The 52,960-nt window shown below is 70.5% G+C and carries 50 protein-coding genes and 2 tRNA genes; 21 read left to right on the top strand and 31 right to left on the bottom strand.

The window, feature by feature from the left end; all coding sequences use genetic code 11:
• From ABWV20_RS16175 to ABWV20_RS16200, 6 genes are all read right to left on the bottom strand, one after another.
• Positions 1–703 (bottom strand): potassium-transporting ATPase subunit KdpA (locus ABWV20_RS16175; RefSeq protein WP_353356915.1); only part of this gene is annotated, 703 nt, incomplete at its 3' end.
• An 8-nt stretch (positions 704–711) separates the two neighbouring features.
• The gene (locus ABWV20_RS16180) at positions 712–798 is read right to left on the bottom strand and encodes a potassium-transporting ATPase subunit F (RefSeq protein WP_353357007.1); all 87 of its coding nucleotides are present in this window, start codon (positions 796–798) and stop codon (positions 712–714) included.
• A gap of 100 nt (positions 799–898) precedes the next feature.
• Positions 899–1,942, bottom strand: coding sequence for a M12 family metallopeptidase (locus tag ABWV20_RS16185; RefSeq protein ID WP_353356917.1), 1,044 nt, complete (start codon positions 1,940–1,942; stop codon positions 899–901).
• Positions 1,943–2,073: 131 nt separating this feature from the next.
• A complete protein-coding gene (locus ABWV20_RS16190) occupies positions 2,074–2,448 on the bottom strand; it encodes a YciI family protein (protein WP_353356919.1) in 375 nt (124 codons plus the stop codon).
• 82 nt (positions 2,449–2,530) lie between these two features.
• Entirely contained in the window at positions 2,531–3,895 is a 1,365-nt protein-coding gene (locus ABWV20_RS16195; protein WP_353356921.1) for an RNA polymerase sigma factor, read from the bottom strand.
• A gap of 26 nt (positions 3,896–3,921) precedes the next feature.
• Positions 3,922–6,063, bottom strand: a complete 2,142-nt coding sequence (locus tag ABWV20_RS16200; protein ID WP_353356923.1) for an MMPL family transporter — start codon at positions 6,061–6,063, stop codon at positions 3,922–3,924.
• Between the two features lie 330 nt (positions 6,064–6,393).
• Here ABWV20_RS16200 and ABWV20_RS16205 point away from each other — a divergent pair, with 330 nt between their 5' ends.
• The 5 genes from ABWV20_RS16205 (at position 6,394) to ABWV20_RS16225 (ending at position 15,454) form a co-directional block, all read left to right on the top strand.
• Positions 6,394–7,830, top strand: a complete 1,437-nt coding sequence (locus tag ABWV20_RS16205; protein ID WP_353356925.1) for a GuaB1 family IMP dehydrogenase-related protein — start codon at positions 6,394–6,396, stop codon at positions 7,828–7,830.
• 52 nt (positions 7,831–7,882) lie between these two features.
• Positions 7,883–8,842: a hypothetical protein gene (locus tag ABWV20_RS16210; RefSeq protein ID WP_353356927.1), complete on the top strand. Its 960-nt coding sequence runs from the start codon at positions 7,883–7,885 to the stop codon at positions 8,840–8,842.
• A gap of 294 nt (positions 8,843–9,136) precedes the next feature.
• A complete protein-coding gene (locus ABWV20_RS16215; protein WP_353356929.1) occupies positions 9,137–10,819 on the top strand; it encodes an NAD(P)-binding protein in 1,683 nt (560 codons plus the stop codon).
• Position 10,820: 1 nt separating this feature from the next.
• Positions 10,821–14,426, top strand: coding sequence for a pyruvate:ferredoxin (flavodoxin) oxidoreductase (gene nifJ / locus ABWV20_RS16220; protein WP_353356931.1), 3,606 nt, complete (start codon positions 10,821–10,823; stop codon positions 14,424–14,426).
• Positions 14,426–15,454, top strand: a complete 1,029-nt coding sequence (locus ABWV20_RS16225) for a dihydroorotate dehydrogenase-like protein (protein WP_353356933.1) — start codon at positions 14,426–14,428, stop codon at positions 15,452–15,454. The genes nifJ and ABWV20_RS16225 overlap by 1 nt, the downstream gene beginning before the upstream one ends.
• A 106-nt stretch (positions 15,455–15,560) precedes the next feature.
• Here ABWV20_RS16225 and ABWV20_RS16230 read toward each other — a convergent pair whose 3' ends face one another.
• Genes ABWV20_RS16230 through ABWV20_RS16240 form a run of 3 tightly spaced genes read right to left on the bottom strand, consistent with a single transcriptional unit; the run spans position 15,561 to position 18,633 of the window.
• A complete protein-coding gene (locus tag ABWV20_RS16230; RefSeq protein ID WP_353356935.1) occupies positions 15,561–16,265 on the bottom strand; it encodes an HAD family hydrolase in 705 nt (234 codons plus the stop codon).
• Complete coding sequence (locus ABWV20_RS16235; protein WP_353356937.1) at positions 16,255–17,547, bottom strand: fatty acid desaturase family protein; 1,293 nt, start codon at positions 17,545–17,547, stop codon at positions 16,255–16,257. The genes ABWV20_RS16230 and ABWV20_RS16235 overlap by 11 nt, the downstream gene beginning before the upstream one ends.
• An 18-nt stretch (positions 17,548–17,565) precedes the next feature.
• Entirely contained in the window at positions 17,566–18,633 is a 1,068-nt protein-coding gene (locus ABWV20_RS16240) for a ferredoxin reductase (protein ID WP_353356939.1), read from the bottom strand.
• A gap of 135 nt (positions 18,634–18,768) precedes the next feature.
• Between ABWV20_RS16240 and ABWV20_RS16245 the strand changes: the two genes are divergently transcribed.
• Complete coding sequence (locus ABWV20_RS16245; protein WP_353356941.1) at positions 18,769–19,911, top strand: PucR family transcriptional regulator; 1,143 nt, start codon at positions 18,769–18,771, stop codon at positions 19,909–19,911.
• Positions 19,912–20,076: 165 nt separating this feature from the next.
• On the opposite strand, the gene ABWV20_RS16250 is transcribed toward ABWV20_RS16245, so the two are convergent.
• From ABWV20_RS16250 to ABWV20_RS16290, 9 genes are all read right to left on the bottom strand, one after another.
• A tRNA-Asp gene (locus ABWV20_RS16250) sits at positions 20,077–20,150 on the bottom strand.
• 22 nt (positions 20,151–20,172) lie between these two features.
• Positions 20,173–20,245, bottom strand: a tRNA-Glu gene (locus ABWV20_RS16255).
• 92 nt (positions 20,246–20,337) lie between these two features.
• Positions 20,338–21,384 (bottom strand): PHP domain-containing protein, encoded by a 1,047-nt coding sequence (locus ABWV20_RS16260; protein ID WP_353356943.1) that lies wholly within the window; start codon positions 21,382–21,384, stop codon positions 20,338–20,340.
• Positions 21,385–21,503: 119 nt separating this feature from the next.
• The gene (locus ABWV20_RS16265; RefSeq protein WP_353356945.1) at positions 21,504–22,325 is read right to left on the bottom strand and encodes a hypothetical protein; all 822 of its coding nucleotides are present in this window, start codon (positions 22,323–22,325) and stop codon (positions 21,504–21,506) included.
• Positions 22,322–22,825 carry a SigE family RNA polymerase sigma factor gene (locus ABWV20_RS16270; protein ID WP_353356947.1) on the bottom strand — a complete coding sequence of 168 codons (504 nt, stop codon included), beginning with the start codon at positions 22,823–22,825 and terminating at the stop codon, positions 22,322–22,324. Before ABWV20_RS16270 ends, ABWV20_RS16265 begins: the two co-directional genes overlap by 4 nt.
• Before the next feature lie 117 nt (positions 22,826–22,942).
• Positions 22,943–23,542, bottom strand: a complete 600-nt coding sequence (locus tag ABWV20_RS16275; protein WP_502901803.1) for a methylated-DNA--[protein]-cysteine S-methyltransferase — start codon at positions 23,540–23,542, stop codon at positions 22,943–22,945.
• Between the two features lie 13 nt (positions 23,543–23,555).
• Entirely contained in the window at positions 23,556–24,089 is a 534-nt protein-coding gene (locus ABWV20_RS16280; RefSeq protein ID WP_353356951.1) for an RNA polymerase sigma factor, read from the bottom strand.
• 63 nt (positions 24,090–24,152) lie between these two features.
• On the bottom strand, positions 24,153–24,668 hold the full coding sequence (locus ABWV20_RS16285) for a methylated-DNA--[protein]-cysteine S-methyltransferase (protein ID WP_353356953.1): 516 nt from the start codon (positions 24,666–24,668) through the stop codon (positions 24,153–24,155).
• Positions 24,665–25,630, bottom strand: a complete 966-nt coding sequence (locus tag ABWV20_RS16290) for a cation diffusion facilitator family transporter (protein ID WP_353356955.1) — start codon at positions 25,628–25,630, stop codon at positions 24,665–24,667. Before ABWV20_RS16290 ends, ABWV20_RS16285 begins: the two co-directional genes overlap by 4 nt.
• A 149-nt stretch (positions 25,631–25,779) precedes the next feature.
• Here ABWV20_RS16290 and ABWV20_RS16295 point away from each other — a divergent pair, with 149 nt between their 5' ends.
• The 3 genes from ABWV20_RS16295 to ABWV20_RS16305 all read left to right on the top strand — a co-directional run bounded on the left by ABWV20_RS16295 (position 25,780) and on the right by ABWV20_RS16305 (position 27,914).
• Entirely contained in the window at positions 25,780–25,974 is a 195-nt protein-coding gene (locus ABWV20_RS16295; protein ID WP_353356957.1) for a CsbD family protein, read from the top strand.
• Between the two features lie 294 nt (positions 25,975–26,268).
• The gene (locus tag ABWV20_RS16300) at positions 26,269–26,925 is read left to right on the top strand and encodes an RNA polymerase sigma factor (protein WP_353356959.1); all 657 of its coding nucleotides are present in this window, start codon (positions 26,269–26,271) and stop codon (positions 26,923–26,925) included.
• Complete coding sequence (locus tag ABWV20_RS16305; RefSeq protein ID WP_353356961.1) at positions 26,922–27,914, top strand: hypothetical protein; 993 nt, start codon at positions 26,922–26,924, stop codon at positions 27,912–27,914. The genes ABWV20_RS16300 and ABWV20_RS16305 overlap by 4 nt, the downstream gene beginning before the upstream one ends.
• 7 nt (positions 27,915–27,921) lie before the next feature.
• On the opposite strand, the gene ABWV20_RS16310 is transcribed toward ABWV20_RS16305, so the two are convergent.
• Entirely contained in the window at positions 27,922–28,536 is a 615-nt protein-coding gene (locus ABWV20_RS16310; protein ID WP_353356963.1) for a peptidase inhibitor family I36 protein, read from the bottom strand.
• Positions 28,537–28,740: 204 nt separating this feature from the next.
• Complete coding sequence (adhP, locus tag ABWV20_RS16315) at positions 28,741–29,760, bottom strand: alcohol dehydrogenase AdhP (protein ID WP_502901802.1); 1,020 nt, start codon at positions 29,758–29,760, stop codon at positions 28,741–28,743.
• Positions 29,761–29,926: 166 nt separating this feature from the next.
• Between adhP and ABWV20_RS16320 the strand changes: the two genes are divergently transcribed.
• Positions 29,927–30,661, top strand: a complete 735-nt coding sequence (locus ABWV20_RS16320; RefSeq protein ID WP_353356965.1) for a PIG-L family deacetylase — start codon at positions 29,927–29,929, stop codon at positions 30,659–30,661.
• Between the two features lie 34 nt (positions 30,662–30,695).
• Positions 30,696–31,052 (top strand): DsrE/DsrF/TusD sulfur relay family protein, encoded by a 357-nt coding sequence (locus ABWV20_RS16325; protein ID WP_353356967.1) that lies wholly within the window; start codon positions 30,696–30,698, stop codon positions 31,050–31,052.
• A gap of 8 nt (positions 31,053–31,060) precedes the next feature.
• Here the strand turns inward: ABWV20_RS16325 and ABWV20_RS16330 are convergent, their stop codons facing one another.
• The gene (locus ABWV20_RS16330) at positions 31,061–31,438 is read right to left on the bottom strand and encodes a DUF1622 domain-containing protein (protein ID WP_353356969.1); all 378 of its coding nucleotides are present in this window, start codon (positions 31,436–31,438) and stop codon (positions 31,061–31,063) included.
• A 110-nt stretch (positions 31,439–31,548) separates the two neighbouring features.
• Here ABWV20_RS16330 and ABWV20_RS16335 point away from each other — a divergent pair, with 110 nt between their 5' ends.
• Entirely contained in the window at positions 31,549–32,421 is an 873-nt protein-coding gene (locus ABWV20_RS16335; RefSeq protein ID WP_353356971.1) for an aminodeoxychorismate lyase, read from the top strand.
• On the opposite strand, the gene ABWV20_RS16340 is transcribed toward ABWV20_RS16335, so the two are convergent.
• Both ABWV20_RS16340 and ABWV20_RS16345 read right to left on the bottom strand, forming a co-directional pair.
• Positions 32,323–33,834 carry a sensor histidine kinase gene (locus tag ABWV20_RS16340; RefSeq protein WP_353356973.1) on the bottom strand — a complete coding sequence of 504 codons (1,512 nt, stop codon included), beginning with the start codon at positions 33,832–33,834 and terminating at the stop codon, positions 32,323–32,325. The two genes, ABWV20_RS16335 and ABWV20_RS16340, sit on opposite strands and share 99 nt — an antisense overlap.
• Positions 33,831–34,481, bottom strand: a complete 651-nt coding sequence (locus tag ABWV20_RS16345; protein WP_353356975.1) for a response regulator transcription factor — start codon at positions 34,479–34,481, stop codon at positions 33,831–33,833. The genes ABWV20_RS16340 and ABWV20_RS16345 overlap by 4 nt, the downstream gene beginning before the upstream one ends.
• Positions 34,482–34,575: 94 nt before the next feature.
• On the opposite strand from ABWV20_RS16345, the gene ABWV20_RS16350 reads away from it, so the two are divergent.
• The 3 genes from ABWV20_RS16350 to ABWV20_RS16360 are packed head-to-tail and all read left to right on the top strand — an operon-like array spanning position 34,576 to position 37,605.
• Positions 34,576–35,778 (top strand): LolA family protein, encoded by a 1,203-nt coding sequence (locus tag ABWV20_RS16350; protein ID WP_353356977.1) that lies wholly within the window; start codon positions 34,576–34,578, stop codon positions 35,776–35,778.
• Positions 35,775–36,737, top strand: a complete 963-nt coding sequence (locus ABWV20_RS16355) for an ABC transporter ATP-binding protein (protein ID WP_353356979.1) — start codon at positions 35,775–35,777, stop codon at positions 36,735–36,737. The genes ABWV20_RS16350 and ABWV20_RS16355 overlap by 4 nt, the downstream gene beginning before the upstream one ends.
• On the top strand, positions 36,724–37,605 hold the full coding sequence (locus ABWV20_RS16360; RefSeq protein ID WP_353356981.1) for an ABC transporter permease: 882 nt from the start codon (positions 36,724–36,726) through the stop codon (positions 37,603–37,605). The genes ABWV20_RS16355 and ABWV20_RS16360 overlap by 14 nt, the downstream gene beginning before the upstream one ends.
• Before the next feature lie 126 nt (positions 37,606–37,731).
• On the opposite strand, the gene ABWV20_RS16365 is transcribed toward ABWV20_RS16360, so the two are convergent.
• Together ABWV20_RS16365 and ABWV20_RS16370 are read right to left on the bottom strand one after the other, a co-directional pair.
• Entirely contained in the window at positions 37,732–38,463 is a 732-nt protein-coding gene (locus tag ABWV20_RS16365) for a VOC family protein (RefSeq protein WP_353356983.1), read from the bottom strand.
• Between the two features lie 30 nt (positions 38,464–38,493).
• The gene (locus tag ABWV20_RS16370) at positions 38,494–38,979 is read right to left on the bottom strand and encodes a flavodoxin family protein (RefSeq protein WP_353356985.1); all 486 of its coding nucleotides are present in this window, start codon (positions 38,977–38,979) and stop codon (positions 38,494–38,496) included.
• A 79-nt stretch (positions 38,980–39,058) separates the two neighbouring features.
• Between ABWV20_RS16370 and ABWV20_RS16375 the strand changes: the two genes are divergently transcribed.
• Positions 39,059–39,889 carry a TetR/AcrR family transcriptional regulator gene (locus tag ABWV20_RS16375; RefSeq protein ID WP_353356987.1) on the top strand — a complete coding sequence of 277 codons (831 nt, stop codon included), beginning with the start codon at positions 39,059–39,061 and terminating at the stop codon, positions 39,887–39,889.
• A gap of 204 nt (positions 39,890–40,093) precedes the next feature.
• A complete protein-coding gene (locus ABWV20_RS16380; RefSeq protein WP_353356989.1) occupies positions 40,094–40,744 on the top strand; it encodes a class I SAM-dependent methyltransferase in 651 nt (216 codons plus the stop codon).
• 207 nt (positions 40,745–40,951) lie between these two features.
• On the opposite strand, the gene ABWV20_RS16385 is transcribed toward ABWV20_RS16380, so the two are convergent.
• The 6 genes from ABWV20_RS16385 to ABWV20_RS16410 all read right to left on the bottom strand — a co-directional run bounded on the left by ABWV20_RS16385 (position 40,952) and on the right by ABWV20_RS16410 (position 47,682).
• Positions 40,952–41,713 carry an ABC transporter permease gene (locus ABWV20_RS16385; RefSeq protein ID WP_353356991.1) on the bottom strand — a complete coding sequence of 254 codons (762 nt, stop codon included), beginning with the start codon at positions 41,711–41,713 and terminating at the stop codon, positions 40,952–40,954.
• Positions 41,710–42,522 (bottom strand): ABC transporter ATP-binding protein, encoded by an 813-nt coding sequence (locus ABWV20_RS16390; RefSeq protein ID WP_353356993.1) that lies wholly within the window; start codon positions 42,520–42,522, stop codon positions 41,710–41,712. The genes ABWV20_RS16385 and ABWV20_RS16390 overlap by 4 nt, the downstream gene beginning before the upstream one ends.
• Positions 42,519–42,887, bottom strand: coding sequence for a DUF1048 domain-containing protein (locus tag ABWV20_RS16395; protein WP_353357011.1), 369 nt, complete (start codon positions 42,885–42,887; stop codon positions 42,519–42,521). Before ABWV20_RS16395 ends, ABWV20_RS16390 begins: the two co-directional genes overlap by 4 nt.
• Positions 42,887–43,216 (bottom strand): PadR family transcriptional regulator, encoded by a 330-nt coding sequence (locus ABWV20_RS16400; protein ID WP_353357013.1) that lies wholly within the window; start codon positions 43,214–43,216, stop codon positions 42,887–42,889. The genes ABWV20_RS16395 and ABWV20_RS16400 overlap by 1 nt, the downstream gene beginning before the upstream one ends.
• A gap of 209 nt (positions 43,217–43,425) precedes the next feature.
• Complete coding sequence (locus ABWV20_RS16405; RefSeq protein ID WP_353356995.1) at positions 43,426–45,189, bottom strand: potassium transporter Kup; 1,764 nt, start codon at positions 45,187–45,189, stop codon at positions 43,426–43,428.
• Between the two features lie 378 nt (positions 45,190–45,567).
• Positions 45,568–47,682, bottom strand: coding sequence for a glycogen debranching N-terminal domain-containing protein (locus tag ABWV20_RS16410; RefSeq protein ID WP_353356997.1), 2,115 nt, complete (start codon positions 47,680–47,682; stop codon positions 45,568–45,570).
• A gap of 158 nt (positions 47,683–47,840) precedes the next feature.
• On the opposite strand from ABWV20_RS16410, the gene ABWV20_RS16415 reads away from it, so the two are divergent.
• From ABWV20_RS16415 to ABWV20_RS16430, 4 genes are all read left to right on the top strand, one after another.
• A complete protein-coding gene (locus tag ABWV20_RS16415; protein WP_353356999.1) occupies positions 47,841–48,905 on the top strand; it encodes a substrate-binding domain-containing protein in 1,065 nt (354 codons plus the stop codon).
• Positions 48,902–50,161, top strand: coding sequence for a sugar ABC transporter substrate-binding protein (locus tag ABWV20_RS16420; protein WP_353357001.1), 1,260 nt, complete (start codon positions 48,902–48,904; stop codon positions 50,159–50,161). The genes ABWV20_RS16415 and ABWV20_RS16420 overlap by 4 nt, the downstream gene beginning before the upstream one ends.
• Before the next feature lie 87 nt (positions 50,162–50,248).
• Positions 50,249–51,466: a carbohydrate ABC transporter permease gene (locus ABWV20_RS16425; protein WP_353357003.1), complete on the top strand. Its 1,218-nt coding sequence runs from the start codon at positions 50,249–50,251 to the stop codon at positions 51,464–51,466.
• Positions 51,463–52,323 carry a carbohydrate ABC transporter permease gene (locus ABWV20_RS16430; protein WP_353357005.1) on the top strand — a complete coding sequence of 287 codons (861 nt, stop codon included), beginning with the start codon at positions 51,463–51,465 and terminating at the stop codon, positions 52,321–52,323. Before ABWV20_RS16425 ends, ABWV20_RS16430 begins: the two co-directional genes overlap by 4 nt.
• The last annotated feature ends 637 nt before the right edge of the window (positions 52,324–52,960 follow it).

The following is a 52,960-nucleotide window of genomic DNA, read 5'->3' on the forward strand; positions in this document are numbered from 1 at the left end:
TAATCCCACCCCGTGTCCAAGAACCGGGGGCAAGGCCCGCCTCCTGTGAGGCGACCAGGCCGCCCGGGAGCACCTGACTCCCGCCGGAGAGCGTGGTGACGGTCGCCGGCCCGGTGAGGTTCTCGACGACACCGCCGAGGAGGAGGACCACGGCGCCGACCAGCGCGAGGGGGAGCAGGATGCGGATGACCCCGCGGACGAGGTCGACCCAGAAGTTGCCGAGCGTCCCGGACCGGGACCGGGCGAGCCCGCGGACGAGCGCGACGGCCACGGCGAGGCCCACCGCGGGGGAGGCGAAGTTCTGCACGGTCAGCCCCACCGTCTGCACCAGCGCCGACGCACCCTGCTCGCCGGCGTAGGACTGCCAGTTGGTGTTGGTGACGAAGGAGACGGCGGTCGTCAGAGCCGTGTCCCAGTGCATGGTGGCGCCACGACCGAGGGGGAGGAGGTCCTGCGCCACGATGAGCACGAAGAGGAGGCCGACCCCCACGGCGGAGAAGGCGAGGACCGAGATGGCGTAGGTCGACCAGCGCTGCTCGGACTCGGGGTCGATGCGGGCGAGCCGGTAGACGACGCCCTCGACCCGCCAGTGCCGGGAGTCCGCGAACACCGCTGCGATGCGTTTGCCGAGCGGGACGTGCGCGAGCGCCAACGCGATGACGAGGACGCCGATGGTGAGCAGCCCGGAGGCGGTGTCGGACACGCCGGGCCTCAGTACCGGTCTGCGTGGAGCAGGACGTGGACGAGGTAGACGATGAGCGCCAGACCGATGAGGCCGAGGACCAGGTTGTCGATCACCCTCTCGGTCTACCGAGCAGCCGGCCGGCCGGGCGCGCCCTTGACGAGCCGTTGACTCGTCTTGACGCCTTCTTGACGCGCCCGCCGGCTCCGCTGCCCGTCAGCGCGGCCGCACGCTGATGGCGTACTTCCCGGTGCCCGTCTCGACGTTCCAGTGCCGCACCTGGGCCCAGTAGCGGCCAGGGACGAGACCGCGTCGGATCCGCGCGTTGAGTCCGTAGCCGCTGTCGTCGTCCTCGGCGATGAGCGCCGTCGACTGGTCCGGCCCGAACAGCTTGAGGTAGACGTCCGTCGACCCGCTCGTCCTGACCTCGTAGACGCCGTCGGACGGGACCTCGAAGGTGAAGACGTCCTCTTCACCACCCGTGCCGATGTCGGCGTTGACCTTGGTCCCGTCGAGGGGCAGCTCCACCGCCTGGGGTGCGACCGGCCCGGGCTTGGGGTACATCGTCGACCCCGCGACGAACTCCTTGTCGAGGCCGGACAGCACCTCGTTGGAGTGCGTCCCCATCCCGTTGAGCGTCCACGACGCGGGGAACGCGTAGAGCATGATCGAGTTCGGGTCGAACGCCGTCCCCTTGATCTGGTCGAGCTCGTACTTGCGGAAGACGTTGTGCCGCACCGTCGCCTCGTCCCAGAAGTTCGGCGGGCCGGCGAGCGCCTGGATGACGACCGGCTCGTTCCACTGGATCCCGCCGGCCGGGTTCGAGTGCTCGTGGGCGAGGCCGAGGGCGTGCCCGAACTCGTGGGCCGCGGTCCCGCCGTCGAGGAAGCCGAGGTTCATGGTGGCCTGGTTCGCCGGGATCGAGGCGCAGTCGGTGCCGACGTAGGACCAGGCGCCGTCGTTGGGGTCGAACGAGATCCGTAGGTCCGTGGCGGACACCGGGTGGTTGCCGAAGTCGAAGGCGATGTTGCACGCGTCCATCCACCAGCCGGCCTGGTCGCGGGCGACGGCCTGCTGGCTCGGCGTGCCGCCGAGGAAGCGGACCCGCAGCGTCGAGCCGTTCAGCCAGGACTTGCCGATCGGCGATATGGCGCGGTCCCGGCCCTCGAGGTCACGGGTGCGCCGGTGTGGGCGCATCAGGTCCTTCGGCAGGATCCGGTCGAAGCACACGTGCGGCGCGGCCGCGTTCTGGTCGGTCATGAGGTCCCCCTTGCGTCAGGGAGCGCCCGTCGCCCCCGCACTCCCATGGTGCTCCGCCGCGGGCCCCGCCACACCCGAAACGAGTGCCGGACGCGCGCTGTTTCGCGCGTCCGGCACTCGGCGCGGACCTGCTAGCCGGCGACGCTGCGCAGCTCGATCGTCTCGCCGGGGCCCACGAACCGGCCGGCGATCTCCTCGGCTCGCTCGTGGCTGGCCACGTCGATGAGGAAGAACCCGGCGAGGTGCTCCTTGGCCTCGGCGTACGGGCCGTCGGTGGCGAGCACCGTGCCCTTCTCCGACCGCAGGAGGCGCGCCTCGCTGGGGTCGCCGAGCGCCGAGCCGCCGACGAGCTCACCGGCGGCGTGCAGCTCGCCGAGGAACGACTCGAACTCCGCGTTCAGGCGGGCTCGCTCCTCGGCCGACAGCCCCTTGCTCCAGGGCAGGAAATCGCTCGTGGGATGGCCCCAGGGCTGCGGGTTGGAGTGGATCAGAATGACGTACTTCATGGTGTCCTCCTCGGACGGCTGCGGTTGGCACAGGATGCCTCAGCGCTCGGCGGGTGGTCGTGCAGGGGGACGTCGGAGCCGGTCACCGCCTTTCGACATCCGCCGCCGCGGCGACCAGGTGGGCACGCTCGACATCGCTGGTGGTGAGGTCGGCGGCGGTCCGCAGGGCGGCGGCCGCCCGGGCGCCCGAGCCCGCGCGCGCGAGGAGATGACCGCGCACCGCGTGCCACCGGTGCTGGCCGGCCAGCGCCCCGCGCAGCCCCTCGAGCACCTCCAGCCCGGCCTCGGGGCCGTCCACCATGGCCACGGCGACGGCTCGGTTGAGCTCGACCATCGGCCCCGGCTGGACCTTGGCCAGCACGTCATAGAGCTGCACGACCTGCGGCCAGTCGGTGTCGTCGGCAGCGGCGGCCTCGGCGTGCACCGCGGCGATGGCCGCCTGCACCTGGTAGGTGCCGACCTCCTGCCCGGACGCCAGCGCAGCCGTGACGAGCCGCACGCCCTCCTCGATGAGGTCGCGGTCCCAGAGAGCGCGGTCCTGGTCGGCCAACGGGACGAGCCGGCCCTCCGCCGTCGTCCGGGCAGGACGCCGGGCCTCGGTCAGCAGCATCAGGGCGAGGAGGCCCGCGACCTCAGGATCGTCGGCCCGGGCGGCGTGGAGCTGGCGGGTGAGCCTGATCGCCTCGCCGGCGAGCGCCTCGTCGGTCAGGCCCGGTCCCTCGGTGCTGGTGTGGCCCTCGGTGAAGACGAGGTAGAGGACGTGCATGACGGCACGCACCCGGTCGTCGAGCTCGCCGGGCGTCGGCAGCGCGAAGCGGGCGCCCGCCTGCTTGATGAGCTTCTTCGCCCGGCTGATCCGCTGTCCCATGGTCGACTCGGGGACGAGGAAGGCGCGGGCGATCTGAGCGGTGGTCAGACCGCCCACGGCGCGCAGGGTGAGCGCCACCTGGCTGGGGACGGAGAGCGTCGGGTGACAGCACAGCAGCAGGAGGGCGAGCGAGTCGTCCCGGTCGGCGAGGTGGGGTGAGTCGACCGGGGCGGTCGCCTCCCTCGCCTCCCGATGCCTCCGGGCCGTCTCGCTCCGGAGCTGGTCGACCATCCGGCGGGATGCGACCCGGATGAGCCAGCCCCGGGGGTCGTCGGGCCGCCCGTCGCGCGGCCACTGGACCGTTGCAGCGGCCAGCGCCTCCTGCACGGCGTCCTCGGCCGCGGCGAAGTCGTCCCATCGCCGCGCCACCGCCGCCAGCACCGCGGCCGACTCGCGGCGCCAGATGCTCTCGAGCTCCTCGGCTTCCAGTGCAACCTCCAGTTCGTCGCACCCACGGTAACCACGGCAGGCGAGGGCGGACGACTCAGCCGGATGCAGCGGGCCCGCCGTGGACCGTGAGGCCGCCCGACCTGGCCACGCGCGGAGGAGCCGTATGCCGCTGAGCTGGCTCAGCGGCATACGGCTCCTCGGTGCCGGGCTGGGTGTCAGCCCGCCGGCACGAGCTCGGGCGACTCCTGCTCCGGCTGCCCGGCCGCGGACGCCAGCTCGGCGTCGTGGTGAGCGAGGCGGCTCGGCCACCACATGCGCCCGCCGACGTCGAGGTTGAGCGCCGTGACGAGCACCGAGCGGACGATGAGCGTGTCGAGCAGCACCCCGAGGGCGACGGCGAAGCCCACCTCGGCGAACGCCACCATCGGCATCGTGGCGAGCACCGCGAACGTCCCGGCAAGCACCAGCCCAGCACTGGTGATCACGCCACCCGTCGCGGCGAGGCCGACCAGGGCTCCTCGGCGGGTGCCGATCTCCTTCGCCTCCTCGTGGACCCGGGTCATCAGGAAGATGTTGTAGTCGATGCCCAGGGCGACGAGGAACACGAAGACGAACAACGGCAGCGACGGGTCCGCGCCGGCGAAGCCGAAGACGTGCCGGAAGACGAGGGCACTGATCCCCATGGCCGCACCGAACGACAGCACGACCGTGCCGATGAGCAGCAGCGGCGCGGTGACGGCCCGCAGCAGCAGGATGAGGATGAGCAGGACGACGCCGAGGATGAGCGGGATGGTCCGCAGGTTGTCGTCGTCCGACGCTCGCAGCGTGTCGACCCGCGAAGCCGTTTCACCCCCGGCGATCGCGTCGGCGCCGGCCACCTCCCCGATGGCCGCACGGACCCGGTCGACCGTGTCGGCTGCACCCTCCGAGTCAGGCGCATCGGAGAGTGTCGCCTGGATGAGCGACCGGCCGTTGCGGGCCACCGGCTCCTCCACGGTGCTGACACCCTCGACCGACTCCAGCCGATCAGCGACCGCACCGGCCGCGGACGTGTTCGCGATGACCAGGACCGGTGACCCGGCTCCAGCCGGGAAGTGCCGCGCCAGCACCTCCTCACCGACGACCGACTCCGGTGTGGTGTAGAAGGCGTCCTTGTTCTGCAGGCCCGTGGCGTTCAGCTGCAGGACGCCGAGGCTGGCGAACGCGAGGATGACCGACGTGACCACCCAGGTGCGCCGCGGGGCTCGCGCGATGCGCGCGCCGATGCGGGCCCACCGGCCGTCCCGGGTGTGGTCGACCGAGCCGAACGTCGGACGGACCGGCCAGAAGATCCACCGCCCGAAGACGACGAGCAGGGCCGGCAGCAGACTGAGCATGACGAGCAGGCCGACCCCGATGCCGATGGCGGCGACCGGGCCGAGCCCCTTGGTCGAGCTCATCGTCGCGACGAGCAGGCACAGCATGCCCGCGATCACGGTCGCGCCCGAGGCCACGATCGCGGGACCTGCGCGGTGCAGGGCGAAGGCAATCGCCTCGTGCCGGTCCTCGTGCCGGCGCAGCTCCTCCCGGTAGCGCGCGACGAGCAGCAGCGCATAGTCCGTGCCCGCGCCGAAGACGATGACCGTGAGGATGGCCGAGCTCTGCGCGTTGACGGTGAGCGTGTCGCTGTCGGCCAGGTAGTAGATGACCGCCTGGGCGACCATCAGCGCCGTGCCCGCCGAGATGAGCGGGATGAGCCACAGGATCGGGCTCCGGTAGGTGATGAGCAGGATGAGGATCACGACGGCCATCGCGGCGTAGAGCAGCTTGCCGTCGATTCCCGAGAACGCCTCGGACGAGTCGGCCCCGAAGCCGACCGGACCGGTGACGTGCATCGTCAGGCCGTCGGGGCGGTCGGCGGCGATGGAGTGCAGCTCGTCGGTGATCTCCGGGAGGTTCTCCCAGCCGTCCTCGCCGATGTCCATCGGGACGATCACCTGGATCGCCGTGCCGTCCTCCGACGGGATGGGGCCGACCGAGTCCTTCTTGACCGGGGCCATCGCGTTGAAGGCGGTGACGTGTCCTGCGACCGCGTGGAGGTCGGCCGCCGTGACACCGTCAGGTCGCTCGTAGACGATGACCGCCGGAGCCTCGTTCCGGCTCTGGAACGCCTCGAGCTCCGTGGCCACCCGCGTGGACTGGGCGTTCTCCGGAAGCCAGGAGGCCGCGTCGTTGTTGAGCGTTCCCTGCAGCTTGCCCGCCGGCCCGAACGACACCGCGAGGATGACGAGCCAGAAGCCGACGACGAGCCATTTCGTCACGCGCGACGCCGGCAGCCAGGCCAGCCTCCCGACGTCGCCGATGCGTGTTTCTGTCATGGGTCTAGTGCCTTTCCCCCTGAACCGGTGGCCGCCTGGTGCGGCCCCCTCGATCGACGGTAGGGACGGGGCGGGCTCACCGTCACCCCGTTTACGGGGGATTGGGGGGTGGCCTCAGGGTGCACTCAGGGCTGACCCCGAGGAACTGCCGGAACCCCTTCGTCGAGTGCGCAGAACGTGCCGGCCCGCTCTTCGTCGAGTGGCCCCGCCCTCCACACCCTCGCAAGGGCCCGCCCTGTGGAGGACGGGGCCACTCGACACGGGGGGAGCCGGCCCCGAGCGGAGCGGCACGGGGACGCGGAAGCGAGCCCAGCGGCATACGCTCGCGTTGTGAAGTTCCTCAACGGCCTGCAGCCCCAGTTCGACCTCACGTACGACGACGTCTTCATGGTGCCGAACCGCTCGTCGGTGACGAGCCGGCTCGACGTGGACCTCGCCACGGTCGACGGGACGGGCACGACCATCCCCATCGTCGTCGCCAACATGACCGCCATCGCCGGGCGGCGGATGGCCGAGACGGTCGCGCGCCGCGGCGGCATCGCGGTCATCCCGCAGGACATCCCCGCCGATGTGGTGCGCGAGGTCATCGAGTGGGTCAAGGGACGACACCTCGTCTACGACACGGCGATCACGCTCGACCCCCACATGACCTCCGGCGAGGCGCTCGTCCTCATCGGCAAGCGGGCGCACGGTGCCGGCGTCGTCATCGAGGGCAACCGCCCGGTCGGCATCGTGACCGAGAAGGACCTGACCGGCGTCGACCGGTTCACCCAGGTCCAGGACGTCATGTTCCGGGAGATGGTCGTGCTGCCCGAGGACGTCGACGCCCGCGAGGCCTTCGAGCGACTGACCGCCGAGCGGCGCCGGGTCGCGCCCGTCGTCGCGGCCGACGGCACCCTCGTCGGCATCCTCACCAAGGAGGGCGCGGTCCGGTCCGGCCTCTACGCGCCGGCGCTCGACGACGCCGGGCGGTTGCGGATCGCCGCCGCAGTCGGCATCAACGGCGACGTCGCCGCCAAGGCCGCCCAGGTCCTCGAGGCGGGGGCCGACGTCCTCGTCATCGACACCGCCCACGGCCACCAGGACAAGATGGTCGATGCGCTCCAGAAGGTGCGCGCCATCGACCCCAAGATCCCCGTCGTCGCCGGCAACGTCGTCTCCGCCGAGGGCACCCGCGAGCTCATCGAGGCCGGTGCCGACATCGTCAAGGTCGGCGTCGGACCCGGTGCCATGTGCACCACCCGGATGCGCACGGCCGTCGGGCGGCCGCAGTTCTCGGCGGTGCTCGAGTGTGCCGCTGCGGCAAGGAGGCTCGGCAAACACGTGTGGGCGGACGGGGGAGTCCGCCACCCGCGCGACGTCGCCCTGGCGCTCGCGGCCGGGGCCTCCAACGTGATGATCGGCTCATGGTTCGCCGGCACGCTCGAGTCGCCCGGCGACCTCTACACCGACAACGACGGCCGGCTCTACAAGGAGTCCTTCGGGATGGCCTCCTCCCGGGCCGTGCTCAACCGCACCGCCAACGACTCGGCCTACGACCGGGCGCGCAAGTCGCTCTTCGAGGAGGGGATCAGCTCGGCGCGGATGTACATCGACCCCGCCCGGCCCTCCGTCGAGGACGTTCTCGACGAGATCATCGCCGGGCTGCGGTCCTCGTGCACCTACGCCGGGGCTCGGACCCTGGAGGAGTTCCACGGCCGGGCGGTCGTCGGGCTCCAGAGCACCGCTGGGTTCGCCGAGGGCCGGCCGCTGCACACCTCCTGGTAGGGCGAAGCAGCCGGTCCGGGAACGGCGTAGGACCGGGCGACATCGGAGAGACATGAGCGACCCGACCCAATCGATCCACCCGGCCCTTGCCCGGCTCAACCGCGCCAGCGCCGACCTCGTCGAGCGCGCCGGCCTGGCCGGCCGGCTCGCCGACGCCGAAGGCCTGCTGGACAGGTCGGAGACCGAGTGCGACCGGCTCCTGCGCCGCCTCGGCGACGAGGAGCGCGACGTCGACCGGCTCGAGGGAGTGTCAGTGCGCCGAGTCGTCACCGCGGTTCGGGGCTCACGCGAGGCGGACCTCGACCGAGAGCGCGCCGAGGTCGACACCGCCGCCTCGGCCCTGGCTCGCGCCGAGTCCGAGCGCGATGCCCTGCGACGGCGCGTGGACGCGCTCAAGCGGGACCTCCAGCCACTCACACACGCCGAGACCATCTACGAGCGGGCGCTCGCCGACGTCGTCGATGCCGCGGACGTGGCCCGCGGCGCCGGGATCGACCCGACGAACGGGCCCGGACCGACCATCGACCCGCTCACCGTCGTCCGGGCCACGAACCTGCTCGCCCGGCGCCGGGAGCGCCGTGAGGTCGCCGAGGCCGTTGCGGCCGGGCGCGAGGCGATGTCGGGCCTGGCCGACGCGCTCTCGGCCCTGCGAAGCGCGGACGGGTGGTCCGCGTGGGACACGTTCGGCGGCGGCGGACTGATCAGCTCGGCCATCAAGCACGACCGGATGGGCCTGGCCCAGGCGCGCATCGAGCGCGGCCAGGCGGCGCTCGTGAGGTTCGGCCGCGAGCTCGACGACCTCGGCCTGCCCGGCATCGTCCTCCCGGCGACGGACGGCCTCACCAGGGGACTCGACATCTGGTTCGACAACATCTTCACCGACGTCGCCGTCCGTGGCCGGATCAAGTCGTCGATCAGGTCCGTCCAGGACGTCCTCGGCCAGGTCTCCGAGATGGTCCACGAGCTCGAGGCCCGACAGCGCCAGCTCGCTCCCCAGGGCCCGCTCGACTGAGAGCCCGGCCAGGCACGCCGCTGACGCGACCTCGCAACGCTCCCACCCCGACGATCGAAAGAGCAGTTCGCGACGATCGAAAGAGCAGTTCGCGACGATCGAAAGAGCAGTTCGCGACACGTCGCGCCCGGGTACCCCGCGCGCTCTGTGTCGCGAACTGCTCTTTCGATCGGGGCGTGACCAAGGTGACGGAGGGTGTGGCTCCGCCCCGGGAACGTCCGGCGTAGGGTAGTACTACAGCAAGTAGTACCCGGCGTCCCGGGGCGCGAACCGTCCAGGGAACGGACCTTGGAGATGCGTGTGTCCGATCAGCACCGAGACCTCACCCCGCTCGCGCCCTTGGGTCTGGGCCGCCTCCGATCCGGACCCGTGCGGTCCCAGCGCCCGGTCTACGTGGACCTCTTGCCACCGTGCAACGCGGGCTGTCCGGCGGGCGAGAACATCCAGGCGTGGCTCGCGCACGTCAAGGCCGGTGACCACGAAGCCGCCTGGCGGCAGCTGACGCTCGATAACCCGTTCCCCGCGATCCATGGTCGCGTGTGCTACCACCCGTGCGAAACCGCCTGCAACCGTGTGGAGCTCGACGGGGCTGTGTCCATCCACGCGGTCGAGCGGTATCTCGGTGACCTGGCCATCGAGCGGGGCTGGCAGTTCGAGCCGGCGTCGGTGCTGACCGGGCACCGCATCCTCGTCATCGGCTCGGGTCCCAGCGGCCTGTCCGCCGCGTACCACCTCGCCCGCCTGGGCCACGAGGTGACGGTGCGCGACAACGGCCCCGCGCCCGGGGGGATGATGCGCTACGGCATCCCGGCCTACCGACTGCCCCGACACGTCCTCGACGCGGAGATCGACCGCCTCGTCGCCCTCGGGGTCCGGTTCGAGCAGAACCACCGGGTCACCGACCTCGAGGCCGAGCGGGTGGACGGCGGGTTCGACGCGGTGTTCGTCGCGGTCGGAGCGCACCTGTCCAAGCGGGTGGACATCCCGAACATGGATGCCGGTCGTGTCCTCGACGCCGTGACCTTCCTCCGCAGCGTCGAGACCGGGGAGCAGCAGCCCCTCAGCGGGACCGTCGCGGTCTACGGCGGCGGCAACACGGCGATGGACGCAGCCCGGGTCGCCCGACGCCTCGGCGCGGACGAGTCCGTCATCGTCTACCGCCGGACGCGCGAGCAGATGCCCGCCCACGAGGAGGAGGCCGCGGACGCCGAGGAGGAGGGCATCCGCATCAACTGGCTGCGCACCATCAAGGACATGGGCGAGGGCGCCCTGACCGTCGAGGTCCAGGAGCTCGACGAGCACGGCCGACCGCACGGCACCGGCGTCTACGAGACGCTCGCCGCCGACACGGTCATCCTCGCCCTGGGGCAGGAGAGCGACACGGCCTTCCTCCGCAGCGTCCCCGGCGTCGAGTTCGACGACGACGTCGTGCAGGTCGTCCCGTCGACGCTCATGACCGGGGCGCCGGGCGTCTTCGCCGGCGGCGACGCCGTCCCGAGCCAGCGCACCGTCACCATCGGTGTCGGGCACGGCAAGCGTGCCGCCCGGAGCATCGACGCCTGGCTGCGCTCCACGGAGTTCACGACGGGCGCCAAGCACGACATCATCCATGCGGACCGGCTCAACCTCTGGTACTTCGGCGACCACGACCGCCGCCAGCAGCCCGAGCTCGACCCGCAGGCACGGATCGCTGCCTTCGAAGAGGTCGTCGCCGGGCTCTCCGAGCAGGAGGCCGGCTTCGAGGCCGGGCGCTGCCTGTCGTGCGGCAACTGCTTCGAGTGCGACGGCTGCTTCGGGTCCTGCCCGGAGGACGCCATCATCAAGCTCGGCAAGGGCAAGCGGTACGAGTTCAACTACGCCAAGTGCACCGGGTGCGGCACCTGCTACCGGCAGTGCCCCGTCCACGCGATCGAGATGGTGGCCGAGTCACAGTTCGAGCCACCCGTGCAGACCACCGACACGGTGGGAAGGGGCTGACGTGGTCACCACGGAGATCAGCAGGGAGTCCGCCGTGCAGACGGTCACGGTGGATGGGAACGAGGCCGCGGTGGATGTCGCCTACCGGCTCAACGAGCTGTGCGCGATCTACCCGATCACCCCGTCCTCGACGATGGCCGAGCTGGCCGACGAGTGGGCCTCGCACCACCGGACGAACGTGTGGGGCACGGTGCCCACCGTCGTGGAGATGCAGAGCGAGGGCGGCGCGGCCGGTGCGATGCACGGTGCGCTGCAGGGCGGGGCGCTGGGCACGACGTTCACGGCCTCGCAGGGCCTGCTCCTCATGATTCCCAACATGTACAAGATCGCGGGCGAGCTCACGTCGACCGTCTTCCAAGTCGCCGCGAGGTCCATTGCAGCCCAAGGACTCTCGATCTTCGGTGACCACTCCGACGTGATGGCGGTCCGGCAGACCGGGTTCGCCCTCCTCTCGTCGGGCTCAGTGCAGGAGGCGCACGACTTCGCCCTCGTCGCCCAGACGGCGACGCTCGAGAGCCGGGTACCCTTCGTCCACTTCTTCGACGGTTTCCGGACCTCCCACGAGCTCAACACCATCGAGCGGCTCGGCGACGAGGTGCTGCGCGACCTGGTCCCGGAGGAGCTCGTGCGCGCCCACCGGCTGCGGGCACTGAGCCCAGAGAGGCCGTTCGTCCGCGGGACCGCCCAGAACCCCGACGTCTACTTCCAGGCGCGGGAGACGGTCAACCCCTTCTACGTCCGGGTGCCCGGGCTGGTGCAGCAGGCGATGGACCGGCTGGCCGCGCACACGGGACGGCACTACTCCGTGGTGGAGTACGACGGCGACCCGGCCGCGGAGCGCGTCATCGTCATCATGGGCTCGGGCGGGCAGACCGTCGTCGAGACGGTGCGCCACCTGGTCGCGCTTGGCGAGCGCGTGGGCGTGCTGCGGCTGCGGCTCTACCGGCCCTTCCCCGCCGCGGAGCTGGTCGCCGCCATGCCGGCGACGGTGCGCCGCATCGCCGTCCTCGACCGGACGAAGGAGCCCGGCTCGAACGGCGAGCCCCTCTTCCTCGACGTCGTCACCACCCTCACCGAGGCGCACCATGCCGGCCAGGTCGCCGTCCTGCCCCAGGTGATCGGTGGCCGCTACGGGCTCTCCTCCAAGGAGTTCACCCCCGGCATGGTCTCCGGCATCTTCGCCGAGCTCGCCTCGCCGACGCCGCGCACCCGCTTCACGATCGGCATCACCGACGACGTGTCGGGGACCAGCCTTGCCTACGACGAGGACCTCGACATCGAGGACGCCGAGACGCTTCGGGCGGTCTTCTTCGGGATCGGTTCCGACGGCACGGTCGGCGCCAACAAGAACACCATCAAGATCCTCGGCGCCGACCCGAACATGCACGCCCAGGCGTACTTCGTCTACGACTCGAAGAAGTCCGGGGGACAGACCGTCTCGCACCTGCGCTTCGGGCCGCACCCGATCCGCGCTCCTTACCTCATCCGCCAGGCCGGCTTCGTCGGGGTGCACCAGATCGGGCTCCTCGACAAGGTCGACGTCCTGGCGGTGGCTCGCCCCGGGGCACGGGTGCTCCTCAACGCGGCCGGCTCGCCGGCAGAGGTGTGGGCCGGGCTGTCCCGCCCGGTCCAGGAGGACATCATCAAGAAGGGCCTGCAGCTGTGGGCCATCGACGCGGACGCCGTCGCGGAGGCGGCCGGCCTGAAGGGACGGACCAACACCGTCCTGCAGACCTGCTTCTTCGCCATCTCGGGCGTCCTGCCCCGAGAGGACGCGCTCGCGGCGGTCAAGGCGGCGATCCGCAAGACCTACGGTCGCCGGGGCAGCGAGATCGTCCGCCGGAACGAGGCCGCGGTCGACAGCGCAGTGGCTGCGCTGCACGAGGTGCCGGTCCCCGAGACGCCGGATGTCGCCGGCCGCGCGATCCCCCCGGTCGTCTCGGATGCGGCGCCGGAGTTCGTGCGCACCGTCACGGCGGCGATGATGGCCGGTCGGGGCGACGCGCTGCCCGTCAGCGCGCTCCCGCTCGACGGCACGTACCCGAGCGGGACCACCGCCTACGAGAAGCGGCGGATCTCCGACCTCGTCGCTCAGTGGGACCCGGACAGCTGCATCCAGTGCGGCAACTGCGCCTTCGTCTGCCCGCACAGCGTCATCCGGTCGAAGTACTACGACCCGGACGCGCTGGTGGACGCGCCGGCCACCTTCCCGGCGGCCCCGCTCAACGCTGCCGGCCTGCCCGGCTCGCGCTACACCCTCCAGGTGTACGTCGAGGACTGCACCGGCTGTGGCCTCTGCGTCGAGGCCTGCCCGGTGACCAACCCGTTCGAGGACGCCCGCAAGGCGATCAACCTCGAGCCACTCGAGCCGGTCCTCGCCACCGAGCGCGACAACATCGAGTTCTTCGAGACCCTGCCCCAGAACGACCGCGCCCGGGTCGACTTCGGCACGGTGCGCGGCACCCAGTTCCTCCAGCCGCTGTTCGAGTTCTCCGGCGCGTGCGCCGGCTGTGGGGAGACGCCGTACCTCAAGCTCCTCTCGCAGCTCTTCGGTGAGCGGGCCACGGTGGCCAACGCCACGGGCTGCTCCTCGATCTACGGCGGCAACCTGCCCACGACCCCGTGGAGCAAGAACGCCGCCGGGCGCGGACCGGCCTGGTCGAACTCGCTCTTCGAGGACAACGCGGAGTTCGGCCTCGGCCTGCGCCTCGCTGCCGACCTGCACGCCAAGCTGTCCCGCGAGCGCCTTGTGCAGCTGCGCGACCAGGTGGGGCCTGAGCTGGCCGACGAGATCCTCGAGGCACCGCAGATCCGGGAGTCGCAGCTGTCGGCCCAGCGGGACCGGGTGGGCCGGCTCGGCCAGCGGCTGGCCGAGCTCGACGGCCCCCTGGTGGCCGACCTGCGCAGCGTGGTCGACCACCTCCTGCGACGGAGCGTCTGGATCGTCGGCGGTGACGGCTGGGCCTACGACATCGGCTCGGGTGGCCTCGACCACGTGCTCGCCAGTGGCCGGGACGTCAACGTCCTCGTCCTCGACACGGAGGTCTACTCCAACACCGGTGGTCAGTCGTCCAAGGCGACCCCCTTGGCGGCTGTCGCGAAGTTCGCCGCCGGTGGCAAGGCGGTCGGCAAGAAGGACCTTGCCCTCCAAGCGATCTCATACGGCAACGTCTACGTCGCCCGGGTCGCCATGGGCGCCGACCCGCAGCAGACGCTCACGGCGTTCCGCGAGGCCGAGGCCTACGACGGGCCGTCGCTCATCATCGCCTACAGCCACTGCATCGCGCACGGCATCGAGATGAAGGACGGGCTCGACCAGCAGTACCGGGCCGTAGCGAGCGGGCACTGGCCGCTGCTGCGCTACGACCCGACGGTCCGGGCCAAGGGCGGCAACCCCTTCCAGCTCGACTCGCCGCGGCCACGGATCCATCTGGAGGACTACATCTACCGGGAGCTGCGCTACAAGATGCTCCGCAGCTCGGACCCGGACGAGGCGGACCGGTTGCTCCACCTCGCCCAGGAGGCCGTCGACCAGCGGTGGGCGACGTACGAGGAGATGGCCACGCGCGGACCGGCGCGCTTCGCATCCGATCCGAGGAGGACCTGATGGACCTGACGACCCGCTACCTCGGCCTCTCGCTGCGCAACCCGCTCGTCGCGTCGGCGTCCCCGCTCTCCGTGTCGCTCGACCGGATCGTCGGGCTCGCGGACTCCGGCGTCGGCGCGATCGTCCTGTACTCGTTGTTCGAGGAGGAGGTCAACCGCGAGGAGCTGCGCGACGTCGCCATCGTCGAGACCCATGAGCACGCCTTCGGGGAGGCGATGTCGTACTTCCCGTCGACTGCCCGGCCGACGGAGGGGGAGCCGAGCGCCGTGCTGCGCTACCTGCGGCTCATCGAACGCGCGGCGTCCACGGTGGACGTGCCGGTCATCGCCAGCCTCAACGGCAGCACCGAGGGGGGCTGGACCCGCCTGGCGCGTTCGATGCAGGACGCCGGCGCGGCGGCGATCGAGCTCAACACGTACTTCGTCCCGGGCGACCCGCACACCCCGGCCAGGCTCGTCGAGGACCGTCACGTCGAGATCCTGCGCGAGGTCAAGGACAGTGTCACCGTCCCCGTCGCGGTCAAGCTGAGCCCGCACTTCAGCTCCCCGGGGGAGATGGCGCTGCGGCTGGACGAGGCCGGCGCCGACGGTCTCGTCCTGTTCAACCGCTTCCTCCACCCCGATGTCGACCCGGAGCGGATGACCGTCGAGCCGGGCGTCGTCCTGTCCCGGCCGGAGGAGGCGCGCCTGCCTCGGGCGTGGATCGCCATCCTCCACGGGAAGGTGAGGGGCTCCCTCGCCGCGACGACCGGTGTGGAGCGGTCCGAGGACGTGGCCGCATACCTGCTCGCGGGGGCCGACGTCGTCATGACCGCCTCGGCGCTGTTGCGCCACGGTGTCCAGCACGCGGCGTCGATGGTTCGGGGCCTCGAGGAGTGGCTCATCCGGAAGGAGTTCAGCTCGCTCGACGAGGTCCGCGGTCGGCTCGCGGTGCCCGCCGACGCCGACCGGACGGCCTACGAGCGCGCCGGCTACGTCGCGGCCCTCCAGCGCGGGCGGGACACCTACTCCTCCCTCGGGATCCGGTAGGCACGACCCCCGTTCGCGTCGAGTGTGCCGTCCAGGTGCGCACTCGACGGGGTGGGGGCTGCGCAGAAGTGTCGTATGCCGCTGGGCTCGCTCCCGCGCGAATGGCTCAGTGGCGCTTTCGGCCGACGTCGACGATCCGCCAGCCGCGTTCGGTCGCGAGCCGACGGAGCTCCCGGTCGGGGTTGACCGCGATGGCGGTCCCGACCCGCTCGAGCATCGGCAGGTCACTGACGGAGTCGCTGCACGCGACGCTCTCGGCGAGGTTGTAGCCGCGCTCGGCGGCGAGCTTCTCGATCTCGATGACCTTGCCGTGGTGGTAACAGAACTCGCCCATCAGCCGGCCCGTGTAGCGGCCGTCGTCGTCGAGCTCGCTCCGGGTGGCCACGGCGCCCTCGAGACCGAGCGCGGCGGCGATCCGCCCGACCAGCTCGATCGGGGACGCCGACACGACGATGCGGTCCATCGCCGCGGCCCTGGCCTCGGCGAGGAGGGCCGCCGACTGCGGGATGAGTCGTCGGACGATGCCGGGGACGATCTCGTCGGCGAGGTGGACGAGATCTGCCTGCTTCGTCCCGGCCACGGCCGCCAGGATCCGCTCGCGCAGTGCGACCGACTGGGCGTCAGTGGATCCCTTGCGGTGGAAGGAGATCGCGTTGACGGTGTCCGCGACGAGGTCCCGCCACGGCACGTGTCCGCGCCGGAATGCCGCCACGGCCAGCGGGTAGTTCGCCGAGCCCCGGATGAGGGTTCGGTCGAGGTCGAAGAAGGCCGCACGACGCACGTCGCGGCCCGGCGCCGCGTCAGAGGCCATGTGCCACCATGGGCAGGGGGGAGGACCGACGGACCGTCGGCGGGGCCTGGTTGAGGGCCCGCTTGGGCAGTCGCTCGGCCCGCGGGGGCAGGGCGAGGCGGAAGACCTTGGCCCAGGCCTGGTAGACCTGGCGGGGCAGCGGCCCGGCCGTGTAGGGCAGGCCGTAGCGGCGACAGATCTCGCGCATCTCCACGGCGACCTCGGCGTAGCGGTTGCTCGGGAGGTCGGGGAAGCAGTGGTGCTCGATCTGGTGGCTGAGGTTGCCAGTCATGAGGTGCATGAGCTTGCTGCCGGAGATGTTGCCCGAGCCGAGCATCTGGCGGATGTACCAGTCGCCCCGGGTCTCGCCCTCGATCATCTCCTCCGTGAAGACGTCGACGCCGTCGGGGAAGTGACCGCAGAAGATGACGGAGTGTGCCCAGACGTTGCGGATGGCGTTGGCGACGAAGGTGCCGATGAGGGCCTGCTTGCCCGAGCCGAGGAGGGCGGCGGCTCCCGGTGTCGCGAGGTAGTCCTTGGTGCCCTGGCGCACGATCTTGCGCCCGAGGCTCTTGAGGTCGCTCTTGACCGCCTCGGTCGACTTCTCGCCCTCCTGCCACGCCTCGAGCTCGAGGTCGTAGATGGCGATGCCCCACTCGAAGAACGGCGCGAGGACCATGTTGATGACGGGGTTGAGCAGGTTGTGCGGCTGCCACGGCTGCTCGTCGGACATGCGCAGCGTGGAGTAGCCGACGTCCTTGTCCTTGCCCAGGACGTTGGTCCACGTGTGGTGCAGGTCGTTGTGCGTGTGCTTCCAGGCGGCGGCGGGGGTGACGAAGTCCCACTCCCACGTCGTGGAGTGGATGTCGGGGTCGCGCATCCAGTCCCACTGCCCGTGCAGCACGTTGTGGCCGATCTCCATGTTCTCGAGGATCTTGGCGACCGAGAGCATGGCGGTGCCCGCGACGAGCGCGGACCGCTTGCGGGAGAAGAGCAGGGCGGCCCGGCCGGCCAGCTCGAGGGTGCGCTGGACCTTGATGACGCGGCGGATGTAGGCCGCGTCCTTGGCGCCGCGCGACGCGATGATGCGGTCCCGCAGCGCGTCGAGCTCGTGGCCGAGGCGCTCCACGTCGGCGTCGGTCAGGTGAGCGGCGGCAGCGGGACGCACCGTGGGCCCGCCGCGGGAACCGACGATCGGCATGCGGGGACGCGGCTTGGGGCCTGTGGCGTCCGGGGTCGCGACGCCGGGATCGGTCATGGTGCGCCGGGTGGTGTCCGGGGCGGTGTTCACCGTGGTGGTCATGGTGGGATGTTTCCCTTCTCAGATGTCCAGGTGGACGGGTCCGGCAGCAGCGTTGATGCACGTCTGGATGAGCTCGCCCTCGTCGCCGTGGACCTCACCGGTGCGCAGGTCCCTTACCCGTCCGGCGACGAGAGGCGTCAGGCAGCTGCGGCAGATGCCCATGCGGCAGCCGCTCGGCATGACGACGCCGCACTGCTCGCCCGCCTCGAGGAGCGGCATGTCGCCGTCGACCTCGATCTCCTTGTCGGACTTCTCGAACGTCACGAGCCCGCCCGCGCCGCCGGTGCCCGGCAGCAGTGCCGGGGCGAAGCGCTCGATCGTCAGGCTCGCCTCCGCGTCGGCGCCGCCGCCCTCCCAGAGCGCGGTGGCGTCGTCGAGGAAGTCGGCCGGGCCGCAGGCGTAGGCCGCCCGGCTGCGCCAGTCGGGGCAGAGGGCCTCGAGGTCGGCGAAGTCGGTCAGGTCGAGGCGGCGGCCCTGCTGCTCGCGGGTGTACCAGTGCCGGACGGTCAGGCCCGGGAACTGGTCGGACAGCTCGAGCAGCTCGTCGTGGAAGAGGGCGTCAGCCCTGGTCCGCGCCGAATGGATGAGGACGACGTCGGCGTCCGGGCGGCGCGGCACGAGCGTGCGGATCATCGACATCACGGGGGTGAGGCCGCTGCCGGCGGTGAGCATGAGGAGCGGGCGCGGGTGCCGGGGCAGGACGAAGTCGCCCTGCGGGACGTCGAGGAAGAGGACGTCGCCCGGCTGGGTGTCGCGGACGAGGGCCGTCGAGACGAAGCCGATGGCGGTCACCGTGATCGCCGGGTCGGCACCGGCCGGGGCGGACAGCGAGTAGCTGCGCCACTGGCGCACGCCGTCGATCTCGACACCGATCCGGGCCCACTGGCCGGCCTCGTGCGCGTTCCACCCCTTGCCGGGCCGGAAGTGGATCGTCGCGGAGTCGGCCGTCTCGGGGACGACACGGGTGACGATGCCCCGCAGCTGGCGCGTCGAGACGAGCGGGTTGACCAGGCCGAGGAAGTCCTCCGGCGCGAGCGGCGTCGTGAGAACTGACGCGACGCGGCGGAGGGCTCGGAACTGGACCATTCCTCCATTCTCCGCCCGGCAGGCCCCTCGGGTCTTGGGCCGAGGGGTACTCTTTACGGCAGGAAACTATCGCCTCGGGATAAAAAGTGGGGGGTATCCGTGCCTGAGACCACATCAGCCCCACCGTGGTTGTCATTGCCCACCGAAATCAGCGAGGTGCTCCGACCGGTCGTCGGCGAGATCGTCGAGGCGATCATCGAGGGCATCCCGCGCGACGTGCCGGTCTATGCGATGCCGATGGAGGGGCGCTTCGGCCAAGGGGTCCGGCAGGGGGTCACCATCGCACTGAACCGCTTCCTCGACCTTCCCGGCACGCGGCTGCCGGCCCTCTCGGAGGATGGCAAGTGGATCTACGAGAACCTCGGTCGCGGCGAGGTGCGCTCGGGCCGCAGCCTCGAGTCCCTGCTCTCGGCCTACCGCTACGGCGCCCGGGTGACCCTGCGAGCCATCTCGCGCACCGTCGACGTGTCACAGCTGGCACCGGACGTCATTCTCGCCCTCGGTGAGTCGCTCTTCGCCTACATCGACGAGCTGTCGGCCGCCAGCGCCCAGGGCTATGCACTCGAGCAGTCCGAGCGCGCCGGTGAGCACCAGCGGCGACGGGGTGAGCTGCTCGAGATGATCCTGCGCGGCGACACCGAGATCGGGGTGACCCGAGCGGCGACCGCGCTCGGGTGGACTCTCCCGGAGGTCCTCGTCGTCGCCACGCTGCCCCCGAGCCGGCTCGACGGCGTGCGGGCGGCGCTCGGGCCGGATGCCCTCGTGGCCGAGCGGGGGAGCGAGGCGGCCGTGCTCATGCCCTTCGGCAACCGGGCCGCCCGGACCAAGGAGCTCAACCGGGCGCTGCGCGGCCGGCAGGCCATCATCGGCCCCGAGCGGCCCTGGCAGCAGGCCGCCGAGTCGCTGCACCTGGCCGTCTCCGCCGGGGCGCACGGGCTGGGTGGCCCGGCCGGCGACGGTGACCTGCCGGTGTGGGTCGCCGACCACCTGGCCGAGCTCGTCGTCCAGGCCGAGCCGCTGGCCACCGCGGACCTGGCCAGGCGCCGGCTGGCACCCTTCGACGACCTGCGGCCGGCGGTCCGGAGCCGGCTCGCCGAGACCCTCCTCGCCTGGTTGCGGCACCAGGGCCAGCGTGCCCCGATCGCCGCGGAGCTCTTCGTCCACCAGCAGACGGTCGGCTACCGGGTGGCGCAGCTGAGGGAGCTCTTCGGTGCGGCGCTCGAGGACCCCGAGGCCCGGTTCGAGCTGGAGCTCGTGCTCCGGGCCGGCCACCGCTGAGTCTCCCTGCCCGTCCACTGTGCACTCCGTGCCGCCTCGAGATGGGCGGGAGGGCTGGGAGGTCAGGGGCGTGCGGGAGCGAGCTCAGCGGCATACGACCTCGTCGTCGCCTGACCCCGGGCACGCGAGAGGCGCCGCTCCAACTGGAGCGGCGCCTCTCAGGGGCGACCCCGACCGGGCTCGAACCGGCGACCTCCGCCGTGACAGGGCGGCGCGCTAACCAACTGCGCTACGGGGCCTTGCTATGCAATTTGTCGTGCGTATCCCCAACGGGATTCGAACCCGTGCTGCCGCCGTGAAAGGGCGGAGTCCTAGGCCGCTAGACGATGGGGACGCATCCCGACCTGTTCCGTTTGGGACGTCGAAACTATAGGGGAGTTTCGGGTGCGCCACCAAATCGCCTCCCGGCTGCCACCCCCGTCCCCGTCAAGCCTTCGCCCAGGCGAGGAGGTCCTCGACCGGCCACGTCGTCACGATGCGTTCGGCGGGGATCCCGTGCCGCTCGGCGCGTTTGCACCCGAGCAGCTTCATGTCGAGCTGACCGGGCGCGTGGGCGTCGGAGTCGATGGCGAAGAGGCAGCCGAGGTCGCGGGCGAGCTCGATCAGCTCGTCCGGCGGGTCCTGCCGCTCCGGACGGGAGTTGATCTCGACCGCGACATCGTTCTCGGCGCACGCGCGGAACACCTTCTCGGCGTCGAACTGCGACTCCGGCCGTTTGCCCCGACCGCCCGTGACGAGCCGTCCCGTGCAGTGACCGAGCACGTTGGTCCGCGGATTGCGCACGGCGGCAAGCATTCTCGAGGTCATCTCGAAGGATGGCTGCCGCAGCTTGGAGTGCACCGAGGCGGTCACCACGTCGAGCCGGTCGAGCATGTCGGGGTCCTGGTCGAGCGTGCCGTCGAGGTTGATGTCGACCTCGATCCCCTTGAGCAGGGTGAACGACCCGGCGAGGGAGGCGTTGATGGCGTCGACGTGCGTCAGCTGGCGGGCCAGCCGCTCGCGGGACAGCCCGTTGGCGATGGTCAGGCGGGGTGAGTGGTCGGTGAGCGCCATCCAGTCCTGGCCGAGCTCGACGGCAGTGAGGACCATCTCCTCGATCGGGCTGCCGCCGTCGCTCCAGTCGGAGTGGACGTGGAGGTCGCCGACCACGGCGCTGTAGAGCTCGGCGCCCTCCCAGCTGAGCGCCGCGCCGTGCTGCTCCTCGAGTGTCGCGAGGTAGGCGGGGACGACCCCCCGCAGCGCCTGCCCGATGATCGCCGCCGTCGAGTCGCCGATCCCCTTGATCTGCTTGAGCGTCCCCGCCGCGGCGCGCTCGCGCAGCTCCTCGTCGGGGATGAGCCGGATCGCCTCCGCCGCCCGCCGGAAGGCCGCGACGCGGTACGGGCTCTCGCGGGCTCGCTCGAGCAGGAAGCCGACGCGACGCAGGGCGTCCTGCGGGCTCATCGGCGCCTCGGGCGGGGTGGGTGCCTCCATGGGCCGATCGTAGGTGCAGCAGCCGTATGCCGCTGGGCTCGCTCCCAGCGCCCGCCGGGTCCCGCGCCGGCGAAGGGGGGAAGACCCCTGGGGTGCCGGCTGTGGGTCAGCGCCGTGGGTCAGCGCTGAGGCGTCGGCAGCGTGCCTCCGGGCCCCTTCGGCAGCTCGGTCACCGAGACCCACTCCGCGCCGTACCGCTCGCTGAGCCGGGCTGCTGCGCGGTCCCCGGAGGCGGCGACGGCGACCCGGTCCGCCCGGTAGTCCTGGGCGACCGAGGAGATGACGATGCCCTCGCTCTCCAGAGTCGGGCTGTCCAGCCAGATCCGCTCGACGAGCCGCGCCTTGTCGGCATAGGAGTGCTCGACCTCCACGAAGTCCACCGCGCTCGGGTCGGGCAACGCACCTCGGACGAGCTGCTCGAGCGCCGCGTCCCTTCGCGTGACGGCGACGACGAGGGCGGTGTTGGACCGGTCCGTGGCCCAGGCGCCGGAGAAGGTGGCGCCCCACGTCGTCGTCAGCTCGGGGGCGAGCTCCTCGATCGCTGCTCGCTCCGGTGTCATCGGTCCGATGAACCAGCCGTCGGCCTGCCGCGCGAAGGGCAGCGTCTCGGGGCCCTCCGCGACCCGCGGGGTCTCCAGTCCGCCGGACGTGTCCATCTGAGTCCCGTACTCTCCTTGGGCGGCTCCGGCCTCGGCCTGGCTCGCCGGCGAGGGCAACGAGCCCGAGGGGAAGCCGTTCTGGAGCAGCCAGGTGCCGCCGCCCCCGGCAACGACGACGAACGCTGCCGCGACCCCGACGAGGGCGTTGCGGCGGCGGTGGGTGCGGGCGCGGCCACGGATGACGGCCCGCTGGACGAAGAGCTCGTCGGTGGGTGGCTGGAGATCGTTCATCGTGCTCAGCGCCCTTCTCAGCTGCTGCTCACTCTGGTCCGGAAGCGTCATGGCACGGCTCCTGCTCCGGTGAGGGGCGGTTCGGCGAGCCGCTCCCGGAGGACGGCGATGCCCCGTGAGATCTGGCTCTTGATGGTCCCCTCGGCGACCCCGGTGCACTCGGCGATCTGCGGGACGGTGAGGTCCTCCCAGAAGCGGAGGACGATGATGGCGCGCTGCTTGTCCGGGAGGTCCTTGAGCAGCGCGGTCAGGGTGAGGGCCAGCTCGCGGTCGTGCTCGTGCAGCGCCGGCTCGGGGGTCTCGTCGGTGAGGACCTCGCGCCGCCGTTTGCGCTGGTCGTTGAGGTAGAGGTTCATCATCGTGCGTCGGGTGTAGGCGGCCTCGGCACCGCGGCTGATGCGCGGCCAGGCGACGTAGACCCGAGCGAGGGCCTCCTGGACGAGCTCGTCCCCGTCGGCCCAGTTGCCGCAGAGCAGGAAGGCCCGTCGTCGCAGCACGGTCTGTCGCTCCATGACGAAGGAACGGAACGCCTCCTCGTCCGTGCGTCTCATGCGGCTCCCGGTCCGGTGGTGGGGTGGGCTTGCGTCAAGTGTCGTACACCGGTGAGGACACGACAGCCCGCCGAACCGTTGCACGCCGTCGTCGAGAGCGGAGCTCGGGCCGCGGGGTCAGGCGGCCGCCTCGAGGGCGAGGAGCCACGCCTTGGCGTCCGACCCGCCGAGGTAGCCCCCCATCGAGCCGTCGGTGCGGACCACCCGGTGGCACGGCACGATGATCGGCACGGGGTTGGTGGCGCAGGCACTCCCGACGGCGCGCACCGCCCGGGGGCTTCCCGCGCCCTGCGCGACCTCGGCGTAGGTCTCGGTGCGGCCGAAGGGGATCTCGCGCAGGTGCTCCAGCACCTGACGGCGGAAGCCGTGGGCGAGGCGCAGGTCGAGCGGCACCTCGATCGAGCTGCGGGTGCCCGCGAAGTAGTCGTCGAGCTGGCGGGCGAGCTCGTCGAGCCCCGACTCCGTGCGCAGGACCCGCGGGCCGAGCCGGTGCGAGAGGTCCTCGAGCACGGCGTCGTGGTCCTGGGCGGCGAAGGCGACGCGGACGACCCCGGAGTCCGTCGCGGCGAGCAGCAGCGGACCAAGCGGCGAGTCCACGACGCGGTAGACGACGTCGAGGAGGTGGTCCGCGGTGGCCCGGGTGACGAGGCGCTCCCGGAGCTCGGCAGGGACCTCGTCCGGCGCTCCGGCAGTGGAGGTCAGGCGGACGGTCAGCAGTTCGAAGAGGTGGTCAGACACGGGAGCTCACGTCCTCACGGGCGAGGTAGGTGCGGCGCAGCGCGGCGATCCCGTCGGCGGCGGCCCGGCGGGCGGCGGCCTCGGTGCCACCGACCACGGCGGCGACCTCGGCATAGGGGAGCCCGGCGACGTGGTGGTAGGCGACGCAGTGGCGCTGCTTGGTGGGGAGAGCGGCGAGCGCCCTCCAGAGGGCCTCGTCGGGCAGGGTGTCCTCCGGGGAGCCGGCCCAGCCGCCCTGCAGCCCGGGTGCCGGTCCCACCCGGGCACCGACGGGCTCGGGAACCGTCTCGACGGGCACGGCCCGCCGCGCGGCTGCCCGGTGCACGTCGACCGCCTTCCGGTGGGCGATGGTGATGAGCCAGGCGCGGACGTTCGCGTCATCGGGCAGGTGTGGCCAGGCCCGCAGGGCGGCGAGGAAGGTCTCGGACCAGGCGTCCTCGGCGTCCGCGGGACCGAGGGTCGCGCGGCAGACGCGGAGCACGACGGCCCCGTGCTCGGTCACGGCCTGCTCGAACGGGTGCTTCATGTCAGGGGGACGCCTCACGGAGCCGGTCCGTGAGGTGCCGGCTGGGCAGGGCCGTCTGCTGTCTCAGAAGAGCCGCCCCGCATCGCCCGCCGGTGGCTCCTCGAGAGCGAGCAGGAAGCGCTTGCGCTCCAGGCCCCCGGCGTAGCCGACGAGCGAGCCGTCACTACCGATCACGCGGTGGCATGGCACGACGATGGCGATGGGGTTGCGGCCGTTGGCCGTGCCGACCGCCTGCGCGAGGTTGCGGTCGCCGAGCGCGCGGGCGAGGTCGCCGTAGGTGCGGGTCTCGCCGTAGGGGATGTCCCGCAACAGGGCCCACACCCGCTGGTGGAAGTCGTCGCCGCGGGGGGCGAGCGGCAGGGCGAAGTCGCGCAGCTCACCGGCGAAGTAGGCGCCCAGCTGGTGCGCTGCCGTCGCGAACGGCTCCTCGTCGGGGGAGGCCGGCGCGCCGAGGACCTCGTGGTCGGCGGGTCGGTACTTGGCGGCGTCCATGAGCAGGTGGGTGATCGCACCGTCCACCGCCACGACGGTGAGCTCCCCGATCGGCGAGGGCAGGACGACGTGTCGGGCGGCGCTCATGATCCGGAGGGTCGAGCCGGGCGCTCACGTTGCAGGAGGTCGTCGTGGGTCGGCACGGGGAACTCCGCTGTGTAGTCCCCGTAGGCGCGAGGGTCCTCGGACGGCTCGAGGTGGCAGGTGATCGCCAGGTCCGCGAACTGCTGGTGCAGCGCCGCCTCGACCTCCTCGACGAGGTCATGGCCCCGCTGCACGGACCACTCTCCGGGCACGAGGACGTGGACTTCGGCGAACCGGTGGTGCCCCGACACCCGCGTGCGCAGGGCGTGGAAGTGGACGTCCTTGCTGACGAACCCGGCGAGGATGTCGGCGATGGTCCGGTTGTCCTCCTTGCTCAGGGCGACGTCCATGAGGCCCTCGGTCGACTCGCGGAGGAGCTTCCACCCGGTCCAGATGATGTTGAGGCCCACGAGGAAGGCGACGACCGGGTCGAGGCGGTCGATCCCGGTGAGCGCCACCACGATGACACCGACGATCACGCCGGCCGAGGTCCAGACGTCCGTGTAGAGGTGCTTGCCGTCCGCCGTCAGCGTCAACGACCGATACCGACGCCCGGCCCGCACGAGGATGAAGGCGACGACGCCGTTGACCACCGAGGCCACGACGGAGACGGCGAGCCCGATGCCGACGTTCTCGATCGGACGGGGGTTGATGAAGCGCTCCACCGACGTGGAGAGGATGACGAGGGCGGCGACGAAGATCATCATGCCCTCGAGCGCCGCGGAGAAGTACTCCGCCTTGGTGTGCCCGAAGTGGTGGTTCTTGTCCGCCGGCATGGCCGCCACCCGGAGGGCGATGAGCACGGCCACGGCGGCGACGAGGTTGACGACGGACTCGGCGGCGTCGGAGAGGAGGCCGACCGAGCCGGTGAGCTGCCAGGCGACCGTCTTGAGAGTGATGGTGACGATCGCCGCAGCGATCGACAACCACGCGAAACGGCTGAGGTCGCGGGTCTCGAGGGGCACCACACCAGTCTGCCAAACCTCGCCCACACCCGGCCGGGGGTGTCACCGGCTGGCCCTCGCGCTGCCCGTGCCACGGGAGACCGGTGTGAGGCTTCCTGCCGAGTGGGTATGAGGAGCACAACCAGTTACCGCAACCGAAGGAGCGGACGATGGGTGCGACCGACAAGGCCAGGAACATGGCCGAGGACATGGGTGGCAAGGCGAAAGAGGCCGCCGGCAAGGTGACCGACAACGAGCGTCTCGAGGCGGAGGGTCAGGCGGACCAGGCTGAAGCCGACCTCAAGCAGCGCGGCGAGCAGCTCAAGGACGCGGGCGAGGACGTCAAGGACGCCTTCCGCGGCTGAGCAGCACACAAGGTCCGGTGGGCCAGGCTTCGTGGAGGGGGCCTGGCCCACCTCCGTGTCCCGCCCCATCCTGATCGAAAGAGCAGTTCGCGACAATCGAAAGAGCAGTTCGCGACAGGTCTCGCCCGGGTACCCGGGCGCCACCTGTCGCGAACTGCTCTTTCGATCGTGGTGTCGCGACGTGCTCTGTCGATTCGGGCTGGTGGCCGCCCACCCGAGGCCAGCCCGGCCGGATGGGCCAGAATTCCTTGCTCCAGGGGTGTAAAGACTTCGCGCGAACGGACACAGATGGGCATGGCGACGGGTGGTGACGCGTCGGACCAGCAACGGTTCGCGCTGATCTACCAGAGCAACTACGCACCGATCCATGCGTACGTCGCTCGTCGCCTGCGGGATCGAGACCTGTCGGACGACGTGACGGCGGAAGTCTTCACGGTGGCCTGGCGGCGTCTCGATGACATACCGAGTCCCATCGGGGGATGGCTCTTCGGGGTGGCCCGGCACGTCGTCATGGCGACGAACCGGGCCACCGTCCCCGACCCGCTCGATCTCGTCGAGGAGGCGTTGGCCGCTCGGGAGGCAGACCCCTCCGCGCGGGCCATCGACCGAGCCGAGCTCGAACGGGTGGCGGAGGCTCTGAGGACACTCAGTGAGTCCGACCAGGAGCTCCTTCTCCTGATGGCGTGGGAGGGCTTGCCCCTCGCACAGCTCGCCGAAGCGCTGGAGTGCAGTGTGGCCGCTGCTGGGGTGCGGCTACACCGGGCACGGCAGCGACTTCGGCGAGCTGTGGACCGCGCCGGCGGTTCGCCCCGGGACTCGAGCAGGACCTCGAGCAGGGGGACGAGCAGGAGCTCCAGCAGGGGGTCGAGCAGGAGCTCCAGCAGGGGAAGGTCGGCGTCGGGCCCGGGGGCGGACCTCGGCACCCGTCGGGAAAGGGGTGGTCGATCATGATCGAGCAGGCGTTGAGGGACCTCAACCCGGTCCAGGAGCCTCTCGCCGAGGTCGATGCGGTGAGGGCCGCGGCTGACCTCGAGAGGATCCTGGCCCTCCCGAGGGAGCCCGCGCTGCCCCAGCGTCACCGCCCCCACCACGCGCATGGTCGACGCCTGGCGGTCATCGGCGTGGCGAGCGTCATCGCGCTGGCCCTCGTCGTCGGACTGCCGTTGCTGCCGTGGCGCTCGACATCGCCGGCGATGGCCGCCACCCCGCCGGTGCTGGCGGGGGCACTTGTCCAAGGGGGCACCGGCGCACCGGCGGCCCGCGAGCTCCGGGAGCTGGCCGGGGCGGCAGAGCGCTCCGATGCACCCGGCGTCCGGGGCGCTCGCTACGCCACGTGGGACCTGACCACTCGGGTCCACGGGGCCGAGCCCGTCCACTCGGCGGTCGTGCCACTCGAGGTGAGCCTGACCGTCGCGGCGGACGGGACCTGGCACCGGGTGGCCGCCTACGGACGACCTGTGGCCGGTGACCTCACCGCCACCGACCTCCCCGCCCCCGGGGAGGTCGAGTCCGACGAGCTGTTCCCTCCGGGACGCGCGCCGAGGATCTTCCCGGAGCCGCTGGCCGAGGACGAGCTCGGCCTGCGTGGACAGCTGGCGGCGGCGCACCCGATCGACCGCCTCGGCACGGCGGAGCTCTTCGTGGCACTGACCGACCTCGCAAAGGAGCAGAATCCGGGCCCGGCTTCCCGCGCGGCCGCCCTGCGACTGCTGGCCGGCTCGCCTGACGTGCACTCGCTCGGGGCGATGACTGACCGGGACGGGCGACCGGGACGCGGTTTCGCCGTCGACTCCGACCTGACGGGTCTGCCGACGCGGTACGTCCTCATCGTGGACCCGCTGACCGGGCGGCTGCTCGCTTCCGAGCAGGTGCTGACCGAGCGGGCCGGCCGGCTCGACGTCGACGTGCCGGCCGTCATCTCCTACGTCGTCTTCCGCTGAGCGCCGGCTAGCAGTTGGTCCGCGTCCAGTAGGACATCCGGTCGTTGTCGCCGGGACCGACCCAGGCGTCGTAGGAGATCCCGGAACCCTCGACCCAGAGCGCGTCGCCCCCGCGGTAGTCCCAGGCCACGATGCGGCTGTTGGGGTTGGTGTTGACCCACGACGACGTGGTGTTGTTGAAACCCCAGTCCGACGCGTGGTCGGCGCACGTGTTGAGGAACTGGAGGCGGCGTCCGCCGAAGTTGGAGTCGGTGTAGAAGCAGTACCACCGGTCGAGCGTCCCGTAGGGGCACCCGGCGATCGCCGCGGCCGCCGCCTCCATGTCGTCGGCCAGGCCCATGGCCAGGGAGGTGCCGCGAACATTGGCCCCCAGGCCCCGGGGGGCCCGGGTGTCGCCGGGATCCGGGAAGACGACGACGACGTCGCCGTCACGGTAGGCGACGGCGTTGTCACTGACCTGGGTGCCGCCCGGGTGCTCCCGGAGGTAGTCGTCGATCTCCTGCTGCGGGCCGGGCGCGGTCAGCACCGAGCGGATCTCGCTGGGTGCGGCCCTGAGCTCTGGCTCAGCAGCGGCGGTGGCGGTGCTGCCCGCGAGGAACATCAGCGCGGCGGTGAGGGACATGGTGCTCATGAGACGTGGACGGATGGACATCGGCTTTCCCCCTGACGATGGCGAGGCGAACTACGCACTCGTCACAGTAACGGGGACGGCTGACGGGCCGGCCCCGGTTTTCCACCGGGACCGGCCGGGCCGGCCACCGGCCCCAGTCCCGACCGAGGAGGCCAGCAGGAGGGGAGGAGCCGGGAGGGGGAGCGGGGCGCGGAGTCAGTACTGGATGACGACGCGACCGTCGATCTTGCCGTGCTTCATCTCGTCGAGGACGGCGTTGATGTCGCCGAGCTCCCGGGTGGCGACGGTGGGGTGGATGAGGCCGCGGGCGTAGAAGTCCAGGGCCTCCGCCATGTCCTGCCGGGTGCCGACGATGGAGCCGCGCACGGTCAGGCCCTTGAGGACGATCTCGAAGATCGAGGCCGGGAAGTCGCCGGCGGGCAGGCCGTTGAAGACGATGGTGCCGCCGCGCCGGGTCATGTGGATCGCCTGGCCGAAGGCCGACGGGTGCACCGCGGTCACGAGGACGCCGTGCGCGCCGCCGGTCTGCGCGATGATCGCCTCGCCGGGATCGCCCTCCAGGGCGTTGACGACGACCTCGGCGCCGTGCTTCTTGGCCAGGGCGAGCTTGTCGTCGGAGATGTCGACCGCGGCGACGCGCATGCCCATGGCCCGGGCGTACTGCACGGCGACGTGGCCGAGGCCACCGATGCCGGAGATGACGACCCACTGACCGGGCTTCGTCTCGGTCATCTTCAGGCCCTTGTACACGGTGACGCCGGCGCAGAGGATCGGGGCGACCTCGACGGGGTCGGAGCCCTCCGGAATGATCGCCGCGTAGCGGGCGTCGACGACCATGTACTGCCCGAACGACCCGTCGATGCTGTAGCCACCGTTCTGCTGGTTCTCGCAGAGTGTCTCCCAACCGGTGTTGCAGTACTCGCACTCGCCGCAGGCCGTGAAGAGCCAGGCGTTGCCGACGAGCTGGCCGATCCGCAGGTTGGTGACGCCGTCGCCGAGTGCGACGACCTCGCCGACACCCTCGTGTCCGGGGATGAACGGTGGGCTCGGCTTGACCGGCCAGTCGCCTTCGGCCGCATGTAGATCGGTGTGGCAGACGCCGCTGGTGACGAGCTTCACCAGGGCCTGTCCCGGGCCGGGGGTCGGCAGTGGGACGGTGTCGATGGACAGGTCCTCGCCGAACGCGTGGACCACAGCTGCTTGCATCGTTGCCATGTCGCTTCCTTGGACGTCGTTGTCTCCAGTGGGTGCCGTCACGCTAGGGACCCGAACGTTGCAACGACGTTGCACGCCAGTCCGCCGTATGCCGCTGGGCTCGCTGGGCGGGCCGCCGTCCCTCCCGGCGCGGCGGGGCTCGTCGATGCGCTGAGGATCACATTCCATGAATCCATGGAACGTCGTAAACTCGGGCCGTCCGATCACCTTCGAGGAGGGGCCAGTGCCCGAGGCGGCCTTGCCCGCGTGGCGCTCCGTGCTCGCTGTCGTCGCCCACCCCGACGACGAGTCGTTCGCACTCGGGGCGCTGCTCGCGTCGTTCGCCCGAGGGGGAGCTGACGTGTCGGTGCTGTGTTTGACCCGCGGTGAGGCCTCGACCCTGCACGGCGTCGCCGGGGACCTGCTGGAGCTCAGGGCCGCCGAGCTGTCCGCCGCTGCGAACGTCCTCGGCCTGCGTGAGGTGGAGCTGCTCACCTTCCCCGATGGTGGCCTGAGCGAGGTCGACCTGGGCCGTCTTGCGGCGCACGTCATCGACTCGGCGCAGCGGGTGGGCGCCGACGGGATCATCGGCTTCGACGTCAACGGCGTCACGGGCCACGCCGACCATGCCCGCGCAACGGCCGCGGCCATCGAGGCAGCTGAGGCCTGTGACCTCCCGGTCCTCGGCTGGACCGTGCCCGATGGCGTCGCCGGTCGGCTCCGGGCTGAGCACGGCGCTCCCTTCGAGGGCTACGCCGACGAGGCCATCGACCTGGTCGTGCCGGTCGAGCGGTCCGTGCAGCTCGCAGCCGTCGCCTGCCACCGGAGCCAGGCCGTGCCCGGGAGCGTCATGTGGCGTCGCCTCGAGCTGCTCGGGGACCACGAGCACCTGCGCTGGCTGCGCCAGCCGACAGCAGCATGACCCCCAGCCCATCCCAGTTCGACGAGGAGCATTGGTGTCCAAGAACATCCTGATCATCATCAACGGACCAGCCTACGGAGCCGACGAGACCTTCAACGCGGTGCGCCTCGCGGGCGCCCTGAGCCGTCGGGACGATGCGGCCCCGCGGGTCTTCCTCATGGGCGACGCCGTCACCTGCGCCATCGCCGGGCAGCACACCCCCGACGGCTACTACTCGCTCGACCGGATGCTGAGGGGATTCGCCCGGCACGGCGGCGAGATCGCCTGCTGCGGGACGTGTCTCGACGCCCGGGGCCTGACCCAGGAGCACCTGATCGGGGAGGCGCGACGCTCCACGATGGACGAGCTCGCGGCCTGGACGATCGAGGCGGACCAGGTCCTCACGTTCTGAGTCAGCGGTCAGGAGCCGGCGGCCTCGTCGGCACCTCGCTTCTGCCACGGCCATCTGCCGGTGATCTCCAGCTCCAACGAGAAGCTCAGGAAGGTGCGGATGGCGACGATGACCGCCAGGACGCCCACGCTCGCGAAGGTCGGGGTCACGGCCACGGTCCTGATGATGTCCGCGGCCACCAGCAGCTCGAGGCCGAGCAGAATCGAACGCCCCAGGTGCTGGCGGTAGGACCGATAGACGGACATTGCGACCGCAGGTTCGTCTCCGCCCCTTCGGGACTGCCTCAGCGCCAGCGGAACCGAGACGACAGCCCCAACGACCATGACGACGACGCCGGCAACATCCATGACCTGGCCGACTGCTTCGATGGCGGACCGGACGTCCACTGGCGCCTCCTCCGGGTGTCGGGTCCCCAACCCGTACCCAGAGCGGCTGAGCCAGGCGCACGGTCCGGTCCGCGTGGAGTGGCGCTCGTGGTGATGCGAGGCTGGGGGCCATGACTCATGCCCCGCACGTCGTCGCTGTGCTCGGGCGCGGCGTCCTCCACCCCGACGAGCCGGTCGTCACGGCGGACGACCTCGGCCTCACCCGGGGCGACGGCTGCTTCGACTCCACCCGGATCCTCACCGAGGAAGGCGGGACCCCGCACGTGGTGGACCTGGAGGGACACCTCGACCGGCTGGAGCGCTCTGCCCGCGCCATGGACATCGCCTGCCCGCCTCAGCAGGCGTGGCGGCGGCTCGTCGCCGACGCCCTCGCGGTGTGGTCGACGCCCGGCGAGGCCGTGCTCAAGCTGGTGCTGACCCGGGGCCGTGAGTGGCGCCCGACCGGCCCGACCGCCTACGTGAGCATCACCCATCGCGCGGACACCGGGATCACCGGTCACCAGCGGCCACGAACCATCACGGCGGTCACGCTGACGCGCGGACACCCCTCCGACGCCTTCCGTGATGCGCCCTGGCTCCTCGGCGGCGTCAAGACCCTGTCCTACGTCGTCAACGTCGCCGCCCAGCGCGAGGCACGGCGGCGCGGTGCCGACGACGTCATCTTCACGACGACGGATGGCTATGCCCTCGACGGTCCCACCTCGGGTCTGCTCGTCGCTCGGGACGGCTGGTTGCTGAGCACGCCGACGGGTGACACGGGCATCCTCGAGTCCGTCACCGTCGGCGACATCTTCGAATCCGCGCGGGCAGACGGATGGCTGACGAGGTTCGTCCTCGTGCCCGTGGCGGACCTCTACACCTCCGACGGGCTCTGGCTCGTCTCCTCAGGTCGCGGGCCCGTCCTCGTCACTGCGCTCGACGGACGCCCGCTTGCCGTCGACGAGGAGCTCGCCTCTCGCGTCCACGGCTACGCCGGCTTCTGATCGTGGCAAGGTCCCAGCGGTCGCCGTGGGGAGGTGGAGAACGGCTCGAAGGCCCGGCTGGGCGGCCTCGAGGCGGACGTCTCCGCCACTGCGCCGCACCAACGCCCGCGTGATCGCGAGCCCCAGACCGGAGCCGCCGCCGTCCCGGTCGCGGGCCTCGTCGAGCCGGGTGAAACGGTCGAAGACGCGCTCCCGGTCCTCGACGGGGATGCCGTGACCGTCGTCGGTCACCGTCACCTCGAGCCGATGACCTACCGCGTCGGCGTCGAGGAGGACCTCGCTCCGGGCGTGCCGGACGGCGTTGTCGACGAGGTTCGTCAGGGCTCTGGCGAGGTCCGCGCCCGAGCCGCGTGTGAGCAGGTGACGGCCGGCCAGGCCCGGCGTGGTCCGAACCGGCACCCGAGCGTGGGCGTACCGCCCGCAGACGTCGGTGACGAGGCGAGCCACGTCGACCTGCGCGGCCTCGCGTGTCGTGGCGGCGTCATCGGCGCGCGCGAGGATCAGCAGGTCGGCCACGAGCGTCGTCAGCCGGTCGAGATCCGCGAGCAGCTCGGCCGGCAGGTCCCCTCCCTCACCGAGCCGCTGGGCCACCTCGAGCTGGGTGCGCATGCTCGCGAGAGGGCTGCGCAGCTCGTGGGCCGCGTCGGCGACGAAGGCCCGCTGCTTGTGGCGAGCAGCCGTGATCCGGTCGAGCATGGCGTTCAGCGTCGTCGCGAGCGCGCTCACCTCGTCACGCGTCGGCGGGACCGGCAGCCGCTCCGACTCCGAGGACGACTCGTCGATGCGCTCGGCCCCCTGCCGGAGCGACTCCACCGGGGCGAAGGCCGCGCCGATGACCCGCCATGCGATGACCGCCAGCAGCGCCAGGAGCAACGGGAAGATCCAGAGCAACAGGGCCCGAAGGGTCGATGCGCTCTGCTCGACGACGGCTGTGGGTGCCGCGGCGACCACGGAGAACTGCCGTCCGGTCGGCACCGCGGGGCCCGCCTCGACGACGGCGACCATCAGCCGGCCCGACAACCCGGAGCGACTGCCCGCGACGGTGACCTGCTCCCCGGCGAGGGCGCGGCGCCGCTCGTCGGGCGTGACCAGGGCGGTGAGCCGGTCGGCCGTCACCGACCCGGTCACGATCCGACCTTCGGCATCGAGCACCTGGACGACCTGGGCCCCGGAGACCGGCACCGGGTCGGGCAGGCGCCCCGAGTCCACGAGGAGGGCGACCTGCTCGGCGCTCGCTCGAGCCGTGCCCTCCACGGATCGTCCGAGCGAGGTCGTGAGCACCGCGTAGAGCAGGAAGCCCCCGATGAGCAGCGCTCCGGCCAGCCCCGCGAGGCCGATGAGCATCAGCCGGGCGCGGATGCTCAGCTGGGCGAGGCGCCGCCGCGCCGACGATGGGGCAGGCGCGCCGGTCACGGCACCATCCGGTAGCCCACGCCGCGAACGGTCTCGATCCGGCTCCTGCCCAGCTTGCGCCGCAGGTAGCCGACATAGACCTCGACGACGTTGGCGTCGTCGAGACCGCCCCAGACGTCCTCGAGGAGGTCCTCCTTGCGAACGGCGGTGGGGTGGGCGCGCAGGAGGCGCTCGAGGAGGAGGAACTCGCGTGGAGCCAGGGCCACGTCGGCGCCGTCCACCGCCACCCTGTGCGTCGCGGGGTCGAGCGTCACCCCCGCAGCCTCGAGCACCGGGGGACGCGGAGCGGGGTCGCGGCGAAGGAGGGCGCGCAGCCGGGCCAGGAGCACGACGAAGGAGAACGGCTTCGTCAGGTAGTCGTCCGCCCCGTAGTCCAGGCCGTCCGCCTCGTCGTACTCGCCGTCCTTCGCGGTGAGCAGCAGCACCGGCACCCAGTTCTGCTCGGCTCGAAGCGTCTTGACGACGGTGTAGCCGGACATCCGCGGCAGCATGATGTCGAGGATGACGATGTCGTAGCCGCCGAACCGCGCCGCGTCCAGCCCGGCCTGACCATCCGCGACGTGGTCGACCACGTAGCCCTCCGCGGTGAGCCCGCGCACCAGGGCAGCCGCCATCCTGGCCTCGTCCTCCACCAGCAGCAGCCGCACACCGTCACGATGTCACGCGCGGCTCCGTCGCGCCGCCCCCTCCGGGTGGGGCGGTCTCAGCAGGCTCTCAGCAGTGAGGGCGCAGGATGGGGTCATGAGCTTCTTCACCGAGCACCCCAAGGCCCGCTGGACCCTGCCGGTCGCGGCGGCGGGAGTCATCGGCGTCGCGGTCATGACCGTCAACCAGGCGGCCAGCGCCGACAGCGGCCTGCCCTCGCGCACCGCGGCCCAGCTGCTCGCCGATGTCCGGTCGGCCGACGTCACCAGCCTCTCCGGGACCGTCGTGCAGACCTCGGACCTCGGGCTGCCGGAGATCCCCGGACTCGGCGGCTCCGGCGGACCCGGCTCGGCCAGCAGCTCAGTGAGCTCCCTCCTCTCCGGGACGCACACGTGGCGAGTCTGGCTCGACGGTCCCACCCGGCAGCGCCTCGCGCTGATCGGCAGCAACGGCGAGTCCGATGTCATCCACAACGGCAGGGACGTCTGGCTGTGGTCGAGCGTGGACAAGTCGGCCGTGCACCACGAGCTGAGCGACGAGCAGGTGCGTGCCGCGGCCGACGGGAAGCACCTGCCGGGAGCGCTGCCCAGCGCGCTCCCCGGCGCGCTGCCGACCGACGCCCCACGCACGCCGGAGGAGGCGACCAGCGCGGCGCTCGCCCTCATCGGCGAGAGCACGGACGTCACGACATCCGGCACCGCGTCGGTCGCGGGCCGCTCGGCCTACGAGCTCGTCCTCACGCCCAAGGACCAGAACACCACCCTCGTCACGTCCGTGCGGATCGCCATCGACAGCCAGGAGCACGTCCCGCTGCGGGTCCAGGTCTACTCGTCGAAGCTGACCAACCCCGCCTTCGAGGTCGGCTTCACGGCCGTCGACTTCGCCAGCCCGGACGCACGGCAGTTCGAGTTCACGCCGCCGGCCGGCACCACGGTGACCGAGTCCGACGAGCTGTCCGCCGCCACGCACGCCGGCGGCACCGACCGCGCAGCCGGGAAGCCGTCCGGCGGGTCGTTGGACGGTGAGCATGCGCCGAAGATCGTCGGCTCCGGATGGAGCACGGTGGTCGTCGCACCCTTCTCCCTGCCATCGGCGCAACCCGGCTCCGACGGATCCGCGGCTGACAGCGCAGCCCAGCTCAGCGGCATACTCAAGGCCCTCCCGACGACGTCGGGTGCATGGGGCAGCGGCCACGTCCTCGAGGGCACCTTGTTCTCGCTCGTCCTGACCGAGGACGGTCGGGTCGCGCTCGGAGCCGTCCCGCCTGAGCAGCTGTACGCCGCGCTGGCCGCGAAGTGAACGAACCCGTTCCGACGTCGGCCCCCGAGCGCGATCTGGCGATCGTGACTCGGGGTCTGACGAAACGGTTCGGCGCTCGCGCCGCCGTCGACGACCTCGACCTCGCCGTCCCCCGGGGCTCGGTCTACGGCTTTCTCGGCCCCAACGGGTCCGGCAAGACCACCACCATCAGGATGATCCTCGGCCTCGTCCGCCCCTCCGCGGGGACCAGCATGCTTCTGGGGCAACCGATCCCGGCCGGGGCCCAGGCCGTGCTGCCTCGGGTCGGGTCGCTCGTCGAGGGCCCGGCGTTCCACCCCTACCTGTCGGGCCGAGCGAACCTGCAGCGCCTCGATGCGGCTGATCTCACCGCGGATCCGCGCACCTCGAGGCGCCGGATCGACGCCAGCCTCGACCGGGTCGGCCTCCTCGCGACGGCAGGCAAGCGCTACCGGGCGTACTCGCTCGGGATGCGCCAGCGCCTCGCCATCGCTGCCGCCCTCCTCATGCCGCGCGAGCTCCTCGTCCTCGACGAGCCGACCAACGGCCTGGACCCGCAGGGAACCCGCGAGGTCCGCCACCTCGTCGCCTCGCTGGCCTCCGACGGCACCACGGTCTTCGTCTCGAGTCATCTCCTGTCCGAGGTGGAGCAGATGTGCACCCACCTCGGCGTCATGAGCGACGGTCGGCTCGTCGCACAGGGCTCGACATCCGAGGTCCGCGGCGTGTCCTCCCCGACCGCCCGCGTGCTCACCGACCAGCCCGTCGAGGCGAAACGGATCCTGACCGAGCTCGGGCTCACCGGAGTGGAGGCCGTGTCCGGCGGAGTGCGGGGAGCCCCGAACGGCATCGCCCCCGAGAAGATCGTCGCAGCCCTCGTCCAGAGCGGCGTCGGCGTCAAGGAGTTCACCGTGAGCAGTCCCAGCCTGGAGGACCTGTTCGTCGCGCTCACGGGGGAGGGCTTCGATGTCAGCGGCTGAGCGGGTCCTCGGGGGCGTCGAGGCGCGCGGCACGCGGGGCACGGGGCCGTCGCGGCCCCTCTCCACCCGACTGCTGCGCTCCGAGCTGCGGCTCATCGCCGGACGCCGGCGCAACCAGATGGGACTGCTCGTCCTCGCCGCGGTCCCCGTCCTCATCGCCGTCGCCGTCCGGCTGTCGTCGCCGCGCGAGGGACGCGGGCCTGACTTCCTCTCGTCGATCACCTCCAACGGGCTGTTCGTCCCGCTCGCTGCGCTCAGCGTCGAGCTGGGACTCTTCCTGCCCCTCGCCATCGCCATGCTCGCCGGGGACTCGGTCGCCGGCGAGGCCAACCTCGGGACCCTCCGCTACCTGCTCACGGTGCCGGTGGGCCGGACCCGGCTGCTCGTCACGAAGTACGTCTCCCTGGTGATCGGCGCCCTCTGGGGGGTGGCCGTCGTCGTCGTCGCGGGTGCGATCGCCGGGATCGCCCTCTTCGGCACCGGACCCATGCTGACCCTGTCGGGGACCGAGATCTCCTTCGGGTCCGCCGTCTGGCGGGTCGTTCTGGTCAGCCTCTACGTCGCCGCAGGGCTGGCCGCACTGGGTGCCGTGGGTCTGTTCATCTCGACGCTCACCGAGCAGCCGCTCGCGGCCACCGTCGCGCTCATGATCTTCACCATCCTCTCGTGGATCGCGGTCTCGGTCCCGCAGATCTCCTGGTTGCACCCCTGGCTGCTCGTCAACCAGTGGATGGCCTTCGGTGACCTGCTGCGCGACCCGCCCTTCTGGGACAACGTCGCCCAGGGCCTGTGGGTCGACCTGGCCTATGCGGTCGTGTTCGGTCTGCTGGCCTGGGCCCGGTTCGCGGGCAAGGACATCACCAGCTGACCCCGCTCCGAGCCCACCCAGCGGGCCCTGCGAAGCCGGCCCAGCGGCATACGGCGCTGATCGGCAGCCACCCAATCCAGCGCGCGCGGAGACCGGGCGTCTCCCGCGGCTCTGCCGGCGATCGTTCTAGCCAAGCTTCGGGAGCACGCAGAACTCGTTGCCGGAGGGGTCCGCGAAGATCCGCCAGGGCAGGTCCCCCCAGCCCGGGTGCAGCTCCCGACCGCCGCGCTGCGCGATCTCCTGTGCCACGGCATCGGCATCGTCGCCCGGCTCGAGCCGGACGTCCACGTGCACCCGGTTCTTGCCCGACCCCTTGGGCTCCGTCTCCGCAGACAGCTCGAGCAGCGGCCCGCGGCCCGACGAGTGCCGGAGGCCCACCTCGCTGCCCTCGACCGGCAGCCAGCCGGTCAGCCAGGACCAGAAGTCCCGGTCGCGGCGCGGGTCGGCCACCTCGAGGGACATGGTGGCCAGCCGGACCACGCCCTCGACCGATGCCCGCTCCGGAACCAGGCCGAACCGGTTTCCCTCCGGGTCGCCGAGCACCGTGGACGGCCCATGGCCCTGCCGCTGCCCGGCAGCGACGTCGGCGTGGCCGGCGCCCAGGGCGAGCAGCCGGTCCACGAGCCGCTGCCGGTCCCCGGAACCCTGCAGGTCGAGGCGGAGTCGCTGCGGCGGCTCGGCGGTCGGCTTCGGGACGCGTGGGAAACAGAGGTCGAGGACCGGGCCGCCCGACACGCTGAGCCGGGTCTCGAAACCCTCGACCTCGTCGGTCAGCGTCTCTGTGCCCAGCGCGGTCTCCCAGAACCGGCCGAGCGCCTGCGGGTCAAGGGCGTCGAAGACGATGTTCTCCAGGTACACGGGCCCAGCGTAGGCGGCGGCGATGCCCGGTCAGAGCTGCAGCGCGGCTCCGAGCGTGCGCCCCCACTGCCGTGCTCGATCGAGCTCTCCAACGGCCACGGGTCCGGGGGTGCCGTCCACGGTGAAGTCGCCACCGTGCTCGGCGCTGATCCTGCGGCGCTTCAGGCCTTTGACGATCGCCTTGCCCGCCGAGCCGGCCAGCATGCCTCCGGTGGTGGTCGAGAAGGTGACGACCCGGCCCTCGAGCGCCTCGATCTCAGCGAGCCACTCGCGGACCCCTGACGCGGCTGCGGCGGCGCCCTTCCTGGCCGCCTGGTCGCGGCTCGCGCTGCTCGGCAAGCCCATGTTGTGGGTGGGCGCGCCGACGAGCAACAGGTCAGCAGCCAGGCGCCGCGGGGCAGACCCTGCCGGGTAGGTCTGCACGTCGGCGCCGGAGGAACGGAGGCCCTCGATGATGGCGTCGGCCACTTTCGACGTGTTGCCGAAACAGGACTCGATGACGACAACGGCGTGCATGGTGCTCTCCTGTCAGGTGGAGGTCTTGCGGGCGCGGGCGGATGAGACATCATGTCTCATCGGTCGCTAGGCTAGCACCATGCCTCGACCACGCCCCACCGCAGGTGACCGAGTCGTGCAGGCAGCCGTCAGACGAATCCACGAACGGGGAGTCTCCGTCGGCCTGGACGGGATCAGCATCGAGGACGCCATCGCAACCTCCGGAGTGTCGCGCGCGACGGCCTACCGGCACTGGCCGAGTCGGGCCGACTTCCTCCGAGCGGTCCTCGTGCAGACCGTGCGCGAGACACGCCTCGACCCCGAGGGGAGCGAGGAGATCGACGCCATCCGGGCCTTCGTGAATGACCGCCGCGAGGAGGCTGCAACGGCGGCGGGGCGCCGCACGATCGTCGTCGAGAGCCTGCGCATCGCCGTGGACGCCGACTTCAGGCGCCTTGCCTCATCTCGCGAGTGGACCGACTACCTCGCCCTGCGGGCGACGTGCACCAGCCTGCCCCCGGGTGAGCTCCGGGACACCGTCACGAGCGAGATCGCGGCGGCCGAGCGCGGCTTCGCGATGCATCGCGCGTCGGTGTACTCGCGCCTGCCGGATCTCATGGGTTACCGGCTCGTCCCGCCCCTGGCCGGCCAGTCCGGCTTCGAGGTCATGGCTGATGCGATGGGCGCTCTGATGACCGGCCTGGTCGTGCGCGCCTCCGTCGCCCCAGACCGGACGACGTTCCGCGCGACAGCGTTCGGCTCCTCGCTCGCCGCGGAGTGGACGCGCACCTCATATGCGCTCGTCGCCGCGTTCCTGTCCTTCCTCGAGCCGGATCCGGAGCTCGAGTGGACCGGGGAGCGCGTTCGGGCGGCGGTCGCCGCGTTCGAGACGCTGACCGCCGTGGTCCAGTCGCCCCGCCGGCCTCGGTGACCGGCACGGATGAGGGTCGCTCGGTCGATCGGGTGGGGCCGGGACTGCGCGGAGGCTCCACGTCCTGGCGCGTGCCTGCGGGTGCCTGCGGGGGCCTGCGGCGAGGCGGGTGCTGAGACCTCCGCCGGCTGGTGCAGGCGTGGTGACGCGGGAGGGGACCTACGTCCCTACCGATCCGCGCCGCGGTCTTCCTAGCATCGAGCCATGGATGGGGGGTCGGTCGGGAAGAAGGATGCCTACGGCCGCTTGGCCGGGTTGCAGGACGCGATCCTCGAGCCGCTCAACGCGCCGCTGCGCGACGTCGCGGTTCGAGTGAGCGGGGTGGGTCGGGGCTCACGGGTGCTCGACGTCGGCTGCGGGACCGGGACCCAGCTCGAGCGGTACCTCGCCGCAGGCTGCGACGTGGCGGGGATCGACACCTCGCCCGCGATGCTGGCCCGCGCCCGCGAGAGGCTCGGCCCCGCGGCTGACCTTCGGCTCGCTGACGCCCAGCGAATTCCTTTCGGGGACGCGAAGTTCGACGTCGTCACCGCCACGCTAGTGCTGCACGAGCTGAGCCCGCTGGAACGTGAAGCCGTTGGGAAGGAGATGGCCCGCGTGCTCACCGACTCAGGACGGTTGCTGGTGGTCGACTTCTCCCCGGGGCCGCTTCGCGGGCTCAAGGGGTGGGGTCTGCGAGCGTTCTCCGTGCTGGCCGAGCTGACCGCGCGGCACCTGCAACGTTCGCGGACGTTCCTCGCCGAAGGTGGCGTGCCCCGGCTGGCCGAGGTGCTCGGCATGGACGTCCGCCACAGGAAGTCCGTGGCCGGCGGCAACATGGCCGTGTACGTCCTGACCCGCCACGGGACTGGCTGAGCGGTGGGAACGGGGCGTGGAGGTGGTCCGATCCTGCTGGCCCTGGCGTTCCTCCTCGCCCAGTCCAGCGCTCGACCAGCGCCACTGGTACGACGTGGCGCTGGTCGCGCTGCCCCGGCTGCGGGCCCAACCCGTGGCACCTGTCGAACGGCCTGCGGTCCACGGTCGTGCGCTGCCGACCTCGGCTGACCACCGGTTGACGTCCTGTCAGGCGATCCTGCGCCGGTAGGTGATCGTGGCGAAGGTGTACGCGACGACGAGGATGCCGACACACCACGCGAGAGCGACCCAGAGGTCGGTGCTGACCGGCTGCCGGGAGAACAGGTCGCGGATCGCGTTGACGATCGAGGTCACCGGTTGGTGTTCAGCGAATGCGCGCAGCGGGCCGGGCATGGTGTCGGTGGGCACGAATGCCGAGCTGATGAACGGCAGGAAGATGAGTGGGTAGGAGAATGCGCTCGCGCCGTCGACGGACTTGGCGGTGAGCCCGGGGATGACGGCGATCCACGTCAGCGCCAGGGTGAACAGGATCAGGATGGCGGCGACCGCCAGCCACGCGAGCGCTCCCGCGCCCGAGCGGAAGCCCATCAGGAGCGCGACGAGGACGACGACCACGAGCGAGATGAGGTTGGCGACCAGCGAGGTCAGGACGTGCGCCCACAGCACGGACGAGCGTGCGATCGGCATGGACTGGAACCGCTCGAAGATCCCGCCCTTCGTGTCGAGGAATAGTCGATATGCGGTGTAGGAGATGCCCGATGCGATCGTGATGATCAGGATGCCGGGCAGCAGGTAGTTCACGTACCGGTCCGACCCGGTCTGGATCGCACCGCCGAAGACATAGACGAACAGCAGCATGAAGGCGATCGGCATGACCACGGTGGTGATGATGGTGTCGGGACTGCGGCCGATGTGGCGCAGGGATCGTCCCAGCAGGACTTTGGTGTCGCCGAGGAAGTGCGTGGTCATCGTTGTTCTCCCAGTGTGTGTGTGAGGCTGCGACCCTTGCCGGCGTCGCCGTCCGCGTCGTGACCGACGAGGGCGAGGAAGACGTCCTCGAGGGTCGGCTGCTTCTCGACGTATTCGACCTTGGCGGGCGGCAGCAGCTGCTTGAGCTCGGCGAGGGTGCCGTTCACGATGATCCGGCCCTCGTTCAGGATCGCGATCTGGTCGGCGAGCTGCTCAGCCTCGTCGAGGTACTGGGTGGTGAGCAGCACTGTGGTGCCCTGCTCGGCCAGCTGTCTGACGGCGCGCCACACCTCGAGGCGGGCCTGCGGGTCGAGCCCCGTCGTCGGCTCGTCGAGGAAGATGACGGGTGGGTTCCCGATGAGGCTCATCGCGATGTCGAGGCGGCGGCGCATGCCGCCCGAGTACGCCGACACCCTTCGCTCCGCGGCGTCGGTCAGCTGGAAGCGGACCAGGAGGTCATCGGCGATCTGACCGACGTCGGCTAGGTGCCGCAAGCGCGCCACGAGCACGAGGTTCTCCCGCCCGGTGAGGATCTCGTCGACGGCGGCGAACTGCCCCGTGAGGCTGATCGACTCCCGCACGTCGGCCGGTTGCGTGGCGACGTCGAAGCCGTTGACACTCGCCGTGCCCGCGTCGGCCTGGAGCAACGTGGACAGGATTCGCACGACCGTGGTCTTGCCTGCACCGTTCGATCCGAGCAGGGCAAAGATGCTGCCACGCGCCACCTCGAAGTCGACGCCGCGCAGCACCTGCAGGTCCTTGTAGGACTTCTGCAGGTCCGTCACCCGGATGGCTGCGTCTGTGGTCATTGGGGTCCTCCTCGTTCCGCGTTCTCGATCGCCTTGGTCAGACGCTCGCGTTCCCTGTCGATCCACCGCTTGGCGCTGTAGGCCTGGGCGAATGTCTCGGCGAACTCGACCGGGTCCTCGCCGACGATCTCGCGCACCGACGTACCGTCCGCGGCGGCCCGCTCCCACAGCTCGACGAGGTCGCCCAGCATCGTGGTGACGGTCTCGCCGTCCATGACGCCCCCGTAGTACATGAAGTACCGCTGCAGCGCCTTGGCGGCGGCGGCGTACGGCTCGGGAAGCGCCTCGAGGCGCGCCTTGTACTGCTTGTACTGCCTCTTCTGCTCGAGTGACCCCGTGAGGGTCTCGATCCAGTTGGCCATGATCACTCCTCTGCTTCGTGGAGCTGTCCGATACGTTCCGCGAGGAAGCCCCACGCCCTCCAGAACTCGTCAAGCTGATCGCGCCCTTGCGCGTTCAGCGAGTAGACCTTGCGCGGTGGTCCCTTCTCCGACGGCACCTTCTCCACGTCGACGAGGCCGCGCTGCTCGATCCTGATGAGGAGCGCATACACGGTCCCCTCAGCGATGTCGGAGAAGCCCTGCTCGCGCAGCCGTGCGGTGATCTCGTAGCCGTACGCAGGCCGCACGCACAGGATCGCGAGGACGATGCCCTCGAGCGTGCCCTTGAGCATCTCGGTCATCTGCTTGCCCACGACGCGCCCCTCCATCTACTCAGTAACAATGACTACTGCTACACAATAACACTAAGTAGTGGATGCGCAAGGGTTTACCCGATCGGTGCACACCCCCCACGCAGCCGCCGGGGCCCGCACCCAACCTGTCTGAGGTTGGGACCGCAGCGGGTCGCTCGGGGACGTGCGGGTCCGGCTCCTTGACTGGGGACGCCTCCGCCATCACCTCGTCAGAAGTTGACCTCTGCGCCCATCAGCACGGTGCGATCGATCGGAAGGTGGAAATAGTCGGACGGGCGCGCCGCGTTCTGCGCGAGACCTCGCACGATGCCCTTGCGCCACCGCGCCATCCCGGGACGGTCACTGATCCGCAGGGTGATTCGTGAGATGAAGTACGTCGCGTTCTCGATGTCCAGCTCGACGCCGTGGCGCTCCGCGGCAACCTTGAGGCCGGCCGGCACGTCTTGGTGGTCGGAGAAGCCATAGTCGAGCTGCACGTGGGTGATGCGGTCGTACTCGCTGGCGAGGTGGTCGATCGTGACCCGTTCGCTGTCGTCGACGTGCGGGACGTTCAGTGACCGGGTCGTGACGATGACCACGTTGTTGTGCAGAACCTGGTTGAAGTGGACGTTCTCGCGCAGCGCCAAGGGCACGGTCTGCTTGGACGGATGGAGGAACACGGCCGAGCCCGGGATCCGCTTGACGTTCACGACGGCGTCGCTCGAAAGGTACTCGGTCAACGGACCTTCGAGCTTGGTGCGCCGTGCCGTCACGAGGACGACGCCGCGCTGCCAGGTGAGCATCACGGTGCTCAGCAGCAGGGCGACGAGAATCGGGAGCCAGCCGCCATGGAACACCTTTGTGACGTTGGCCGCGAAGAACGCCAGCTCGATCACCCCGAACAGGCCCCCGGCCAGCAGGACCTGCCAAGGCTTCCACCCAAGGGCGCTGGAGGCGTAGACGCAGAAGAGCACCGTGGTCAGGATGAACGTCGCCGTCACCGCGACGCCGTAGGCAGTGGCCAGGCGGCTCGACTCGCCGAAAGTCAGCATGAGTGCCAGCACGCCGGCGAAGACGAGCCAGTTGACTGCCGGGACGTAGATCTGGCCGCCCGTGTGTGCTGAGGTCTGCCGCACGGTGAGCCGGGGCAGGTAGCCGAGTCGCTCGGCCTGTCTGGACACCGAGTAGACGCCAGAGATCACCGCTTGGCTGGCGATCACCGTGGCCATGGTCGAGAGCAGGACGAGGGGGATCTGCCCCCAGTCCGGAGCCATCTTGAAGAAGGGATTGCTCACGGTCTCCGGGTGGTTCAGGATCATCGCTCCCTGGCCCAGGTAGTTGAGCGTCAGGGCGGGGAAGACGAGCCCGAACCACGCGGTGGCGATGGCGGGTCGGCCCAGGTGGCCCATGTCGGCGTACAGCGCCTCGGTACCGGTGATGACAAGCACGATGGCGCCGCTGGCCACGAATGCGATGAAGGGGTGCTCGGCGATGAACAGCATCCCGTAGTGCGGGGAGAGCGCAGCCAGGATCGACGGGTCCTCGGCGATGTGAGTGAGGCCCATCGCAGCGAGGGTGACGAACCAGACGATCATGATCGGCCCGAAGGACTTGCCGACCTTCTCGGTGCCGTGGCGCTGGACGACGAAGAGGCCCACGATGATGAGCACGCCGAGCTCGAGCACGACGTGGGACAGTGACGGGATCGCCACCTCGATGCCCTCGACCGCCGACAGCACCGAGATCGAGGGGGTCAGCAGGCTGTCCCCATAGAACAGCGAGGCGCCGATGACCCCCAAGATCATGACCAGCGCGTACCGGCGGCTGCCTTCTCGCAGGCTGCTGCGGGTGAGGTGCGCCAGCGCCAGGATGCCGCCCTCCCCGTCGTTGTCGGCGCGAGTGATGAATCCCAGGTACTTGATGCACACCACGATGACGATCGACCAGAACATCAGTGAGATCGAGCCGAAGACGTCAGGACGGTTCAGCGTCACCAAGCCGTTGTCGATGGAGAAGACGACTTGGATCGCGTACAGCGGCTCGTGCCGATGTCGCCATAGACGACGCCAAGAGCTGTGAGGGCCAGGAGCGCGCGACCCGGGCGCCGTACCGAAGTCATGAGTCATTCCAGCACAAAGGGAAGGCACTGGGGTGGGCAGCAGTGACTCAGCCGCGCGCGTGCTCCCAGCCGAGCGCGGACCGGCCGCACGGCACGTGGTGAGCCCATGCGTGTCTCAGGCGGTTCCTGTGTCGATACCGTCCTCCGAGGGACGGTCGGGCGATCTGACCGTCGCGGACTGCGTCGCGGTCGAGTCAAGGACGTCAGGCGACATCCTGGTGCGCGTCCGCCTCCGGTGACGCCACCGCACGTGTCACCGGGCCAGGGTGAAGCCCTCTGGCAGGCCGGCCACCTCCACCCCACCCGCACCGTCGACGATCACAGTGAGCTCGGCGTCCCCGACGCGTATGCCGCGCACCGTCATGGCGCCGAAGGGCAGCGGCTTGGCGGGGTGCACCGAGACCTTCCGGGCCGGAACGTTGACGGTGAGGCCGAGGGCGACGGTCAGCATCGCCACGGCGGATGCGGCGGCCCAGGCCTGTGGTCGGCACGATGCCGGATAGGGAGCGGGGCGGTCGAGTGCGCCCGCGTCGGAGAAGAGCTCGGGCATCCGATAGTCGAACGCCTCGCCGAGGTCGAGCAGCCGGCTGACGACCGTCGCACCCTCGGCCGTGTGACCCTCCCGAGCCATGCCGAGTGCGCAGATCGCGGAGTCGTGGACCCACACAGAACCGGTGTGGTATCCGATCGGGTTGAACCCTCCGTTGTCGGTTGCCATGGTCGCGATACCGAAGCGCCCCAGCATCGTCTGACCGGTGAGGGTGGCGGTCACGATCGCAGCCTCGCCAGCGGCCAGGGCGCCGGTGCCGAGGACGTGGCCCATGTTGGAGCCGATGCCGTCGACCGCCCGGCCTTCGCCGTCGATGGCCATGGCGAGGTATCGGTGCCCGGGCTCACCCACCCAGAAGTGGTCCCTGATCCTTCCGGCCAGCGACACCGACCACGTCTCCAGTGCGTCCGCCAACGCACGGTCCCGGTCCTCCGTCCCCAGGGCGCGCAGCAGGGCGGCGGCGCCCGCGGCCGCCTCGACGGCATACGCCTGCGCTTCGACGAGCGCGATCGGCGCGGCCGCGATGGACCCGTCTCGGAACCGCATCGAGTCACCGGAGTCCTTCCAGCCTTGGTTGATCAGGCCGTGGCCGCTCTCGTCGACATACTTGATGAGGCCGTCGCCCTCCGGGGAGGCCGCGCCGGCCAGCCACGCCGCAGCGGCTCGCAAGCTGGGCAGGAGGGCGCGCACCTCGTCCTCCCGCATGCCCCAACGCCACGCGTCGTGCAACAGGCACATCCACAGCGCCGTGGCGTCGACGGTGCCGTAGTAGACAGGCGGGAGCGCAAAACCCACAGCGGGATCCGCGTATGCCGTCCTGCGCAGCTCGTGAGGGATCTTGCCCGGCGCCTCGGCTGTCTTCACGTCGACCTTCGTGCCCTGCCGGCGCGCGAGGGCTCGGAGCGTTCCGCCCGCGAGGGTCGTGCCCAACGGGAGGGTCATGCGAGCAGCCCAGATGGAGTCGCGACCGAACAGCGTGAGGTACCAAGGGGTTCCAGCCGCAGCAAAGACGTCCGCGGCATCCTCGGGATCCGAGAGAAGAAGGCTCTGCAGGTCGGTGAGCGATGCTGTGACGAGCCGACCGATCCGGGGATCGGTCGCACTGACCTCGACCGAAGTGGCCCATCGGACCGCCCTGGACCCGGCGTCGGCAGCGAACCTCGTGCCACCTCGTCGCTCGGTGGTGACGAAGACGCCCACCTCGAGGCTGCCGCCTGAGTCGAGCGCGACCGGGAACGACGCGACCAGGCCCTCGCTCGTCGTCTCGAGCGCGGCAGGAGCCGTCGAGAACCGCACGCGGGTGGCGAGCCGGTCGGTAGTCCACGAGGCTGCTGGCGCCGCGCTGCTGTTTCGGCCCCCCTCGATCGTGACCTCGACGGGCTGTCCCGAAGTGACTCCGGCCTTGACCGCGCTGATGTCGGCTCCGTCGCCCCCGAGGGTCACGACCAGGTCGGCGATGACTGGTCGTGCGGCTCGGGACACGACGGTGAGGCGCTCGGTGAGGGTCCCGCCCACCACCTGTCGACGACGGTGCACCTCGACTGTCGGGTCGGGTCCCCGGTCGCCCAGCCCACGGGCCGAGAGGAAGAAGTCGCTGCGCCCCCCGCGGCTCGCGTGAGCGACGTCGACGAGGTCGGACGCCCCCAACGCCACGGAGAACCGAGAGACGACCCTCTGGTCGTCGACGAAGAAGCCCTCCGCCCCCGTCCCGGACATCGAGCCGTCCCAGGCACTGAGCGCCGTCCCGTTGCCGTCGACACAGATGGCGAGGTCGTGCAGCCACGGTTGGCGGTGGGGACTGGGCGTCTGAGCGCTCATCAGCTGTTCCTGCCGAGGGTCACGGGGCGGTCGCCATCCGGGGACGGCGTGGTCGCTCCTCTTGACACGCCGTGGTGTGAGGCAACACTATCCGGAGAGGTAATTGGAACGTTCAAACGCATATTTGACCGTTCCACTCCAGGAGGCGGGAGTCAAGGGTGACCTCGGAGCCCCGTGCGCGAGAGCGAGCGACCATCGAGGATGTCGCACGGGCGGCGGCGGTCTCACGCCAGACCGTGAGCAACGTGGTCAATGCTCCTGAGCGCGTCGCGCCCGAGACTCTCGAGCGCGTCCGGCGCGAGATCGCCCGCCTCGGATTCCGCCCGAGCCGGGCGGCGCAGCAGCTCAAGAAGGAGCGTGCGGGCGCGTGGGCCCTGGAGATCGACTCGCGCGGTTTCGGGCGGCTCGGGGCCGTTCTCGACAGCTTCCTCGTCTCGCTGACGACCGGCTCACGACGGCACGGCTCACACATCGTCCCCTTCACCGCTCCGGACCCAGCCGACCCGATCCCTTCCTACGAGGACCTCGTCGCCAGTCGGATCGCCGACGGTTTCGTGCTCACCGACACTCGTCACGGCGATCCGCGACCGGCGTGGCTCGAGGCCAATCAGGTCCCGTACGCCGCCTTCGGGCGCGTCTGGGACGACCCGACCGTCACGTCCTGGGTGGACGTCGACGGGGCCTCGGGCGTCGACGCCGCCGTGCGACACCTCGCCCACCAGGGCTACAACCGGATCGGCTTCCTCGGCTGGCCAGAGGGATCACCCGTCGGAGACGACCGTCGCGCGGGATGGGCCGGCGCCACCGCTGAGCTGGGCCTGGCGCACCCCGAGTGGAATGCCACGGCCCACCAAGTGCTCGAGTCGGCGTCCGCTGCCGCGGGCCCGCTCATCGATGTCCTCGGTCGAGGCGGAGCGCTGGTCTGCGCCTCTGACGCACTCGCCCTCGGCGCCTGGAGGGTCCTGATCGAGCGCGGGATGCGGCCGGGGCCTGACTTCGGTCTGGTCGGCTTCGACGACACCGACATCGCGGACGCGCTGGACCTCACGAGCCTGCGCCAGCCCCTCGACGAGGTGGCTGACCATGTTCTCCACATGCTTGGGATCGGCGCGGCACCACATGCCGCGGCGACGCCGGGACTCCTCCTCATCCCCGAGCTGGTCGTCAGGTCCAGCTCTAACCCCCGCGGGCGACCGCACGAACCGGAAAGAGAAGTGACATGAGAGCACGTATGCCGCGCGGTGTCCCCGCGCTCGCTCTCGCCGCCACCGGCGCGCTCGTCCTGAGCGCGTGCGGCGGAGGCGGATTCAGTGGCGACACGCAGAACGTCCCACAGAACACCGCTGCGGGACCCGTGAAGCTGACGATGATGATCGGCAGCTCCGGCGACGCGGAGACCAACGCGGTCAAAGCTGCCGCCGACGCGTGGGGCGCGAAGACCGGCAACACGGTCGAGGTCATCGCGGCCTCCGACCTCGGTCAGCAGCTCGGCCAGGCATTCGCCTCGACGACGCCCCCCGACGTCTTCTACACGGACGCCTCGAAGCTCGGCACCTTCGCCAAGGCGGGCAATCTCCTCGCCTACGGCGACCAGGTCAAGGATGCTGGCTTCCTCCCGACCCTGGTCCAGACGTTCACCTACGACGGCAAGTTCTACTGCGCGCCGAAGGACTACTCCACGCTCGCGTTGCAGATCAACACCGATCTGTGGACCAAGGCCGGGCTCACCGACGCCGACATCCCGAAGGACTGGGCCGGTCTCGAAGCCGTGGCCAAGAAGCTCACGTCCGGCAAAGTCACCGGGCTTGTCATCGGCAACGACATCAACCGCAGCGGTGCCTTCATCAAGCAGGCCGGCGGCTGGATCGTCTCCGAGGACGGCAAGACGATGACGGCCAACAGTGAGCCCGCCAAGGTCGGCCTCGCAGAGGTCAAGAAGATGATGGATGCGGGCATCCTCAAGTTCAGCTCCGACACCACGCCCGCCACCGGCTGGGGCGGAGAGGCGCTCGGTAAGGGCGTCGGGGCAATGACGATCGAGGGCAACTGGATCAGCGGTGCCAAGAAGGACTTCCCCAAGCTGAACTACAAGGTCGTCGAGCTCCCCGCCGGCCCAGGGGGCAAGGGCACGCTCCTGTTCAGCAACTGCTGGGGCATCGCTGCGAAGTCCAAGAGCCAGGCCCAGGCCATCGAGCTCGTCAAGTCACTCATCACGACCGAACAACAGATGAAGTTCGCGGACGCCTTCGGCGTCATGCCCTCGACCGAGGAGGGCGCCAAGGCCTTCGCCGAGAAGTACCCCGACTCGGCGGCCTTCGTCGCTGGCGGTGAGTACGCCCAGGGCCCGGTCAACCTCGCGGGCTTCGACGAGGTCATGACGAAGTTCAACTCGCAGCTGGCCACCATGGGCAAGGGCGGAGACCCGAACGCCTGGCTCGAGGAGCTCCAGAAGAACGGCACGGCCGCCTTGGGCGGTTGATCCACCCGAGGGTGACGCCCGGCGGCGGCCCGGAGGGCAACGGCCGGGCGTCACCCCCTCGTCACGCACCGAGCTCAAGGAGGACCCATGGCGCACATCGATGATCCCCGTCCCTTGGGCGACGAGGTCGTCACCCCCTCGGGGGCGGCGGTCGGCCAGGCCGCGGCGGCGGCCGCCGGCACCCCGGCTGGCCAGCCCGGCGTCCCGGGGGGTCGATCCCGTGCAGGCGGTTTCCGGGATGGGCGCAAACGCCCAAGAGGCGGCATACGGGGCAGCGAAGGCATCGCCGGATGGATCTTCGTCGCCCCCATGATCGTCATCCTCGGGATCTTCCTCGTCATCCCGATCTTCATGGCACTCTGGGTCAGCTTCACGAACTGGCAGGGCAACACCAACCCGTTTGCGGTCGGGCAGGGAACGGACATGGTCGGGGCCCAGAACTACACCGACCTCTTCGCCAAGGACGGACTGACCCGTGACAACTTCATGCAGTCCATCGGCAACACCTTCTACTATGTGCTTCTTGTCGTGCCGCTGCAGACAGTGCTCTCGCTCTCGCTGGCCCTGCTCGTGAGCAACAAGATGCTGAAGGGCAAGAGCTTCTTCCGCACCGCCTTCTACTTCCCATCAGTGACGAGCTCGATCGCCATCGCGACGGTCTTCCTGTTCCTCTTCTCCAACTCGGGAGCCGTCAACGCCGCTCTGGGGTTCCTCGGAGTCGACGGCCCGCAGTGGTTCAGTGACAGCCGTGGCTTGCTGCACCTGATCTTCAACGCGGTCGGCGTCGACAACCCCGGCTGGGCGCAAGGCGAAATCCTTGGCCGAACTCTGTGGGAGTGGCTCTCAGGCCCGTCGGTCGCGATGTTCGTCATCATCTTCCTCGTGGTCTGGACGACCTCGGGCACGTTCATGCTCATGTTCATCGCTGCTCTCCAGGACCTCCCCGTCGAGGTCGATGAGGCCGCCGCCCTCGACGGTACGTCGAAGTGGCAGAAGTTCCGGTTCGTCACGCTCCCGATGATCAAGCCGGCTCTCTTCCTGGTCATCACGCTCGGGTTGATCGGCACCTGGCAGGTCTTCGACCAGATCTACGTCATGGGCAAGGGGGCGCCCGCGGGCACGACCTTGAGCCCCGCGTTCCTGTCGTACCAGCAGAGCTTCGGCAACTTCCGCTACGGCTCGGGCGCCGCGATGGCGTTCGTCGTGTTCCTCATCATCGTGATCCTGACGCGGATCCAGCGCTACGTACTCACCGACAAGGACGAACGCAGGCCCCTCTTCTTCGGTATCGGAGGCCGCAGATGAAAGAACAGCGCTCCAACCCGGTCAAGACTGTCCTGTTGTATGCCGCGTTGATCGCCTTCGCGATCGTGTTCATCTATCCGTTCTTCGTCCAGATCGCCACATCGTTCAAGACCGACCCGGACGCGGCGAACAATCCCCTCTCGCTCATCCCCGACCCCGCCACGACCCAGGTCTGGCAACGGATCTTCGGACAGACCGAGGATGTCGGTGTCCCAGTTATGACGTGGACACGTAACTCCTTCCTCATCACCATCGTCGTGACGCTCACTCGCGTGTTCCTCGACTCCCTGGCGGGCTATGCCCTCTCGCGACTGCAGTTCAAGGGACGCAAGGCCGTTTTCGGCGCCGTCCTCGCAGTGATGGCGGTGCCCGGCGTCGCCCTGCTCATCCCGAAGTTCCTCATGGTCAACTATCTCGGGATCTATGACACCTACACCGCGATGATCCTGCCGCTCATCGTCGATGCCGCCGGAGTCTTCATCATGAAGCAGTTCTTTGACTCGGTGCCCATATCGATCGAGGAGGCGGCGCGGATGGACGGCGCAGGCATCTTCAGGACCTTCTGGTCCGTCGTGTTGCCGATGGCCAGGCCGGCGCTCATCACGCTGACGATCCTGTCGTTCCAAGGGTCGTGGAACGAGTTCTCCCATTTCCTCGTGGTGACCAGGGGGACCCCGGATCACATGACCCTCGTGACCGGACTCGCCAGCATGACCAGTGGGCAGCTGGGTGCCGGCACTCAGTACCCGTTGAAGTTGGGTACGGCTTTGCTGACGACGATCCCCGTCGCACTGCTCTTCTTCGCACTCCAGCGCTACTTCATCCGCGGGGCCAATGAGGGAGGAGTCAAGGGCTGAGCGGCTCGAAGCAGCCCGCCCGGTAGCGAGGAATGATCGGCGTGGGCGGTGCGCAGACTCAGCGGGCGGAGAGCCCGGCCAGGATGAGGTGGTGGCTTGTTCGTCGAGGCCGGGCGCTGCATCGAGCCGTGGCGCGGCCCGACGCGGAGCTCGCGGGGATCGCAGACCCGCAAGGGTGGCGGGTGCACACGAGCTTGACGAGGTGCATGCCGCGGCAGAGCCCCCAGCCGATGCCGGCCCTCACGGTCAACCGCGTTCCGTCTCCACCGGGGCGCAGGGCCTCGACGAGGTCGAGGTTGGGCTGGAGACCCTGCCGGATGAAGTGGGGGAGGCACCCCCGTCCGTGACGTTGGCCATGGTCTTGCACCGCTGGCCCGTGATCAGGCCACGCGAGTGAACTCACGTGTGCCGTGATGCGGGGTCCCGAGCGCAGGGTCGGGACAATGTCTGACTCCACGCCCACGGAGATGAGGAGTGCCCGTCCACGTCAGGCTGTGAGAAGGGGCCGCCCGAGGCCGGCCACCCTGCAGCGGTCAGGCGGGGGGACCGGAGATTGAGCGCGTGACGAGCTCGTCGTTTCGCCCGGCTACCATCACACCGGCTCCCCTCTGACGTCAAGGGGCCGGGATCGGCTCTT

It is taken from the genome of Intrasporangium sp. DVR (assembly GCF_040365325.1).
GTDB lineage: Bacteria > Actinomycetota > Actinomycetes > Actinomycetales > Dermatophilaceae > Intrasporangium.

Bases quoted from the DNA above. Each gene is read 5' to 3' on its own strand.
- ABWV20_RS16185 (WP_353356917.1), bottom strand. From the start codon at position 1,942: ATGACCGACCAGAACGCGGCCGCGCCGCACGTGTGCTTCGACCGGATC.
- ABWV20_RS16190 (WP_353356919.1), bottom strand. From the start codon at position 2,448: ATGAAGTACGTCATTCTGATCCACTCCAACCCGCAGCCCTGGGGCCAT.
- ABWV20_RS16195 (WP_353356921.1), bottom strand. From the start codon at position 3,895: ATGCCGCTGAGCCAGCTCAGCGGCATACGGCTCCTCCGCGCGTGGCCA.
- ABWV20_RS16200 (WP_353356923.1), bottom strand. From the start codon at position 6,063: ATGACAGAAACACGCATCGGCGACGTCGGGAGGCTGGCCTGGCTGCCG.
- ABWV20_RS16210 (WP_353356927.1), top strand. From the start codon at position 7,883: ATGAGCGACCCGACCCAATCGATCCACCCGGCCCTTGCCCGGCTCAAC.
- ABWV20_RS16215 (WP_353356929.1), top strand. From the start codon at position 9,137: ATGCGTGTGTCCGATCAGCACCGAGACCTCACCCCGCTCGCGCCCTTG.
- ABWV20_RS16225 (WP_353356933.1), top strand. From the start codon at position 14,426: ATGGACCTGACGACCCGCTACCTCGGCCTCTCGCTGCGCAACCCGCTC.
- ABWV20_RS16230 (WP_353356935.1), bottom strand. From the start codon at position 16,265: ATGGCCTCTGACGCGGCGCCGGGCCGCGACGTGCGTCGTGCGGCCTTC.
- ABWV20_RS16235 (WP_353356937.1), bottom strand. From the start codon at position 17,547: ATGACCACCACGGTGAACACCGCCCCGGACACCACCCGGCGCACCATG.
- ABWV20_RS16240 (WP_353356939.1), bottom strand. From the start codon at position 18,633: ATGGTCCAGTTCCGAGCCCTCCGCCGCGTCGCGTCAGTTCTCACGACG.
- ABWV20_RS16260 (WP_353356943.1), bottom strand. From the start codon at position 21,384: ATGGAGGCACCCACCCCGCCCGAGGCGCCGATGAGCCCGCAGGACGCC.
- ABWV20_RS16265 (WP_353356945.1), bottom strand. From the start codon at position 22,325: ATGACGCTTCCGGACCAGAGTGAGCAGCAGCTGAGAAGGGCGCTGAGC.
- ABWV20_RS16270 (WP_353356947.1), bottom strand. From the start codon at position 22,825: ATGAGACGCACGGACGAGGAGGCGTTCCGTTCCTTCGTCATGGAGCGA.
- ABWV20_RS16280 (WP_353356951.1), bottom strand. From the start codon at position 24,089: ATGAAGCACCCGTTCGAGCAGGCCGTGACCGAGCACGGGGCCGTCGTG.
- ABWV20_RS16285 (WP_353356953.1), bottom strand. From the start codon at position 24,668: ATGAGCGCCGCCCGACACGTCGTCCTGCCCTCGCCGATCGGGGAGCTC.
- ABWV20_RS16295 (WP_353356957.1), top strand. From the start codon at position 25,780: ATGGGTGCGACCGACAAGGCCAGGAACATGGCCGAGGACATGGGTGGC.
- ABWV20_RS16300 (WP_353356959.1), top strand. From the start codon at position 26,269: ATGGCGACGGGTGGTGACGCGTCGGACCAGCAACGGTTCGCGCTGATC.
- ABWV20_RS16305 (WP_353356961.1), top strand. From the start codon at position 26,922: ATGATCGAGCAGGCGTTGAGGGACCTCAACCCGGTCCAGGAGCCTCTC.
- ABWV20_RS16310 (WP_353356963.1), bottom strand. From the start codon at position 28,536: ATGTCCCTCACCGCCGCGCTGATGTTCCTCGCGGGCAGCACCGCCACC.
- adhP (WP_502901802.1), bottom strand. From the start codon at position 29,760: ATGGCAACGATGCAAGCAGCTGTGGTCCACGCGTTCGGCGAGGACCTG.
- ABWV20_RS16320 (WP_353356965.1), top strand. From the start codon at position 29,927: ATGAATCCATGGAACGTCGTAAACTCGGGCCGTCCGATCACCTTCGAG.
- ABWV20_RS16335 (WP_353356971.1), top strand. From the start codon at position 31,549: ATGACTCATGCCCCGCACGTCGTCGCTGTGCTCGGGCGCGGCGTCCTC.
- ABWV20_RS16350 (WP_353356977.1), top strand. From the start codon at position 34,576: ATGAGCTTCTTCACCGAGCACCCCAAGGCCCGCTGGACCCTGCCGGTC.
- ABWV20_RS16360 (WP_353356981.1), top strand. From the start codon at position 36,724: ATGTCAGCGGCTGAGCGGGTCCTCGGGGGCGTCGAGGCGCGCGGCACG.
- ABWV20_RS16370 (WP_353356985.1), bottom strand. From the start codon at position 38,979: ATGCACGCCGTTGTCGTCATCGAGTCCTGTTTCGGCAACACGTCGAAA.
- ABWV20_RS16375 (WP_353356987.1), top strand. From the start codon at position 39,059: ATGCCTCGACCACGCCCCACCGCAGGTGACCGAGTCGTGCAGGCAGCC.
- ABWV20_RS16380 (WP_353356989.1), top strand. From the start codon at position 40,094: ATGGATGGGGGGTCGGTCGGGAAGAAGGATGCCTACGGCCGCTTGGCC.
- ABWV20_RS16385 (WP_353356991.1), bottom strand. From the start codon at position 41,713: ATGACCACGCACTTCCTCGGCGACACCAAAGTCCTGCTGGGACGATCC.
- ABWV20_RS16390 (WP_353356993.1), bottom strand. From the start codon at position 42,522: ATGACCACAGACGCAGCCATCCGGGTGACGGACCTGCAGAAGTCCTAC.
- ABWV20_RS16410 (WP_353356997.1), bottom strand. From the start codon at position 47,682: ATGAGCGCTCAGACGCCCAGTCCCCACCGCCAACCGTGGCTGCACGAC.
- ABWV20_RS16420 (WP_353357001.1), top strand. From the start codon at position 48,902: ATGAGAGCACGTATGCCGCGCGGTGTCCCCGCGCTCGCTCTCGCCGCC.
- ABWV20_RS16425 (WP_353357003.1), top strand. From the start codon at position 50,249: ATGGCGCACATCGATGATCCCCGTCCCTTGGGCGACGAGGTCGTCACC.
- ABWV20_RS16430 (WP_353357005.1), top strand. From the start codon at position 51,463: ATGAAAGAACAGCGCTCCAACCCGGTCAAGACTGTCCTGTTGTATGCC.